Below are 57,671 nucleotides of genomic sequence, written 5' to 3'. Positions count from 1 at the left end.
GTAAATTCGGCATTACAGTTCCCTCACCGGTAGCGAATCTTGAATTGAAGAATTTGAAATTCAAGTATGCTCCTGCGACCGGCTCATTTTCGTTTACTTGCGAAGGAGACTTCAAGGTACATGACACTCCAGTCAGTCTGGTGGTGACCATCGACGTCACTCGCAGTCTGACCGGCGATGAAAGCAAGCCGCAAACAGTGAAAGGAAAGAAGGGATATAGCGCGACCTTCGGTGGCCAGCTGACGTTGAGTGGACTGGAATTCAATCTGATCTTTAACACTCAGAGTCTGGGGACGGATGTATTTATCGCGTCTTATAGTCATACGGGTGAGCAAAAGGGAATCAGCATTCATGATCTTATCGCAGGCATCTCCAGCGATCTTGCATCAATTGTGCCTGCCAGCCTCGCCATTGGTCTGAAGGACGCCAAATTCGTTTTCTATAAGGATCAGTCGGGCAAGAAGTTTGCCCTCGGACTGGATCTGAGCGCTGGAATCAATCTATCGGATCTTCCACTGATCGGTGCTGAACTGCCACAAGACGCCACCATCAGTATTAGCGACCTGCAGATAGTTTATGCTTCCGTTGCGTTTGAAAAACAGGATGTCGGTGTCGTCAATCCGTTGCTGCCAAAGACCGTAATGCCGTTGCCGGTCAGTGGTGCGGTAGCCGGCTTGAGTGCCGGTGCCGGTATGCAGTTCGGCTCGACTCCGCCTCAGAGGCTCTCGTTACCGATCTCTGGAAGCAGTCCACCAGCAAAACCAACAGGTTCACTACCGAAACCAGCAGGTACGGCAGGAGTTGCCGCCACGGCATCCGCCAGCACGACCTCGAAGGTCAAATGGTTTGATCTGCAGAAATCATTTGGGCCAGTGGCTTTTCAGCGAATCGGAGTGAGCTATGAACAGCAGGCATTATGGTTTCTGCTAGATGGCTCATTGACGATTGGAGGCTTGAAGATCTCAGTCATTGGAATGGGAATTGGCTCGCCTCTTGACCAGTTTGATCCCGAGTTCCAATTACGAGGTCTGGGACTGGAGTACGAAAGCGGCCCGCTGACAATCGGCGGCAGTTTTATGGAAGTTGATCCGCCTCCAAAGGGAACCAAATTTGAGTACACTGGAGATGCCGTCATTCAAGCCGAGAAGTTCTCGCTGGCTGCCATCGGTTCCTATGCGGTGCTGGAGAATGGCCAGGCCTCGTTATTTGTCTTTGCGAGCATCGAGGCTGCATTTGGTGGACCGCCATCCGTTTTCGTGACTGGACTCGCTGCCGGTTTTGGCTATAACCGGACAGTTGCCATCCCCGCACCGGACGAGGTCGCTCACTTTCCGCTCCTGGCGCTGACTGCGGATAGTGGGCCTCAAACTCCGACTCCAGCCGATGTGCTGGCGATTCTGGAAGGGCAGGCGGAATATGCACCGGGTAAGAAAAAAGCCTGGATCAGTCCTTACGCTGGCGAATACTGGCTGGCGCTGGGGGTTGAGTTTACGTCTTACGAGCTGATGCACTCGCGCGTTGTGCTGATCGCCAAGTTCGGCAAGGAGCTGGAAATCGCATTACTGGGGCTCTCTTCCATTCGCCTGCCGCAATCCGGTGATGTGGAGTACGCGTTTGCAGAACTGCAAATCGAAGCCGACTGGAAGCCTGCCGAAGGCTTTTTTGGTTTGACTGCAATTCTGACTTCCAATTCCTTCGTCATCACTCCGGACTGTCACCTCACCGGTGGTTTCGCTTTTTATCTGTGGTACAGTGGCGATCGCGAAGGGCAGTTTGTGGTTACACTGGGCGGTTATCACCCACTTTTTCGCGTGCCAGACTTTTATCCCAAGGTTCCGCGACTTGGATTTAACTGGGCCGTCAGCGACAAGGTAACAATCAAAGGCGGCGCTTATTTTGCACTCACACCTGCGGCGGTGATGGCCGGAGGAGGTCTGGAAGTCCTCTTTCATGATGGTAACTTAAAAGCCTGGTTTATCGCGCACGCCGATATGTTGATTACGTTTAAACCGTTCCACTATTTAATCGACATCGGCATCAGTATCGGGGCTTCTTATCGTCTGCATTTGTTGTTTATTACAAAAACGGTCACGATTGAACTGGGAGCCTCGCTTGAGCTCTGGGGGCCGCCTTCTGGTGGAAAAGCACACATCAGCTGGTTCATCATCTCCTTTACGGTTTCGTTTGGGGCGGATCAAGGGGCTGGCAGTGACACACCCATTGAATGGTCCACGTTTAAGTCTCTTTTGCCGGCTCTGGATAACGTCTGCAAAATTCAGGCGAATGACGGACTTAGTAAAAGCATTCCCAGCAAGCTTGATGCGAAGAAAAAGATCTGGCTGGTCCGATGTGATCTGTTCGAATTTTCGACCGCATCCGCGATTCCGTCCAGTAAGTTCTCGCATGGGCAAGGGACTTCGTTGACGGCAGAGGAGCCCTACAACGTCCAGGTTCGTCCAATGAACAAAACCAACGTTAATTCAACGCATCACTTAACAGTTACCAGGGACGGCGCGCCGCACGATGTATCGAGCTGGTCCATTCAGCCGGCTTTTCGCAACATGCCCACTACGCTATGGGGCGATCCACTGAAAGACGGTCTACAGCGTTTTAAACTCAACCCCAGCGTACCGAGCAACGACACTGTCCCTCAGGTGCCAGTAGGTCTCAACATTAAACCACCTCGTCCGAATTTGGGCAGTTCGGCGGGAGAGATGCCCTTTCAACTTCTGAAATATGACGACCTGCGCATTCCCGGTGAAATGCCGATTTCCAATCAAGTGACGGCAACAATGACATATCGGCCGCAGTTCAACGACACTTCAATCAAAGAAATCGAGGGGATTTCAGGTGAGGTGAAAACCAGCAGAGACGATTTATATACCGTGTTGAGCAGTTCTGGTATTTACAGCGGTAGTAATGCGGCGATGGAAAATATGGCAAATCAGGCGGGGCATCTTTATGCCGCTGCGCCGCTGGAGGTGTGAACAAGAATGGCAACTGACATCAAGATCGGTGACATACAATTTTACGATGACTTTCTTCCGTCGCTGACTGCCGGAAACTATCAAATTGGTGTTAAGCAAACCGTTACGGATCTGGCGATTCCAGATGACGATCATGACAAACTGAGCGCGGTTCAGGAGTTCATCGTCCATGCACCACAATTCGCCGTGGATCCCCTCGAAATCCACGGTATGATCCCGCCGAGTAACAGTACGGGAAAGTTTGCGGATGAATTACCACATCTTGTATTGAATAAACGCGTCATCCCATGGGAACGAAAAATGCGCGACAAGGATATGCCGTGGATGGCGCTCCTAGTCTTGCAGGAGGATGAGTTGATCGTGCCGGCTGATCCAGTGAGGACAGACCCACAAACAAAAGCTGTTAAATCAACAGTAGGTGAATATCAGAAGCTGAGTAAGAGTAAAGACATCCTCGTACCGACACTCACGAAGGAAGATGACATTTCTGATGAACAGGTCTGCTATTACATCCAACTATCGCCGGATGTCTTCCAAACCGTGATGCCCAATGCCGACGAACTGAAATACCTGACGCACGTCCGCCAGGTTAACACGGGCGATAAAGCGATCATGGGGATCAAGGATGATGGTTGGTTTGGTGTTGTGACTGCCAATCGCTTTCCGCAATCACAGGCCGGGGATACCAGTGGCGTTAAAAATATTGTGCATCTTATATCGCTGGAAAAGATGGAACCGTATCTGTTGGGACAGCCCGATTTTTCGATTTCCGGAACCACGGAGAATTACCAGAAGATTGGTCTCCTTTCACTGGCTCGGTGGACTTTTCGCTGTTTGCCTGACAACAAGGAAGATTTTCGCGGATTAATGGAACACATGGTGTTTGCTGAGTATGACGAGCAAACGAAGAAGTATCTGCCAAATAACCTGTGGTTGCGACAGCCTCCCGTGACTCCCCAGGCCGGGAGTTCGGATGCGATAGGAGAAGTGCAACAGCGTCTCCAGAATGGTTATGTCCCGTTGCCGTATCACACACGTAGTGGCGAGGATACCTTTGCCTGGTATCGGGGTCCACTGACGCCAGTTTTGCCTGCAACACTTACCAAGACTGAGCCCTTTCAGACGGCTGATTCCGCGATGATTTATGACAAGTCTCGAGGAGTGTTTGACAATTCTCTTGCCGCAGCTTGGCAGATTGGACGTATGCTTTCAATGTCGAAACAGAGTTTTGGCCAAAAGCTGCTTGATTTTCGTCGTCGCACACATCGACTGGCAGATCGGTTGCTTGAGAATCTAAAGCAATTCGGTTTTGACAGTGGTGCTAACCTGGAGAAACTGGCCAGCCAGCACCTGATGCACGACACATTCATCAATATGTTGCAGAGCGATCTGCTGGGAAAAGTTGCACACCCACCAGAGGATAAAGGCACCAAACCGGCTGCAAAGCCGGAGCCACAAAATCCGCAAGCCGCACTGCAAGAGTTTCTGGCTCGTTCAGACGTGCAAGCGACGATACAGCAGCTAACCAGTGAGGACCTTGATCTGATCACTCAGCGTCTGGCAAAATGGCAACTGTTATATGACGTACCATTCGATTACCTTGTCCCGAATCCGGCGATGTTGCCGATGGAATCGATACGCTTCTTTTATCTCGACCAGAACTGGTTGGACGCGATGTTAGATGGATCGCTTTCCATTGCCATGCACTCGACTCGCGACACCGCTTTACACAAATTGACTAAAGGGCTAGTGCGTGATGGTGTCAAGACTGCCACGCAAGTTCTCCGCGATAAATTGCGGGGGCTGGATTCCGCTTCAAGTAGCGATCATGACACTCACATGTGCGGATTTCTGATGCGTTCGGCAGTCGTTGCGGGGTGGCCGGGTCTGGCTGTGCGTGGCTACAAGGATGAGGCACGAACCAACATGGTCAAACTTCTGCGCATGGATCATCTTTCGAAGAATGTACTGCTATGTATTTTCTGGGGAATTCCGAAGTGGATCGATATCAGTGAACCGCAGGAAGGTTTTCAATTCGGCATGAGCCAGGATGGCGATATTGACTTGCGCAGTATCGTCACCAATCAATCGCAACATCCACTGGGGACTGAACTCGGCGCCCCATATGTAATCCGGGATAAACATCTACGGGCAGGCCGCGTTCTGGATATACGCCCTGGTGCTGCGGACGGTTTGGTGCAATCGATCGCAACACAACTCACAAGCCGAATGGGTTTGAAGGGGGCATTGACATTACGGCCTTCTGATTTTGCGCTGCAGATGGTTAAATCACCACAACGTCTGATTTTCAAGGTTCCGAATTCCTGATAAAGAAGATTATAAGGTAAGTATTTTATGACGAATCCGACTCTGCTGGTTCCCGTTCATGTTGACGCGTATGTTGTCAGTCAACAGGTTTTGGACAATCAGCCGATGCGGCGGTGGGCGCAGGTGTATACGAATATCCCTGGATTCAGCAGCTCAGAGCCGGACTTTACAGATGTGAGTAAGGGAATCCTAACAGATCCAGGTGTGTATTTGTTTTGGACTCTGCCAGCGGCATTGCGTCATGGGAATCAGAATCCCCGGACGAGACAGATTGAGTTTCCGCTCGTGCCCAACCGTTGGTTGATCATGCGTGTGAGCGGCCCGCTGACAAATCGCACAGCAGTCTCCTGGGTGTTGGAAAGCGACGCGCCAGGTGATGAAAGCTCAAGCACTTACGCCTTTGATCCATCGATTATCAAAGCCTGGCAATCCAGTAAGGATCCCAATCGACTGGCGGCAGGGAAACGGATGAATTCACAGACAGATGCATTGGTTACCGATGTGTTAGGGCAGGTTTTTCCTCTCCGAGGGGCAGGTTCACAAGAAAGCTGGACAGAGCAGGGCATTCCAGATCTTTTTGTGAAAGCAGTGGCCCCGGGCAATCCGCTATTCAGTGCATACCAGCCACACTGTCGCAACGTGTTTTCTTTCCATGATCAACTGACCGTTCCGAAAGACACAGTGAGCTATCTGGTTGTGGGGTGGTATTCGAATGCCGAAAAAGACCCACTTAACATATGCCAGCAGAATAAAGCAACTCACATGACAGCGAGCGATGCTTACCAGAAACAGTTGTGTGAGTACAAATGGACTTTGGCTGAAACCACGGAGAATCTGGACGTTCTGGATGCCAATCAGGCAATGATTGCAGATACGGATGTTCCGACCAGCAGCCTTTATCACGGAATGGTTTTTGGAGTGGATTGGGACACGCAGAAAAAGACTGAAACCATCATTGATAAGGACGTCGGCATCCACGTCGCTGTCGGGAATAACAGCATTGATGCTTTTAAAGCCCTTGTTGATCGCCAATTACGTGATCGGGCTGTATCTGATCCCAAGGTTGCCAGCCTGCTGAAGAACTATCCGAACATCGCCCGGATGCTGGAGGCCTTTCAGTATGATATGTTGAACGTGCTGGACGAACCGAATGGCGATGTCCAGCTTGATTATAAAATTCGCCAGCAATGGTTTGGTTCCAAACCAAGTGGTTATCGCTGGGCGATCGTCGATACCAGTTCCGACGAAACACAGAAGAAGTCCGATGTACAGCGAAAGCAGGAAGCCGAACAGGAAGTCTGGCTATCAGAACTTAACAAAAATCAGGCAACTTACGACACAGCGGTAAAAGAACTCCAGGCCGCACAATGGCAGCTCTATGCCACATGGTTCAAAAAAGGCAAGTTCGATCAACTGCTGTCGTTTCTTCAGCCTAAAGGGCTGACTGACGAGCAGTTTGACAAGGCTCTGACGCCGAAAAATGACAGTTCCTACGATCCCACGTCTCCGCCGAGCAGAAATAATATTTATAGTCTTCCGCTGGCAATCCACAATCAGCAAACGCAGATTTCAGAGATCCTGCAGCCCAAGATTCCTGCACCAATCTATCAGGGGCCCCAAAATACTCCCGAGCAGGCGTTAGCAAACGGGATTGAGGCCTATTCCAAAGCGAAACGGGATCAGAAGCAGTTGGCGGCGGATCGTGTTATGAAAGCCGTAACGAGCCCGCGTTATTGGTCTCCGAATGACCCGGTTGTCATGATTACCGGGGCCAATAATACCAACCAGATCAAACCAAAAGACAGTCTAACCTGCCGTCTGGCCTCGCAAATCGTGAATGAGATCAAAACAGCGGACGGTAAAACGTCAATCACTGCCGCAGACTTAGGGACGAGTATTCCTTCTCTGGAAGTGACGCCTCAAGAACTGGCGAAAGCCATGCAGGGTGATTTCATACCGTCCGAAACCGCCCAACAGTTTGCGACTACGATTGGACAGCTGTTGAATGAATTCTACTTTCTGGATCCGGTCAATGCGGCCAGCCTGACACTTCGTGAGCCAGGCTTCACAGAGGCTTTCATCACTCAGTATAATGCGGAAAACTTTTGTGGCGTATTGCCGGCGATGATCCCCGGTGACTGGGCACAGCCCTGGAATCCGCTATTTCTCAAGTGGACGGCGGATTGGTATGCCATCGATTTTCCAGAATGGAAGTTTGACGGGACCGACTATCAATATTCCGGGAATGTCACGAGTGAACCGAGGGCGCTTGGTGGTGACCTGTTACTAACGGCGCAAACAAATTATTTGTTTCATGATCGGCTCGAGAAGTTTGTGAGTAAGAATCCCCGATCGGGTGAACTTTTGGAGCATCTTGACAAACTGATCCATACGATTGACAACTGGGATATGGTCTCGCAGGCCCTGGTTGGATTTAGCGACCAGATTGGCATACGTGATTCGCGCACGAATCGCGCTCCAGATCAACATACCAAGTATGAGTTTGACACTAAGAAGTCGAAATCCCTGCTTGAGCTGGTTGGAGATCAATACGACACGCTACCTTACATCAAGACAACCGATGATGCGGACCAGCGTGATTTCTCGGGTGTGAGACAGGGGCAAATGAGTTTTACCTATCTGGCAATCTACGACTCTTTTGGTCAGGTTTTAGAAGCTGTGGGTGATTCCGGCTTGAAAAGTGCCGATGTGTTCGAGCCAATCCTGGCGGAAGGTTTTGTTCCAGGCAAGCCTATCGAATCTCGCAATCCTAAACGTTTCGTCCAATTACCACCCCGGTTGATTCAACACAGCCGGCTCAATTTCCGTATGCAGGATGTTATCGATGACAAGAGATTCGTTGATATCTACCAAGATGCTAACCCCGTTGCCGGCTGGTTGCTGCCCAATCATCTGGACGCTTCTATCGGACTCTATGACAACCAGGGGATCAGCCTGGGTGAGTTGCGTTTATTAGCAACAGATGCTGGCGGTATGACGATCGGCTGGCAAGCAGCACCACATAGTCAGTTCACCAAAATTGATGACGTCAAGAGCCATGCACCACACTTGGGTAAAATTATCGATGCGATTCAGGCCAAAAGCACTGTTGCCTTTGAGAACTTTCTCCAGGTCATTGACGAAACGCTATGGACCGTTGATCCGATGGGAGCACGCGACGATCAGAACCTCTCAGTATTAGTCGGGCGGCCGTTAGCACTTGTGAGGTCTCAACTGCAGTTCGAACTGGACGGGCCTCCGCTCAGTGATGCCGGCTGGAGTGCAACGTTTTACCCACCGGTGCCGGATTTTATACAATACGACTTCGAGATCAGGTTGGGAGAACAAGAATTACGTAACGACGGACTCATCGGCTACTATCTGAATGATGATTACGACATCATTCATTGTGTGCATCAACTAGAACAAGGCACTCCGCTTGCCGGTTATGTCAAGTCGATTGAACCGGGTAATTTCATACCACTCAAATTCGATGGAAAAAGTAGAGCAGAACTGCTTTTATTGTGCGACCCGCGGGCAAGTATCCATGCAGTCACTGGGATCCTGCCAGTAAAAACGCTGGATTTACCTGATCGATTCGTTGACCCTGTACTCAAGAAAATGGAAATCAGTTTCTCTGTTGGTCCGCTGTTGACGCAGATTCAAAAGAATTTGGGGAGTGCTGATCAGGGAGGGGCGTATCCTCAGGCCATCACAGTTCCGATACCTGCGGAACGACATGGGCAATGGTCCTGGTGGGAAAAAGCATATCAATCAGGTCAGGAATCGTGGTCGCCACCCTATGCACTGGCCAACATTGATGACAGCGCGCGTCTTAATGATACCACCCGGTCTCTGCGCGAAGGTTCTCTGCAACTGCAGATCAAACTCGAAGAATAATAGATTGTGATATTTTATTACCCCTATCAACGGAGATTTACAAGATGGCAGACAGTCCAGCACTACTCATTTACAACACGGCTACGGATCCCAGTCCCATCAACGCCAGCACTGCCACTAATTCCAGCACTGCCAGAGTGGGCATCAATGTCACTCCACCTTCGGGCAAAGCGGTCTATTGTAAGGAAATTGATTTCTACATTCCGACCAAGGGATTGAGTCAAACAGATTCGTTCTCTCCGACCGTCAATACGACTAAATGGCTTGCCTCGGTGGGGACCATGGTCGACGGGAGTGAATTGAATCTGGATGCAGGTACCAGTTATGTGCCGGTCAAGTTTTCGTGTGCGTCATCTAAAGATTACGAGATCAATTACCCTCTAATCTTTACGATCGGTGTGACCGGCGTCACCAGGACGCCCAGCAATTTAAACATCCAAATTGTGGAGCAGTCTAGCGGGGTAATAACGGGGCCGTTTACGCCACCACGAACATCCAGTTTCGTGGTGAGCGTGGTGGCTGCCAGTATTTTTGTACGAAATTTCGTTGCCAGTAAGTATGATGCTTCAAATCCTACCGCCATTACCCCTGGTGGTGACTTTACCAATGGTGAACCGATCAAGTTGAGTTGGGAAGGCAATGCAGGCAAGTACGAGGTGTTTACTGTTCCTGGAACGACGCCTGTTTATTCCGGCACGGATAATTCCTACGTGCTCTCATCGGGGGTTGCCAACGCGACCTCGTTTGTGCTGGTAGGCAGTCTTGTTGATTCGGTATTTGCAGAAACAATCTATCGATATGAAACCTTGACTATTCGTATTACCGATCCAGACCTGACGCCAAAATCGATCGCAACGGCTGCAATTACGGGAGACGCTACAGTCGGCGGTACTTTAGGGGTGACAGGCGCCTCAACAATGGCCATCGCCAATATAACCGGACCTCTCAGTGTCGGGGGCGGCGCAGCATTGAATGGAACACTCGATGTAAAGGGGGCGACAACGCTTGACGTCGCTAGTATTGCGGGAGCATTGGCGGCCAGTGGTTCTGTGTCTATGATCCAAAATGCAACGAGTGTCAAGGCAGGCTCGTATGTTGCTAAAACCGATGGATTTGTGGTAGGTGTGGTCGGCGCGGCTTCCTCGGCAGCCGTACGATGCGTCACCTGGATGTTTGCGAGCACGACAGGCGTCGCGGCTAATACGGTGGGGGGCAATGTGAGCTGGGTCGCGACTGATATGCGGAGTGGAGTGAGCTACAGTAACCACGGCTCCTTCACTCTGCCTGTCAGGCAAGGAGCCCCCTGGTCGGTCACTGTTACGAACGCGTCAGGGAATACGGAGGACGCACCCACCAGTATTTTCTGGATCCCGCTTGGTTCTGATAGTGGTAGTTCGTTGGAAGCGTTATCAGAAGCCGAAGCAGACCAGCTTAACTTCGATCAATTCAACCTTCGCCAAGCGGCTGTGGAGCTAATACAGCCTGAGTGAGAAACCGATATCTCGTGTCGATCATTTTTTCAAGTTGAGAGGTCTCAAACTCGTTCGACCGAAAAGTTACGCTGAGGTATTTGGCAAAGTTTAAGGCCTTCGTCACTTCAACGAAGGCCTTGAACTTTGTAAGTGATTGATTTAGTTTAGCTTGAGAAAACTAGACCTGGATGGATTCGAGGTCCCAACTCCCGGTTTCGAAGCGTTTGATCGATAGAACCAATCTTTGGTAACGCTTAACAAATGTCTGTTTTCCAAGACTTTATACTTTACCTCCGCTTCAACTGGTCTGCTTTTCAAAAACTGATCCAATTGTTATGAAGATTCTTAGCGTCCTTTTGACGAGGAGAACTTTTAATGAGCAAGCGAAGAAAACGTCACAACCCCGAGCAGATTGTCCGCAAGTTGCGTGATGCGGATGCTGAACGCTGGCAAAGATCTGGCTTCCATCCTGCAGAATCTCGAAGTCAGTGAATCGACTTATCTGCGTTGGCGTAATCAGTACGGTGGCATGAAATCGGAAGAAGCCAAGCGTCTCAAACAACATGAAGAGTCGCTGCTGAGAATGGTGACCGCGGTCCTGGTGGAGCTCAGCTATGACTGGGAAACCGGAATGAAATACCTGACAATATAATACTGATCACAGAGACCGAAGGTCCCAGGAATTTACAGAAAGTTTGTTGCTTTATCGTGAGGGAATTCAACCATCCAGAATTTTTACAGCTTCTCATAGTACTAAACATTACTGGCCAGCTGCACGCAATTCAGCATGTTTAATAAGACGGTCAATAAGGACCTTCTCAACAAAGGGTGTTTTCGGCGGATTAAAAATATTGTAATATTTTGGATAAGAATAATATAACAGTTGGTTTGTTCGCCACTCTCTGCAGATGTTTTGCAATATTTTCGTGACTGTTTTTTCTTGTGGTGCAAGGTTTTCATGTATTTCAAGGTCAGTTGGTCGAAAAAATAATTCTGTTTTATATTTATTTTCATCTTGAATATATTTCCATCCAGTTCCTGATATAACACTGTCAATGCTTGCAAATGGGTTGCAACAATGGATGAATATCAAACGCTCATTATTCGGTGGTCGTTCCCCAGAGAGGATATTTATCCCCTGAAACGAAGGGTGTGGAGGTAGTTCCAAAATTCCTAATATGGTAGGAACAATATCAATGGCTTGTACTAAATACTCGTCGTTCTTTGGCATAATCAATTTGGGATTAGTAATAATCAGCCCTGTTCTAATTACTGTTTCTAACGGCTCTCCTGCATGACCTGCAACTTTGTTTTCCAGAAATGCTTCACCATGATCACCAGTGATAATAATAATTGTATTGTCACTAATACCTGTTTCATCTAACTCATCGGTGAGATATTTTATTTGGGAATCAATATAAGATAACGCATTGTAATAAGCGTTTTTGACAATCGGAATATCTTCTTTGTTGTAGTCTAATAGAGACACTCCAGAATTTAGAGTGCTCGGTTGAAATGGGCCTGATTCCCTGTCAGGACGTTCGTATGGAAAATGAGAAGTCTGAAGGTTCATTGATAGGAAAAAAGAGGTCTGCGAATCCTGTCTATCTTTAATCCATTTAATGGCATGCCTGACGGTGATAGCGTCATCTAATTTCCCTGCAACCATCCCTGTTTCTTTTTGCCACATTGAAAAATCGCCCTTTTCAGAGATGGTCGGGCCTTTGTATGCTCTTGAATCAAAGAGTATATCCAAATTTGGGCTTTCATAAAACAGATGCATATTACTCCATGCTTCATTTTGCGAAGAGAATATTGCTGTTGCATAACCATACTGTTTGAGTAAATCATAAATGAGAACTTTGGACCAAGGATCTTTTTTACTATAGAAATGTGGATGAGCCGTTCTTAAAGGATAGAGTGAGCATAGAATCGAAGGGTCAGAGTAATCAGAATGTGTACTACAAGAGTAACAATTAGGAAAAAAACACCCCTTATATGCCATACTTGCTACATGTGGCATTACCATTATTCCCTGATGTTTCATAAGGATAGAATCACTCCGTAATGATTCTATGGTAATCAAGATGACGTTTTTTTTGTTCTCTGTTTTGAGTTCAGGAAATGATTCAGGCTTGAAGCTTGCTAAAGGGCTTAAATATTTAAGTGGAATTTCGCCTTCAATCTTTGGTTTGGTTGAAGAAAGAAGATTGCCTGCAATAGTCATCGCAGGGTCTACATGGTAGCACAATTCATACGAATATGGTGCCCATGGATTCTTGACTATGTCTATGCTGGCGCGATATTGAGGCGAAGAATCGTTTGTGTACGAGGTGCTGGCAAAAACTAATATATTGACGCTAATTGCTAATATAATAAATTGAAGAATGGAAAAACGGTTCTCAATTTTGCAGATATGTTCAATGTTTTTTTTAAGAGCAAGAAAGCTTAACAACGTAATCGCAAAGCAACATCCCAAGCTGGCTACGAGCATAAAACGTTCTGCCTGCCAGAAGTATTTTTGTAACATGTTGGCATTAATTGTTGCGAACCAGAATGCATCCAGTGTGGGAAATACATTCAGTCTCCAAAAATAATACCAACTCAATACGTAAAGATTGATACAGGAAATAACAGGGATAATTGCAAGAAAATAAACAACATGTTTATAAATGTTTGATGAAATATATGACCCAATAAATTGCATCAACTGAATGTACCAGAAGCCAATCCATGCAATCACGGACCATAAAACAAAGGTAAGACCAACCAATCCTATTTTAGCAATAATATTTAACTCTTCATTATCCCAGTAACTTTGTTCATGGAAACTGTGTAGCAATAGTTCAATAAAAATGATGACGAATACGACAAGGGCCAAACCTCGATTGGGAAAAAATCGAGCTCCCCAGTCTTTAGTACAACTTATGATCTGGTACATGTTACGCTTCACACGTGGAAGATTCTTGAAATTGTTTAAAGAGACAATTTATTGAATATCTTGCCCAGCCCTAATAGTGGTTGGGTTATTTTTTTTGCAGAAAAGAACATATTTGCACTTTTTACTTTACTAATTTATAAAGACTGGGTACCCTTTTGTCTATGATGTGATCTAATAATCCCTTGTACGTAAAGTGCATTATATCCATATGAAGACCTTAAATCTTGATCGCTATTAAATTAAGAAATATGTATCTTCATTTTTCTAAGAATAACCGACAATAGTGAGCGATTTTTGTCTGTCTGTTTCTAGTGAGAATTTGATCTGCTTTAGTTATTCAGTCAATTTCTAACAAAAATATTCCGGGTTGCTGAATGATAAACAAATGACAACAAATGGATGGTTGCCCCTGATCTTCGAGTGTTCATTTTTAATTGTGGACTCCTAACAGCACTATTCCCAATTTGGGATGAGGAATGTTTGCGAAACATTAAACTTCCTTCAATTGCGATAGGGAGTACTAGCCAAAGCAATTTCTGTGTTTGTGCACTCAGTCGTGCATAATGTTTAATGACTTTTTAAAAGAGGTTTTGTGATGAGTAGATTATTAAAATTTTGTGGAATTTTATGTCTTTCAATTGCAGTAGCACTTAGTTTTCTAACGTTTACAGAAAGCACAGAGGCATCTTGTGGAAATATCAAATGTGGTTGCCCAATCGCATTTGATTGTAATGGGGCAAGTAACAACAAAAAATGTCAAGGACTACCATATGTTTGTCCGTCATCTTGTAAGTGCCTATCTGGGACACTAGCTTGCTGGTGTGAAGCATAAGGCGCTAGAGAAGAGTGCAGGGAGAGGGGAGATGCATATATTTTAAAGAAGTCATTCAGACGGTTATAAAGATATTTATGACAGTGGAATGTTTCTACAAGCTAACTCAAGTGTTTCTTCTCCCCTCTTTTTATACTTGCTTTTGTCATACATTCGTAAATTCTCTCTGCTCAAAAGTGAAATGTTGATAACGTTTATCTCCACTAATTTTGTTTTGATAATGGAATACTTTCAATTGCTAATATCAAAATAGCCTTTTTGACTGATAAGCTTTTTAGTTTATGCGGCAAGCCATACTAATAAAATGGGGCAATAAGCCGATTGCTCTTGTTTCAGGTAATTATCATTTAACTGCACACAAATATGATTAGTAATACACTAGCTACTCTTAACAGCTAAAGTGCCTCATTGAACTTTATAACATTCTGTTGGCGGTAGTATTAGTACATAAGCCTTAAATCTAAACTACTTAGACATCATAGACTACTATTATTTGATTGAAATTTTGCATTACATCCTAGAAAAGGTTACCAATTAAATGAATGGTTTAGTAGTTAAGCTGCCACCTTTAATATTGATTGTTTTTGCAACCAGTCCATTGGTTTTTTCACAAGAGAAGCCAGATGAAACACTTCTAAAAAAAGCGATCCAAGGATGGAAAAATTTTGCCTCAGAATTTAGCGTGTGGCAAGGAAGTGTTACATACAGGATATGGTCAATTGAAAAAGATGACGAAGCGACAGATTTCTTAAAAAACAGTGATAGTATTAATAAACCAGTCGAATGGGAAAGTAATCGATCGGCAAAGCAAAAGCATCAGATGCTATTGATTGAGAATCAGACCACTGGGGCTGATGAACGCAATTTATATGCATTGAACAAAGATTATTGTTTTCATATTTTGAACGATACTCCTAAAAAAAATAAATGGCACCTAAAATTTGCTGGACCAAAAACAGATTTGGGAGAAAAAATGACGAGTCCTTTCGAAACGTCAAAGGAGATTGGGGTCTTGCGTTTAATTCAGGCTCCATGGGCTTTCTTAGGAACACCATTATTCGAGGTCGTCTCTGGTCCCTCCTTCAAATTGATTAAGATAGCGCAACGCGTAGATGACACTGGAGTGAATATTGCTGAAATCCATTTTTCATACTCTACAAACATTACACTTCGTGAGAAGAAGATATTAGTGGAAGTTGAAAATGCAATATTAACAGCCCTTCCAGATCATCAGTGGGCAGTATCGGCTTTCGATGGCACTATCACATTAAAGGGAGAATCACTTAATAAACCTGTTTCATTTAGATCAAGATACAAAGTGGGGTATAATTTTGATCAAAAAAACATACCTGAGCAAATTAACCAATCAGATTTTACTGTCCCAATTCCAATCTATGCAATTTTTACGAAATCATCTCCGGTCGAGGATGGAGGATCTGCTACTGCAATCAATCTCGTTAAATTTAATAACATTTCTCCTCCCGATGAAGATTTCATGCTAGCTCACTATAACTTACCTGAATGGAAAGAGGCCCCCCCCCCTCGAAATAGCCTACTTTTTACAGTAATCGTGTTGAACGCAGTATTAATCTTAATTGCTATAGTTTGCTTTTATTATTCCAGAAAAGTAAAGAAAAATTGAAGCATGTTTCAGATAACGCAAGAGTCTAAGTTTTCAGCATGTGGAGGATATCACTTAGAGTAGAATACTTTGTAGTTTTTACTAAGCTATTTCAGTCAGGTTCCACAAGTTAGTAAAGTATGACTATTAGGAAGCTGTTGCTTGGGGAATAAAAACTGAAGTAAATACTTCAGCGACCATCCTTGTCTCAGATTACCATTTGAATATTTGATGAATGCATTATTCAATCTTTAACGATTGCCTTCTCAGGTGGAACGGGAGGTAAATTATTCTTTTCGCGACGTTTAGATAAAAGACAGAATTGCATATTGGTTCGCTTAAAATCTAACTCTTTATCGAGTTCAAATCAGGGTTGATTCCCATATCAGAATATCTAATACGCCATCGTATGGAGCAAACATTATCACTTCTTCTTACCAACCTACTTGGTCAAACCAAAGCTGTGAGATTATATTAATTTCTGTCATCTTGACAGGATTTCCTGCCGCATGAAAGGAATAGAAGTGAAATCAATCGCTTTATACACTGCTACTATTTTGATTATTAGCATATTTCTTATCATTACCTTTAAGTCAGGATTAAATAATACTGTGAGTCTTTCACCTAAAACGGTGTCTATAGCTGACTCAAAAGAATTTAGACAGTCTCCTTTTTTTAATATTGAATTGGAAAATGCCACCTCTATGAACATTGAGATAATTGGGTGGAATGCAAGTTGTTCATGTATCAAACTGATTGATGTCGAATTTCCATTTATCTTACTTGCGAATACAAAACGTAACATCAAAGGGAAAGTTACACTGACAGATCAATCACAAAATTATGATTTTTTATTACAAATACTTACAGCAGATCCGCAAAATAATACATTAAGTCAGCAAGTTCTCGTGCGTACCGAAAATGAGTGACCAGCAGCTCAGTGCGTTAAGAGGAGTTTGCTGTCCTTCATGGAAAATAATCTCTGTCCAAAACATTTTTTTACAAATACTATCGAAGAAACATCAATGAAATCCTCTGACCTGTTCCTGTTGGAGAAAAATACCCAACGAGATCTCAGGATCGATTTCTTTCGGGGGCTCGCGTTGATGATGATCTTAATTGATCATGTCGAAAGTATACTGGGGGTTTCGCTACTCAGCCGTTTCACGTTAAAAAGTTCTGGATTTTGTGATGCTGCTGAAGTCTTTATTTTTTTGTCAGGTTATTTATACGGTCGGGTTTACAGCCGTGTGCATCAAAAAGATGGTGCCGTAGCCTGCATCAAGAAGTCTGTGCGTCGTGGTTTTGGCCTCTATCTGGCCACTCTTCTGACCCTTTGCTGTTGTCTAGCAATCAGCGTTCCGTTTGCTTTAAGAAATGATCAGATTGCTCAGCAGTTATTTCTTACTCCACTGCTTGTGGTGCCTGTTGAGTCGACTTTCTACTTGGCAGATCTCTTATATACGCCTTACGGCTTTGAAATCCTGCGGCTTTATATTCTCTTTTTCCTAATCTTAATCCCCTCTCTCTTTTTGTTGCTAAAATGGGATCCTGTTGCCGCCTGGTTTTTATCCATTGGTTTGTATGCTGCAGCCCAGTATTTCAGTTGGTTTACAATTCCGATGGCGTTTAGTGAATTCAGATCGTTTCATTTCAATCCGTTTTCCTGGCAGTTTCTGTTCTTCATCGGATTAGTACTGGGCGCAAAAAAACAGCGAGGCACGACGCATTGGGATAACAGCAGAATCCTGGCTTGTTTCTCTTTAGTGATGATTTTGATGGTATTCTACTTTGATATTGTGGAGCCGGAAATTGTTTATCAAATACTCAATACAAAATTCCTGAATCTTTTCCAGGCAATGATAATGAAACAAACGATGGCCCCCTTCCGGCTGATTCATTTTCTGGCAATCGCCTTTTGTGTGAATTACTTGACTTCGTCGAAGGGGCGATTTTGGAAATCAAAATGGGCTAGTCCCCTCGTGGTTTGCGGACGGAATTCGTTATTTGTTTACTGTCTGGGTCTTGTTTTGATGTATCTGGTGGTAGTTCTCGTTTCGACATTTGTACTCGGGAATCGCTGGATCTTATTCTTCCATCTACTGGGAGGTGGGATCTCCATTTTACTAGCGATGGCCATTGATCATCATAAAAGGATTAAGCATAAATTTATGCGCGAACCAACGATTTGAGGAAAACACCGCTTTCTGGGGAAATTTGTCCAAACTGTTATTTTGTTCGTGCAATTCGATACAAATGTAGCTACTATTTAATAGGATACATACGGCCCCTCGTGATGTGTACGGACACTTCTGTGGATGAAATGAACCTCTTTTGTGAAAGACATTTTTCTTTGGTAATTCAGCAGAATAAAACGAGCCGCGGTGGTTTTACACTGATCGAGCTATTGGTGGTGATCAGTATCATTGCGATTTTAGTTGCTTTGATCCTGCCTGCCGTTCAGCAGGCCCGGGAAGCGGCGCGCAAAACTCAGTGTCGCAATCATCTCAAGCAACTGGCACTCGCATTACACAGTTACCATGATTCACATCAGGTCTTTCCACCTGGTGGCGTTGCCATTGATCCTGCGAACCATGTTGTGATTTGTGCTTCCGGGATCGGCTTTGGTGCCATTGATGTCTGGGCAGAAGCCTCCGCAGGCGCGGGCAAGCAGGGGACCAGTTGGATGCTGCATATTCTGCCCTATATTGATCAAGCCAATCGCTACAATCAATGGGATTTTACGAAGAGTGTCTCCGATAACGCCGTTGTGGCAGAACGTAATATTCCGATCTTCTATTGTCCTTCACGACGGAATGGAATCAGGAGTTCCGATACTGCCATCATGTTTCAGAACTGGAGTGCAGGCGGCAATGATTATGGAGGCTGCGTCGGCGGATGCAATGGATGGCATGACTGTGGGGCTCACGAGAGCTGGATTGTTCCTGATGGGAATCGTCCGGCCGGGCCGTGCAAAGGAATCTTTCAGGTCAACTCAAATATTCGAATGGCGCATATTACGGATGGAACCAGCAATACATTTATGCTGGGGGAACTTCAGCGTCTGAATGAGGGAACGGACAATACCACGAGCCGCGATGGCTGGGCTGTGGGCGCTGTCTCTGTCATGTTTTCCAGTTGTAGTAACGGGACCGAGTGTGATGGGCCGAACGGGGCTCACTTTGAAGATATGGGGAGCGAGCATGTTGGTGGTGCCTTTGTTGCACTGGCTGATGGGTCGGTTCATTTCATTGGCAATTCCATCAACCAGACCATTCTAAGATATCTGGGCAGTATTGCCGGCGATGGTCCCTCAAACTTTACTCAATAGCAATGCAATTGTTTTTGATAACGAAGAACTAACGTATACGGGGATCAACTGGTGGGGGGAAAGATGAAATCAAGCGTTTTTATTTCATTGATATTCTTCTTAGTATCGTCGATTCCCTGTGTTGGTGCAGCGCCTGCGAAAAAAGAAAAGCAGCCGAAGAAAACGCAACGTGAGCTTGTCTTTGAAAGAATGGACACAGATCACGATGGTTTGATGGACATTTCCGAGTATCTGGCAGGCAGTATTGGAAAAGTTGCTGATGCTAAGGACAAAGAATTTACCAAGTGGGATCTTGATAATGACCGTCGGCTCACATTTGAGGAATTTCGCAAGCGTGGTTTCGTTCCTTCCAAGAATCATAAGCCGAATCATGAGCTTGAATTCAAACGACGTGATCGAAATCGGGATCAGAAACTGAGTCTGCAGGAGTATCTGCTCAAGGTCCCTCAAGATGCACTTCGCTGGCGGCGTATGTCGTTTTTCCGGTCTGATTTAAATGAAGATCTCTCATTAACATTTGAGGAATATGTCGACCGTGGAGTAGGGCGGTTACTAAGCCCTCAATTCCTGTTTTTTCAACGGGATTTTAATGATGACGAAGCACTTTCTGCTGAGGAATTAATCTTTGGTATCAAGAATCCGGAACAAATTAAGAGAGCGCAGTCGCTGTTTGCTTTGCACGATTATAACAGTGATGGAGTGCTCTCATTCAAAGAATATCGCGTGACCCCTTATGCACGGCCTGACTTACAGGCTCATTTTGCGGGCCGTGACCAGGATGACAATAATAAGCTTGATGTGCGTGAATTAACATTGTTCTACCCTCCGCGTGCTTCGAACTGGATGTCAAAAAACTTTCGCCAATTTGACACAAACCACGATCAGTTTTTGGATTGGGAAGAGTATCAGGCGCGTGATCTCAAATTGAAGCGCCGCCACAAGCTGGCAAACTCCTGGTCAAGGGAAGAATGGTTTACAGCAAGTATTTTGCTTGTGGATTGCTTGCTTGTACTCGCCTTTGTCTTCTGGCTGGGGAATCGTCAACACAAAGCTTCCACTAAAATATCGAAAGCTTTGGTTGCTTCCAGTCAGTCTGGATCAACGAAGGCCTGACTCAATAACAACGACAATCAAAGTGACTTATATTTGAAGAATATTTTCAGTGTATGACATTAAACATCTGGGAAAAACGATGTTTGAGAATCAAATTGTCTTAGAGGAATCGAAAGCTGCCGAGTGACTTTACTTGATCATATCGATCTTTGGAAATAGTTCACTTCAGGTATCTTTGATAATACATGGATTTGAATCATGAATTTACAGCAATATCCTGGCATCACTGTCCGGTTGTTTGTCATTGTCGGAATTTATTTTAGTTTTTCTGGCCTGTGCAATGCGCAGACAGTATCTCCCCTCATTGCGCTCAAGCCTCGCCAGCCAATTTATGAATCTCTGTTTCTCAGCACTGACAAGAATGGAGATGGCCGTGTTTCCCTGAAGGAATATCAAAGGGCTGCCAAAAATAATGAGCTTTCACAACGAAGTGCGCAATTTAAACGGTATGACGAGAATAATGACGGGAGTCTTACACGGAATGAATTTAAGTACGCTCCCCTGGCACGTCCTACGAAATTACTTCGTTTTGTATGGAAAGATCAAAATCATGATCAGAAACTGGACCTGAATGAAATTCTGCGTGGAGAATCGAATCGTTGGGCTGCATTCGCGCGACGTGTTTCGGTGTTGTACGATGCGAATCAGGATGGGAGGCTTTCTTTTACTGAATGGGAGAAATCTCCTGATTGTATTCGGGAACTGGGGAATCTCTTAATGAAGCCCAGGGATCTCGATGGTGACGACCGTATCAGTCTGCAGGGGATTTTAGATGGCGTTGATCCCCGTTTAGTGAAAGGTCTGACGACTCATGTTGAAATATTTGATCTCAATCATGACCGGTTTCTCGACCGAGATGAATTTCCCGTTAATACAAATCTGTTTGACGGTACAACAACACTCTGGGGAGGCAATTCTCAGGTTATCTTCAAGAGCCTTGATCGTGATGCGAATAATTCGCTCGACATGAAGGAATTCAAGGAATATGAATTTCCTGAATATGTAAATAAGAATGAAAACACGCTCGCTCGTTATCATATGTTTCAATCGAATGCGGAAAATATATTTCACCGCTTTGATCAGAACCAGAATCATCAACTGAGCCTGGATGAGTTCAGCCCTCCTGTCGATTTATTATTTGCGAGGCTCGATCACGATCATAATACACGCCTTAGTATGAATGAATATCGAATCTGGATTTCAAAGAAAGTACCGCTGCAGAAAGTAGAATTTGATTTTAATCTCTATGATCAAGATCACAGTCAGTCTCTTTCTCTCGATGAATTCAAAGTTACTCCGTTATTTTATCCCAGTGATGAAGTGTTCTTTAAGTTTCTCGACCTTGACAATAGCAAGACTCTTTCGTTTGCAGAATTTCAAAGACAAGAGCCTGAATCCTCGTCTGCTAACTTAAAATGGAACTTTCACCACTTCGACGCTGATAACGACGACGAGCTCAGTCTGCAAGAATATCGTGATCGTGGTGTGGGCGTTGAATTGGATTCCATTACATTATTTAAGCAAAATGATAGCGACGGAAATGGAAAGTTGACTAAAAAAGAGTTTGTTCTCCGGATTAAGTCAAAGCAGGAGATCGATTGGGCTCTAAAAACCTTTTCGGTTGCGGATGAAAATAAAGATGAATTATTAACCTCCGCAGAATTTAAAATGAGTCCGATTGGGCGCCCCGATGTCCTTTCAAAATTACAATACTATGATTTAGATAAGAATGGGAATCTATCCTTTCAGGAGTGGGTTGCAACCAAAGCGTATCCCCATGCTTCGCTTTATCAATCCATGTTTGAACTTTTCGACACAAATCAGGACCAGCAGCTTGAGATTGATGAATTCAAGTATACTCCCTTAGGAGGACCGTCCAGTAAACTTCGTTTTGAATGGAAAGATCTCAACAAGGATGGCCAGTTAACGCAAGAAGAAATGCTACGGGGAGAATATTTCCGCCAGGCAGCTTTGATGCGTCATGTCCATGCTCGCTTTGATACGAATCATGACGCTTTGCTTTCTAATTCAGAATGGGAAAACTCCCCTGCCCATATTCTACAATTCAGGGATATTTTATTAAGCGTGAGAGATCTTGAAGGTGATGACCAGATAACCCTGAAAGACTGTCTGGGGACTCGTACTGGAAGTAATGTGGATTTCATCACAAATTTCTTTAGTGCATTTGATGCCAATCAGGATCAATTCTTGCAACGATCAGAATTCCCCATTATCACGGATTTGTTTAATGGCACCAGCCTCTTATTCAGAGAAGACTATCAAACGGTTTTCTCAAAACTCGATACAGATAAAAATGGTTCGATCAATCGGAACGAGTTTAAGAGACGTCAGTTGACCAGAGGTCAACTGAAACAGGCCTGGGCCATTAATCGGAAAAAATCGTTTCTCAAATATGCTGATCATACATTTGATCGGCTAGATTCCAATCAGGATCAGCAACTCAGTTTAAACGAATTTACCCCGTCCAGAGAGTTGCTCTTTTCTCGAGTTGATGTCGACCAGAATAACCGTTTGGAATTATCGGAGTTGGCATTAGTTCTTTCTGGCCTGGATCCCAAAGATTTGGAATACGAATTTCTATTGCATGATCAAAATGGTGATACTGCACTTTCTCAAACCGAATTTTCCAGTTTCAGTTACTTTTATCCAAACCGAAGAAAACTATTTTCCCTGTTTGACAAAGATCAAAATACACAGCTGAATCTATCCGAATTTCAGAGTCAAAAACATGCTGCTCACGCTGCTGCACTGAAACGTTCATTTCATCGTTATGATGCCAATAATGACGACCAACTGGATCAGGATGAATTTATTAAACAGGGTGTTGGTTTGGAACTGGATTCCATTACCAGTTTTAATGAAAAAGACACGAACGGAGACCGGAAACTTTCGATTGAAGAATTTAACTTTGGAAAACTGAAGCGAGAAATCGAAGGGGCCACCAAGACTTTCAAACAGGCTGATACAGATCAGGACCAATATTTGACAGCTGCCGAATTCAAGTTGACTCCAGCTGGGAGACCGGATGCACTCTCAAAACTGGAATATCTGGATACCAACGGTGATGGTTCATTATCGCTGGTTGAATTTAATTCAAAACATAAATATCGCCAATTAATGTTTATGGGTTTCATATTCGATCGCTTTGACCAGAATCAGGATGGGCAGCTAAGTCTGGAAGAATTCAGAAAAACTCCAGTTGCAAACCCTGTTGGTCTTCTGGGGGTACAAGACAAAAATGGTGATCGCAAATTAAATCTGTCTGATTTCATAAGCAACAAGTCTGGAAAGCGGCTCGAGTTGACTAAATTCTATTTTTCCAAGTTTGATGTCGATCAAGATGGCTGGCTTCGCCATGATGAGTTTCCCGTTCCCGTTGATCAGGCCATTCCGAAATACTCGATTCTTTATGATTCTGATATGGCATTTCTTCGTTTAGATATTGATGGAGATCAGATGCTGAGTTTAGAAGAATTCCGTAACCGCTCAACGCCTGATCATCCCTGGTCAAAAACAGAATATGAAAAATGGCTCAAAAAGGCAAATGACCTTTTTGCTAAACAAGATCTTAATCAAGACAACAAATTGTCAGTCAAAGAATTTGCATCTGAAACACCACTGGCCAATTGGATCATTGCTGATGGAGAAATCCTGCATTCCGTACCGGAGATTATGTTTCATGAATGGTCGTTTTTCTCCATGGACCGTAATAAAGATCTGCAATTAAGTATGGACGAATATTTGAAAGGTAAACCCGAGCATGTTCTTGAAAAAGTAAAAGAACAATTTCAGCAGGTTGATTCTGATCACAATAAGTCTCTAACTTTTGAGGAATATAAATATCATCCCAGTGCGCTTTATATTCCCTGGGATGATTTCTGGTGGCGCGATAAAAATCATGATCATTATTTAGACTCTGAAGAATTCAGCATTCGCTACTATCGCACTTTTCCGATATTAGGACAGCGTACATTGGATGCCTTTGATGACAATAAAGATGGAAAACTAAGTTATACCGAATTTCGAAAGACTCCCGATGCAAATCCGATTGGGCTGTCTATTTCGCGAGTAAGAGATAACAACAATGATGGAAAAGTTGAACTGGGAGAATTTGCAGGCATGTTGGAAGGAGGTGCCAAACTTCTCGCGGAAGCGCATTTTTCTGTATATGATCGTGATAAAAATGGAGAATTGAGTTGGGAGGAATTTCCTTATCGATTAGATAATACCTCATTTCCAACACCGGCAATTTTTGCGTATTATGACAAAAACCAGGATCAGCTTCTCACTTTTACAGAGATGTATCCTAATGAAAAGAAAAAGACAGGATCGTCGGGAACTTATGCATTGACAAATCAAAAACGGTTCCAAACCCTGGACCGGAATCGTGATGGCTTTGTCAACTGGGAAGAGTATAAAACCAGTGATCCAGGCACACGAATGAAAAAAGGAAAACAGCGTCCCCGGAATGTCGCGGTTACGTTTACAGGTGGGACACCTGCAGCTTGGATTCGCCCCGAGGATCGTCCCATGCCCCCTAGTGCTATTTCTGTCTTTAAAAGTAAGGATAAAGATCATGATTCTCAACTAAGTTTTGCCGAATATCTTGGCAAACATTACTCACCCAAATCGGAAGCTGCTGCCAAAATCATTTTTGCGCACTTCAATCGTAACTCCGATGAATTTTTGTCGTTCGAAGAATTTAAAGCATGCCCTCTGGCAAACCCGGATGCCGAGACGCTTTTTACAAGCCGAGACCGAAACCAGGATCAAAAAGTAGATCTTAAAGAATTTATTGCCTATCGAACGGGGGCAGGTCCTCAAAAGTATCTGGGGGATATTTTTAAACGGTTTGATGCGAATGGGGACGGTACGCTTATCTTGAACGAATTCAAGGCAACGCCTGAAGCGAAGCCAACAAGCGATATTGTGTTACCGACTAGAGACATGAATGGCGACGGAAAACTCGCTATTTCAGAATATAGTGACGTTCCGACAGATAAGCCCTCTCAGACACTACAGACGCAATTTGAATGGCTCGACTTGAATCATGACGGATTCTTGACCCTGGCAGAGCTAAAATTGAATGACCCGATTATTCCGACTCCCCCTCCTGCCGTCGCAAATCTTAATTCTAAGTCTTCGTGGCTGGCATCAAAAAACATAATGATTGTTCTTGGAGTCTGTTTAGCAATAGGGCTTTTGTTTTTAGTTTACAAAGCCGGAAAGATGAGCGCGGCGCGTTAGATGGAGAAGGTTTCTGTGTGACGTCAGTGGAATACGAAGAATATGATGAGGTGCGGCAAATGCAAAATCAAAACGATCTGAATCAAAACAACTTTATTAAGAATTCCAAATCAGGTCATACCAATAGCAGAAGCAAGACCAGAAAACGCATTATGGTCATGGGGCTCACCCTGTTTTTTCTGGGGGATTTAATCTGTTTTGCCTGGGTGATGCGACCAGAATCAACCAAAATTCCTTCGCCTGCCATTGCGCCTTTTTCAGAAGCACAGGCGGCTGTCTTCCAGGCCGACTGGGGGCTTCATTTGAAGGTTCCTGAATCAATGCAAAATACACTTGAGATGCGTTTTGCATTGATTCCTCCCGGCACATTTATAATGGGTGCCGGCCCCAATGAAAAAGCGGTCAAAATGCGTGAGCAACCTCAACATGAAGTCTCTCTTTCGAAACCGTATTATCTTTGTGTGCATGAAGTCTCTTTGAAAGATTTCAGGCAGTTTGTGGATGACACAAAATATCAGATTGATCCGCGCCGTGATGCAGCAGGAGTGTCCCAGGCAAATCTCAGTGCAGGGAATTGGGTCGAAGATGCCATTCATCCCTGGGAAAAAGTGGGATTTGAACAGGATGAAACACATCCGGTTGTGAATGTTACCTGGTTTGACGCGATGGCTTTTTGCCGCTGGTTAAGCGAAAAAGAAAATCGTACCTATCGACTTCCCTATGAGGCGGAATGGGAATTTGCCTGTCGGGCGGGGACAGAAACCGTGTTCAATACCGGTAATAGCCTGTGGTACTATGGCCCCATGGAGAATCACTCTGACCAGACAGTCAACCCGGGACTCATTGTTCACATGCAGGATGCCTCTCCCTGGAAGGACGGATATGCTAATACATCCCCCGTCGGCACTTTTCCCCAAAACCATTTTGGACTGTTCGATACACACGGAAATGTTCGCGAATGGTGTATGGACTGGTGTGACGAGGAGTATTATTCTCATTCCCCCAAAGTTGATCCGCAGGGGCCACAAACGGGATCGTCCAGAGTCTTACGAGGTGGGTGTTGGGGGAGTAACGAGTATTATTGCCGTTCCGGAAGACGAATGGAGCGCGCTCCCGGATCAAGAAATGTGCGCAATGGATTTCGCATTCTATGTGAAATCAATCCTGAATCTGATTTCGGTGATTACGAGGTTTGCCATACACTGCACCGTGATCCTCGTTGGTGGTATGAATCCAAGATTGGGGAAGAAAAAGAATGACCGCATCAATATGCGGATGTCCGCATTTTGCGTATTTATTAGCTCTGGCGTTGCTTGACAATTAAGTCGGCCAGCATGCCAGCAACCAGAATCATGAGCCCGGTCACAATTAAAATTACGTCGGAATCTGTGATCCCTAAATCGGGTGAATAAAAGATATGATAAGACGCTCGCAGAACTCCGATTGCTCCCAGTGAAAATGCCAATGGTGCCAGAACTCTGAGGGGTCTGAAATAGGTGATCATTCTGAGGACGGTCAGGAAATATTGTAGTGTATCGTGAATGGGATGGAATTTTGATTTGCCAATGCGTTTTCGATAAGTGACTGGAATGTATTTAACGGAGTGCCCATTACACATGAACGCGAGTGTCATTGAAGTCACGCAAGAAAAACCATCCGGGATAACCCAGAGGTAATTTCGCATTAGATCCCGTTTGAAAATTTTCAGACCTGTATTCAAATCGGGGATTTTTTTTCCGCTGACAATTTCCGCCAACTTGCGTATGCTCCATTTGATCGGAACCCGCAGGAATTTGATGGTACCTTGCTCGCTGGTTCTCGCGCCATTAACCTGATCATAGTCCGGGAAATATGATAGCAGTTCTGGAAGAGAGCTGGGATCATAGCTCCCATCGGCATCCAGCATGGCAATTAATTTCCCCTGTGATTCACGGATCCCCGTTTTACGGCTGGCACCGGATCCGCCGTTCTCAACACGTTTGACTACACGAACTCCACTCAGAGAAGCTTTGGCAGCAGTGTTATCACTAGAGCAGTCATCAACAACCAGAATTTCCCATTTCCCACTCCATTCTGCCATGGCGTTTCGGATTTCAGCGATCAGTGACTCAATCGCATTTTCTTCATTGTATGCCGGGAGCAAGATTGTCAGATCCAGGGGAGAATTGTCTTTTTGAGAATTGCAATCAATGATTTCAGGCATTGTGGTTTGCTTTTGGAGAATCTGAATGTTTGTATTATTAGTTCTAGACATTTTACTGTATGATCTTGAAATGTATATGCTGTTTGTATCTTGGATGTTCATATCAGAATAAATAGACACAAGAAGAGTATTTATGAACTCGGGCGCGAAATGGTTTCTGGGAGGCCTGCTTCTCCTCTCATTAATATTAAATTTGTGGAACAATGATTTCCCTGTGGGTTACCACGGAGACGAACCCAAGAAAGTTCGATTCACACTCAACTACGAGCAGGATTTTCATATTCCGATATTAATGCTCCAGTTGGCTCGTTTGGGAAATCTGCTTTGCGGCTTTGAAGATGAACGTGTTGTTTTGATCGGTCGCTGGGTGTCTGCACTTTCCGGAGTCATTATCGTGTTCTTTTCATTCTTGTTTGCAAAGAGAACGATGAATGACCGCTGGGCATTACTTGTGACAGCGGGAGTGGCGGTTTCCCCGATTCTTGTCGTTCATGCCCATTACATGAAAGAAGATATGTTGTTCACTGCCTGCGCCATGGCAGCCTTATGGTTTATTCTCAAATTCATCGATCATCCCCACTGGAAAACAGCGATTCCCCTAGGCATTACAACGGGCCTGGCATGGTCGGCACATTATAAGTCTGCCTTGTTAGTTCTCATCGCTGTTTTGATTCCCCTTCTGATTTCAATTCCCAAAAAACTAAGTTACTACGGCTATTTAATTGCCGCCGGTTTTTTGGGAATTTATGTGTTCTTAAGTGTGAACTATCCGATTCTGGAAGCTCCTGAAATATTCCTTGAGGGGGTCAGGCATGAAGGGGCTCATGCTGCAACAGGACACTCAATTTCTGTTTCTCCTTTAGAGCATTGGTTTTCCTTTCATCTCTTCAATAGCGTCATTCCAGGTTTAACACTTTCGGTCACGTTGTTAGCAGTGACAGGAATAATCGTTCTGTTTTTCTGGTGGAAGGAGACACAGGATGTCGATCGTCTGTTTCTACTGTTTGTTGTTTTTTATTATTTGATTCCCGAAATTTCTCCTTCCAAACCTCCGCCAGGTTATTCCCGCTACATTCTGCAGATTGCTCCCGCCATGATTTATTTTTCAGTCCGAGGGATTCAGCTCTTGTCGAATCATTTCGAAAACAGCTATGCCAGAAAAGGCCTCGTATTATTATTGGGCATCAGCTTGAGCATCTCCTTTGGAGACACGTTACAACTGGATTATTATATGAATTGGAAACATGATACACGACAGCAGGCAGCGGAATGGCTTTCCCAAACGGGGGGAAAACCGTTTTTCGAACAGTATGCTGCTGCAAAAAACGATGTCCGGTCGATCGGTGATTTCACTCCGGAAGAACTCCGAAATCAAGGGTATGATTTTGTCGTCGCCAGTGATTTTCGTTATGAACGATATTACCGTGGTGCCATAACTTCCGGGCAGGACGAATACATATACAATCGGCATCGGCAATATGAAGAATGGTTTACTTTTCCTTTTGTCGAGATCAGACCAGTGTATCGCAGTTTCGCATTCAGCAATCCAACCGTGCGTATTATAGATCTACGTCCTGCTCAGAAACTGGCTGAAAGTAAGTAAAAGTGACTTCATCAAACAGCACAGCTCATCCTTCAGCAATTGTGTCTCCGCAAATGGTCCCCTGTCTTGTTGGGGGATTACTTGCGGTTCAGGCACTCCTCCTGGGGTATCTGGCGATACGGCAAAGTCCTAATGCCAATGAACCAGGACATTTGGCAGCTGGGGTCAGTAACTGGCAATCAGGTCGCTTTGAGCTGTATCGTGTGAATCCCCCCTTGATTCGAATGACAGGTGCATTTCCAGTAATCATGGCTGGTATGAAAACAGACTGGGACGCTTTCTACGAAGGTCCCGAAGCACGTCCTATATTTACAATTGGCCCCGCTTTTATGAAGGCAAATGGCGAACGCTCGTTTTGGATCATGACACTGGCACGCTGGGCGTGTATCCCCTTCAGCCTGCTTGGTGGTCTGGTCTGTTTTTTCTGGGCGCGTGCGCTCTATGGAGATACTTCAGGATTGCTTGCTCTTACGTTGTGGGTTTTCAGTCCCAATATGCTGGCGCATGGTGCGTTTATCACACCCGATGCGGGGGCCACGGCAATGGCCGTGGCTACAGCCTGGCTGTTTTGGCGATGGTTACAGCATCCGACCTGGGGACGCGCGATTGCTGCGGGATGTCTGCTGGGGCTTGCTGAACTGACAAAATTTACCCTGATTTTGTTTTTCGGTCTCTGGCCGTGCCTTTGGCTTTTTTGGTTGTGTTTTCCGCGTTATACGGAGACAAAACTCTCTGTCTGGCGTCAGGGAGCCCAGTTGGCCGTCCTGCTGTTGCTTGCTTTGCATATTCTGAATCTGGGCTATGGATATGACGGGGCATTCAAGCCACTCGGCAAATATGAATTCATCAGTGCTACTTTAAGAGGTCCTGCTACAGATATGAACAAGGGCCAGACCGGCAATCGATTTACGGGGACATGGCTGGAGCATATCCCAGTGCCATTACCGGCTCAGTATGTCATTGGAATCGATATTCAAAAGCAGGACTTTGAACGAGAACGCCAGACGTTTTTTCGAGGAAAACTTTATCCCCATGGCTTCTGGTATTACTACCTCTATGCGCTGGCGATCAAGGTTCCTCTAGGTGTCTGGCTTCTGACGCTACTGGCTGCTGTATACACCTTATTTCAGATTCAACGCGGGCAGGGGGACAATTGGAGAGATGAAATAGTCCTCCTCGCACCGCTGATGCTGCTCTTCGTCTTCGTGAGTTCTGAAACCGATTACAATGCCCATCTACGATATATACTGCCAATTTTCCCCTTTGGAATCATCTGGATCAGTAAATCTGCCCAGATCATCATATCTTTCAAATCGTATCGATCACTGGTGATTGCAGTACCACTACTCTGGTCGGTTGCGTCAAGTTTATGGATTTATCCACACAGCCTCGCTTATTTTAACGAATTGATCGGCGGTCCTTCGCAGGGTTATCGTCATCTGATCAATAGCAACCTTGACTGGGGACAAGATTTGCATGACTTGAAACGCTGGTTGGAACAGCACCCCAGTTCGGAACCATTTTATCTTGCTTATTATGGCTTATTTGCACCGCAGGTCGCTGGTATTGAATTTCAGCTTCCCCCCGAATGGCCAGAGGGAGTTGATGACCTCAAGGATTCAGCGAATAGATCTCTCGTCCCCGGACGTTACGCCATTAGTGTGAATCACATATATGGTCTGGATACACTGCCGCCCTTTAATGCAGCGGGAGAGAAGCAATATGTGGACGAGTCTGCCTACAGGTACTTCCTGGATTTAGAACCAGTCGCGCGTGCTGGATATTCAATCCACATTTATGAGATTTCTCAGGCTGATATTGATCTTTTAAAAGCGAAAAGACACAAAAAATGAATTAGGGAACGCAAGTCAGGCATAAATCTGTTTCAGTAGTATGGTGGGATCAAGTGATCTGTCTTTCAGGTGTCAGATCTGAATTATGAGTGATTGTGAAGCAAGAAGGTGAGAGTAATGTTTTTTCTCAAAAAGTATCATCGTCAGATTGGAATCTTATTAACATTATTCTGCATCACCGGATGTGGGGAACCTCCCAGGACTGTCACAGATGAGACGGCCGCCTATTGGGTGCTCAGCAAAAAAGGAAGTGTGACTGTTTTTTTAGATGGTCGTTCTAAACATGCAAAAAAATTAGAACAGTTGCCAGCCGAGCATTTTTTAATTCGGGCGATTCAGCTCATAAAAAAAGATAACCTTCAATCTGAAGAAATGAAGGAAATCTCAGGGCTGAAACAACTCTATAGTCTCAATCTGTCTCGCACTAACATTGATGATCGTGCGATTTTAAATCTTACGAATTTGCCTCAACTCAGAACGCTCAATCTTTCTGAGACCAGTGTGGCTGACGCTGGTTTAGAATCGATTGGGCAATTTGAAAAATTGAAAACCCTTGACCTATCGAAAACGAAAATTGACGGGTCTGGACTGGGTGGTTTAAGTGGCTGTAAGAAACTGACAGAACTGAATTTAAGTGGCACCAGTCTCCGCCCCACTCATTTGAACTTGCTAAAGGGGTTTACCAACCTGATCAAGTTGGATGTGTCGAATACCTATATGAACGATCAAGATGTTGGTGAATTAAAACAATCCTTGAAATACTGTGAAATCATCACAAAGCCGGAACCAGAATCTGCTAAAAGAAAGTAGCTCATTGTGAATAGAGTGAAATGTTATTTCCTGTTTGACTGAAATACCAACTCGTCGTATCACAGAATATGGTTTCCCCGAAATGAATAGATCAGATTCTAACAACACAAACGCATCAGGTCACAATGTTTCGAATCTGGATATCAGATTTCTGTTGATTTGTCTTTCAGTACAACTGTTGATCAATCTATTAATACTTCCTTTTATCTGGGAGGAGAACGCAGGGCAGGCCAGGGGAAAACTAAGATATATCTCCCCTGAAGTAATCGCACATTTTGCCAAAAATCAAGTGCTCTTAGACACACCGGAAGGGCAATCCTCACTCAATTATCGATTAATGAAACCGAAAATGAATACTACCAAAACGAAATACCCTCTGGTCATTTTTCTGCATGGAGCAGGGAGCCGTGGGGACGATAACAGGATACCATTAGGTTCACTTCCGACTCAATTATCACGTAAAGCCTGGAGAGAGAAATACTCGTGTTATGTGCTTGTTCCCCAGTGTCCACGAGAACGCTGGTGGGAAGAGTTGGATATGATTGAGTTACTGTACGCTGCTTTAGAAAAAACGATGAATGAGTATGAGAACATAAATCGCAGTCGGATTTATCTGATCGGGCTTTCCATGGGAGGGAACGGCTGCTGGAGCTTTGCTGCCTACGAACCAGATATCTTTGCAGGAGTTGCTCCTTTTTGTGGTCAGGCTGATCCTGCGACGGCTTCTTTGCTTACAAAGATCCCTTTCTGGGTCGTACATGGAGATGCAGATAATGTTATTGACGTTTCTTCTTCAAGAAATATGGTCGAAGCGATTCAGAAAAAAAATGGAAATATCATTTATCATGAATTACCAGGAGTTGGACATAACTGCTGGAGTGAGGCGTTTCAAGAACCAAGTGCGATGATGGAATGGATGTTTCAACAGCAAAAGAAGATTACAAGGTAAGAAAAAGTTTCTGGTTCCGAAGCCAATACGTTTTATGTCTGTGAAATCTGCAGTCCTGTTTGCCACGCATTCCCTTCATTTTCGCGCGAGTTCTCGCTAGTGGAAAAGCCAATCGTATTCGTCGATGAGATCATCGAGTCCGGACTATTGAAACGAGTCCTGGCACAGACCGAAACTCAATATTCCAACTCGCTCATCGAATTATGGTTGCGCGTGCTTAAGCACTAATGGCTTTATTTGAATGAACTGGATTCTGCGCAAATGATCGAGAAACTGATCGTGTTCACTATGGAGCAACAAAACACGCATTTATCACATTTCGCGTTCCAAGGGCAGACGCCTGACGAGATGTACTTTGGATCCGGTAAAGAGATACCGCGGCAACTTCAGGAGGTACGACTCGCGGCGAGAGAATCACGGATGGATGCGAAACGAGCTGAGATCTGTCGGATGTGTGAGGAACTTCTTACGGTCAGTAGTTGAGTGTGCGAGGTGCAGAGTTTGGATGGATGGTCCGCGCAATTCATGATCTGCTACGGAAGCTTCATCCTAAAATCGCTGCCATGCTGTTTGTCCCGACATTCTTGCGCGAGTTCTCGCACTTGGGAATAGTCCAGTCCTTTCGGCAATGAAACACAGGGATCATTGCCACCCGAAATGGCTCTTGCAAGGTGAACAGCGACCACAGGGTGAATTCGCCGTTGGAGATCACGAACTGCGCACTGGCAACCACTAAAAGCTGAGGGGACTCATTCGACTATACTACCGAGTAGCTCAAATCTTTGTGGCACTTTTGTGGCATTCCTTTTTGCCTTAAATGAATTATTACGTAATAATAGTTCTTGACGGTCTGTAGAATAAGTCTATTATTACGGACTCAAACACATGGGAAGCCCGGCAACAAATGAGCGTTCAGAGAATCCCCCTCTCTCCGCATCCAAAGAACGATGGCTCGCATCCTCACATAAATTAGGGGGGTTTGCGAGCCATCGTTTTTTTGTGCCCCCACTTGTCCCGTTTTTGTCCCTGTGCAGAAACGCCTGATTTGTACCTGACGCAACTTTGCTCCTAGCAGGCCTAGGGACTACAAATTTGCTGATTGTTTCATCGCGATCGTAAGATTTGGGAAGTCATGACTTCGATCACGATTGTTTGCAGACCGTAGTGTTTGGCTTTCACACGTTTCAGTATGTCTTCGATCTCGAACTGGTCGGACCGTTCCATCTGTCGTCCGGTTGAGTAGGTGAGTAGCTTCTCGATAAGACAGAGGGCGAACTGATCAAGTCGGTTTTCGAGCAGCACATGTTTAAAGCTCGCAAAATCAGTGAATGTTTCGCCAGAAGGAAGTTTGCCTGTCGGATCGACCTTTGGACCGACTCCTTTTCTTTTCGGTTTGGGGTACTTGTCTCGCCACCGGCCGATGGGGCCAAATGATTCAAGTGCGTGACCGTGTGGATCGATGTTTCGATGACAGACGTAACACGTTTGGTCCGTGCTGTGTTTTGCCAGTCTATCACGAATTGTCGTTGCTCCACTGACATCAGCCTCGATGGCAGGCACTTCGTCCGGCGGAGGTGGTGATGGTGTTCCGAATATATTTTCGAGAACCCAGACACCTCGCGTTACCGGAGAGGTATCGACGCCATTGGCGCTGACCGTCAGGACGCCAGCCATGCCTAACAACCCTCCACGCTGCTTGGTCCCAGTGAGCTTGACCCGTTGAAAGCCATCATTCAGTCGTAGCGTGTCTTTCTCTGGTAACCGGTAGAGATTGGCCAATTTCTTGTCAACAAATGTATAATCAGCGTCCAGAAAATTCGCCACAGATCCGTTCTCGTCAAGCAGGGAACGGAAAAACAATCGTGCCTCCTGTTTCATTGATTCAGGCAAGTTCTGAGCGTAGTATTCCCAGGCAGTTTTTCGTGGTGGAGGCAGATCACCGATTGCTCGAAGATTGAGCCAGCTGTCAAGAAAACCATTGACGAATTCATTAGAGCGCGGATCTTTTAGCAGACGTAGAACCTGCTTGTTCAATTCATCCTTATCCTTCAAGCGACCAGAAGCGGCCGCGGCGAACAATTCTTCATCAGGCGGTGCTGTCCATAAAGCATAGGAAAGACGGGACGCAAGATCATACGGGTGTAACTCGAGCTCATCCTCTGGAGTAATTTCGCTGAGGTATAAAAACGAGGGAGAGCATAGTATCATCTTCAATGTATCAAGAGCCGCTTGACGTGGCGTCGCTTGCTCGGACAATCGCTGTTCGTAGAGCACTTTGATCCGCCGTTGATCGGATTCGTTCAACGGACGCCGATAGGCTTTTTTTGCAAAGACAAAGAGTTGTTCAAAAGCATGGTCTTCCTGAAACCCATGATTCCCGAATACCGCGACTTCTTCTTTGCTGCCGACTGGTTCTGTAATCGGACCATGGATTTTGATTTCGCCGATCCTGATATGAGGCAGCTTTCCCTCGCGAAGCAGAGCCTTCCGGCTGACACCGGTATCCGGATTCTTAAATTCATCTTTGTAGCGTTTGTTGACTGAGATGACCGATGCCCGCGACTCATAAGGTCCGTTTGGAAAAATGAAGCGAGGTGTCTGTCCCACTTCAAGCCAGACACGAAAGTTCAACCACTCTGGTTTGTCATCCGGAACAACATCGCTTGCCAGGATCGGTTCGATCGATTGGGGATAATGGATATGTCCCTTCTTCACATCACCGGGAACCACGGCCAATTGAAAGGGTTCTGAAAAGTCGATGCGGAAAATCTTGGGATCGTAGTGAGTATCGCGGTGCATCGCTTGAGCATGAACTTGAATGTCATAAAGTCCTGAGACCGGTACACCCGCCAGGAAATCTTCGATGTGCCCATAGCCACCTTGACGCGTGTCTGTGTTGGGCTGTTCGTAGAGACAGAGATACCGATATTTGAAGACACTTCGATGAGAGCCCGACAGTTCTTCGTACTGTTTGAAATTGTCAGTGAAGTGCCACGACTTTGGTTTCATCACAGGTTTTCCAAGACGAGCCTCGACCAGCCGGGATGCTGCTTGAAAATACTGATCCAACAGGAATCCGGAAGTCACCAGCGACTCACCGATATTGTCCATGTGCTGACTGGTCTCTTCCTGCGGGAAGTCCGCAGTTAATCCCAGTGTGTCGACACGACGACCAAACAGAGTCGCCAGGGTATTTTCATATTCGCGATTGGAAAGTCGACGCATGATGGTGCGTCCCCCAGTGCTTTCAAATTGGCTTCGTGCTTCCTGAATGCTATCTCGCAAGGCACCGATTAAAACGAGTCTCTCTTCATCGGTCGGCTGGTCCGATTCTTCTGGTGGCATCTTCCGAAGTGTGACCTGATCGATAATTCCATCGGCGGTGATCAGCTGCTGCTCAGTTTTGATTGGCAGTGAAAACGATTCAAACTCGCGCTCACCATCGGCGGTCGCGATGTCATGGCACTGAAGACAGTATTTACCCAAAAGCCTGGTGACTGCCGCATTGTGCTTGTTCTGCGTCTCTTCCGCAGAGCAAGGCGACAGCAGGGAAACGCCGATAGCTAATCCGCAAACGACGCGAAATGCTCTCATCCGGATCGCCTTAAAGAATTGCGTATTCATCGTTAGGAAAACTTTCCGGTGCTCGTTCCGAATGATTCCTTCTCAACGCCCATTTTCTGAGCGATATCAAGGTAAAGGTTGCACAACGGGACCTTGCCCGGGCCTTTAGAGGGGGCTTTCTTGAATTCACCACTCCCATACCCGCCTCCAGCCAGAATGATTGGTAAGTCTGAGTTGGTGTGTGAGTTTGCGCTCCCCATGCCGCTGCCGAACAGTACCGCGGTCGAATCAAGTAGTGTTTTCTCCCCATCTGGTATGCCAGCCAGACGGGTCAAAAATTTCCCAAATTGTTTGAGTTGATATTGCTCAAGAGTGACCAGGTGCGCGATCGCCTCTGCGTCATTACCGTGATGCGACAGACCATGATAGGATTTATTAATACCCAAGTGTTGTGGCAAAAAGCTGCCGCCAATTTCAAGTGTTGCGATACGTGTTGAATCTGTCTGCAACGCGAGCGCGATCAACTCGTAGAGCATGGGCAGGTCCTCAACCGTGTTCTTATCGGCGGGCTTGTCGAATGGCGCCTTCGGCTTAGGCTGATCAGCCCAGACCTGGCGGAGCTTCAGTCGTTTTTCGACATCGCGAATGGAACTGAAATACTCATCCAGTTTCGCTTTGTCTTCACTATTCACTCGTTTCGAAAGGGAACGAGCCTCGTCGTGAATCGAATCAAGAATCGACGCTTGCAGTGAATTCTCCTTCACTTTCTGTACCTGAAGTTGTCGCGAATCCGCCATGAATAATTGGTCAAATAATTCCGCCGGCCCCGTAATCGGTGGAACCCGAACCCCTGACTTCGTCCATGAAAGTTGGCAGCCACCGTGGATCCCGCCTTCAGACCCGACCGTGAGCGACGGAAATCGTGTCTGATTTCCGACTTCATCAGCGATGAATTGATCAATGGTGACGTTGCCGTCTGTGCGGTTCTTGGACTCGTGATGGAGCAAACCCGACAGAAACGTATGCACGGCAAAGTGACCACCGCGAAGTCCATGATCGAGTCCGCGATAGACCGTAAGCTGATCACGATTCGCTGCAAGAGGTTTAAGCAACGGCGTCTCTTCAAACGCTTTGCCTGCTTTCTCAGGAAAAAAATGCTTCTGTTGAAAACCGAGTAAGTTACCGACGGCAACAAACCTTTGAGCACCTGCACCCGCCCCGCGAGACTCGGTAATCGTTGAATTACCTGCAAGTGAGCCCGTCATCAAAGATGGCAGACCAGGCAAAGCAAGAGATCCGGCAACAGACCGAATTATAAATCGACGGCGATTGATTGTATTGTTCATGCGAGCAGTCTGTTCAATATCAAAAGGAAACTTTGAATCCTCTTAAAAGTCTCGGCGTTTGAAAATCGCTTCAATAAGCGGCTATGAGGACTTTCAATACGCACAAAGCCTAATCAAGAGCCTTAACCTGACATATATTATGTTACCCGAAACGGGGGCGCAACACCATGGATCTTTGCAGCAAGTCACCCAATAACACCTGTGATCCGTGTTGTGAGTCCGGTACAATTATCGGCATTATCGTAATTAATTGATCAATGAATCGGTGCGTTCTGAGTGAGTTAGCCATGGAGGTAGCCCAAGGTGAGAGTCCGATCAGTAAAGTAATCAGTGCCTTCGATCGTCGGGTACTAATAGACTGTCGCACGTTAAGTCTCGTAGCCAATAGATCTTTGACAACAAACTCTGCTGAAAGCACTGACATGAGTCCGAGCAGGTATACCGTGAATGGCTGTTGGTTTCTAACCTGATAATTTTAGTGTCGTTGAGCCTTGATGGTGAAATTAGATTTTCTATATTGTAAAGCCACCTGCAAATCCTGCGTCTATCTGCGAATAAAATATCAATCAAACCTGAGGATAACCGATGCCTACAAAGAGTTTTAAGCCGGTAAAAATAGGTGTCATTGGCTTGGGTCGGTTTGGGCGATTGCATTCATTGACGTTATCTCGGCTGGCAGAAGCGGAACTGGTGGGGGTGGTGGCGCGTCGGCAGGAGAGCCTTGCCGCAATCAGCAAAGAACTTCCCGATGTGCCAGGGTGGACGAATCTGACTCAGGCGATTGAGGAGTCTGGCGCAGAGGCGTGGGTTGTCGCCTGTACGACGCAGTCACACGTGACTGTCGCGCGAGAACTCCTCGAACGTGACAAAGTGGTGCTGTTGGAAAAGCCGATTGCAGATAGTCTGGAAGAAGCAGAAAGCCTTGCTCCACTGGTGCGGCTCGATTCCAGTAACCTGATGATAGGACACATCGTGCTGTTTAACAGCGAGTATCAAGAGCTGCGGGAGGTCGCCCGCGAACGTGGCTCGATTTCTTATATTGATTGCGTACGACATCGACCGGCGAGCATTATTGAGAACTTTCCAGGCGAGAACCCATTACATGCTGCGATGGTGCATGACCTGTATGCGACACAGGTGTTACTCGATCGTGCGGAACCGGATCATTTCAGTGCACAATTTCATCGAACAGCCACAGGCGACATTGATCTGGCTCTGGCACAACTCAAGTGGAACGGCGGTCCGGTGGCATCGTTTGCTGCCTCGTATTTAACTCCCGCAGGGATGCCGCCGCGCGGGTTTGATAGAACCGAAGTGTTTGGTGTGGGTTGGTCTGCTCGCATTGAACCTAACCCACGACCGATATCTGTCTGGGACAGTGAAGCCTCCTGGCCTCTGGCGTTGGAAGTGCGTGCCAACCCACCCAGCGGAATGATGGCTGAGGAGTTGCGTTGCTTCTGTCGGGTTGTGCGTAACGTGGAAGCAGTGCCCACCGGGGCGACCTACTCAGATGCAATGCAGGTACAACGCTGGATGGAGAAGCTGAATGCGTTTGTCTAACCAGCAGAATGGCGATTAAGCTTCCAGTACTTTAGTTTTGACAATCCAGTTTCCTTCCGCAGATCGCTCAATGTCAATCGTGGGTGACAGCTTTGCTGTTTGTCACAACCTTCCAGATATTTTTGCGCGAATTCTCGCTCCTGGGAATAGTCAATTACTTTCGGCAACGAAACGCAGGACATCATCTCCGTCCGAAAGACTCTTCCAAGGTGGGACATCGATTTCGGGATGAAGCCGCCGCTAGAGATCACGAACTGCGCACGGCGATGCTGGGAGAGCAGGGAGTCGATCAACTTCTGTCTGCGCTGGGTAAAGAGACAGACCAGGACTCAATGGAGTGCCGACAGGATCTGGCCCGGCAGTTTGTCACTGAAGTTCTCGTCGGAAACTTAATAACGGAAACGCTCTTCAGTGAAAAAGAACGTACAAAAATCCAGGCAGCCTTGAAAGAAGAAAAAGAAACATTCCCAAAACCAAGGGCGAAAACCGGACGGTCTCTCTGGTGCAATGCAAAAAAAGAACAATTCGGATAGCTCACAGCAACCTGAAAGTAAGGCCCAGTCACCCTCTGATTCGCAGAATTCGCACAAACGGAAGAAAGAACGACAAGAAACAAAACAAGACGATCAGTCGTACGACTTCGATTCATCACAAAGAATTTTCAACATACCGAATTTCGTTCGTGAGGGAACAGCACAGACGGAACAGGCATTGAAAGCAGGAGGCGCCTCAGCCAGGGACGACTGGAATGTGATGCAGCCTGTGGCGATCAGTAAGGACATGTGGGATGAAACCTACCGTGTCTACATTGAAGATAAGCATGACTTAAAAATGCGGGAGTACTTCGAAGAAAATAATCCGTATGCCTTACAAGATATGACAGCAGTAATGCTGGAGACAGCCCGGAAAGGTTACTGGTCACCAGAAAAAGAAGTTTTACAGAGACTGGCTGAAGTCCATACGGAACTGTTAGCCGAATATGGGGCAGCCTGCTCGTATGAAACTTGTGGCAATCAAGCCTTTCACAAATTCCTGAATCAGCAACTGAACGCTCCGGGCAACGAAACAAGCCCCCAGACACTGTCTGACTACCAGCTTGCTTTATCATCAGCACTTCAGCCGACACAATCTCTGCCCGAAGTTGAGGGGATTGAAATGAGCGAAGTGCGCGAAGAGATGATTGAAACAGAGAATTTTCCAGACAGGAACCCGGCCCTGGTGATCCTGTTGTGCTTTGTATTCCTGAGTATTGGATTTTGCTCCAGCATTTTGAGAGCGCAAAACGAAACGGAATCATTGAAGTAGACCTACAGGAACAGCACGAATTCTAGTTAAAAAAGGCCCCATTCTGCGTTTCTGAATGGGGCAAACACTTCCCTTGCGCATTGGGACTGATTGATCCCTCTTACTTCCCCCCCAAACCGATCCTGCCGTTGCTCCCCACTGCCGCAGCTAAGAGTACTATTTCTTAAAAACACATCAATGCAACTGTTTTGCATTTGCATCTACCTGGCTATTAATGATATTGTGCATTTTATAGCGACTCAGTATCAGGCAAGCCATCGCAACACGCCGGATTTAATTTTGATTATTCGCAGATCCTTCCTGGAGGAAAGATGAACAGAAAACACCGGGGCTTTACGCTCATCGAATTACTGGTCGTGATTGCCATCATCGCGATCTTACTTGCTCTGCTGCTCCCAGCGGTCCAGATGGCGCGAGAAGCTGCGAGACGGACACAGTGTAAAAACAATCTGAAGCAGATGGGGTTGGCGTTACACAATTATTACGAAACTCACTCCCGACTGCCGCTGTTAGCATCCGATTCACTTTATGGCTATTCACCTTCTGCCCAGCTGCTCCCGTATATCGACCAGGCAAATCTGCATAACCTGATTGACTTCAGAGAGCCTCTCCTGTCAGGCTCCCCCTGGGCAGCAGCACTGAATCCTGCTCTGGTGCATGTCGTCAAGCAGACCATCCCGATTTTCATGTGCCCCAGCGACGCCGGTAATGTATTTTATACCGATTCCAACGGGGCTGTGTGGGCTGGCTCCAATTACATGGTCAATGGTGGTTCCGGACTTAACACTCAGTATTGTACGACTGAAAACGATGGCCTGTTCTGGCGGGGCTCGTCCACGCGTCTGCGTGATGTTACAGACGGAACAACAAATACGATCTTTATGGCGGAAACCTTGTTTGGAGACAGAGGCCCCGACACAACAATGCTGTTAAATCCTGATCGTCAAATGAAACGTGTCAGTGGCGGCGGTCCCTGTTCTGCAATCTCTGATGATCTGGTTTCCAGAGCAGCTACAAGATATGAGGGTGGGCGTGCGAGTACGTGGATCCAGGGTCTGGGTTACAGCACTCTGGTACATGGTTATCTTCCGCCTAATTCATTTTCTCCTGATGTAGTTCACCATGGAGAGATTGTATCGGGAGCACGGAGTCTGCATGTAGGCGGTGCCAATATTCTTCTCTGCGATGGAAGTGTTCGCTTTTTAGGTGAAAACATCGACCTGGAAACATTGCGCAACCTGTTTAACCGAGCTGATGGCAAAGTCCTCGGCGAATTTTAGTTAACCAGATCCCCATTTTTACTGACGGCGTAGCTCGTTTTATTTTTGTATTCCTATTCGTTGATTTTGCCAATGTATTTTTTTACGCAACTAACAGATTCCGTTTGTTTCTTCTGTGCTTTACTTGTGTGTTTCTGCCTGGTCATCGGCTGCTCCATGAACGAGAGACCTCAAGAAGAACCAGCTTCCATCGTGGCACCAGATGTTCTGGAGATTGATAGCATGAAATGGCAGAAAGAAACATCCATCGGAAACAGCGACGGAATTTTGCTGACACACTATTTTAAATCAAATCCCAGTATGGTCGGAAGTCCTGAGTTGCATGGCACTCCTGAAGTTTACCATGGGGCTAAACACAGACGGCGTTTTTACTGGATTAAAAACACGTTGAATAAAATATCCTGGAGCTGCGTGGAATATAAAGATGGATCTTTTCTGTTATCTGAAGGGCAAGGAAGCCCTTTTCATAATCCACCACAGTAGCCTGGATACCGATTCACCCTGATGCACTCTCAACGATATTACAATCATTTTGCATTACCACATTAACTTACATTAGACATGTGAAAATAATTGGCCAGCAATGTGTGAGCCGATCTGAATATCCCTTTCTGAGCTGCAGGTGCTTTATGTCAGAGTTTGATGAACAAGAGACGAAATTAAAGCTTGAATATGATGATTCGGTCTTACGCTCATTAAATCAACTGCTGCACCATGACTTCTGCCCCCAATACAATCAATGGGTTGACTGGATGAAGAATCCATTCTGGTGCCTGGCAATCAGTATTCTTACAGCGTTTGTTTGTGGTTTACTGGTCAATTCCACGATTCTTTATATTGCCGCTGCGATTTCATTAATCATACTGGTTGGCGTACTGTGGCCTTGGATCAGTGTGAAGGGCCTTTCCGCCGAACTCTCATTCAATAAGATTCGCACAAAATGCGGCGAATCAGTGAGCACCAGTCTGATCGTGAAAAACAACTGGCCCTGGCCTGCCTGGGGTGTTTACCTGCGACATCCATTTTCAGAACACTCAGACCACTTGTGTGAAGTTGCTATTGAGTGTATCCCGGGTTGGGAAACAACTGAGTATACCTGGGAATTTATCCCCAGAAAACGAGGCGTTTATTCAACAAAAACGGCATTCCTGGAGACGGCGTTCCCGTTTGGATTGTTTAAAAGGAGAATCCCGCTTTCTGTCGAATCCGTTCTGATCGTCTGGCCTGAAATATCACAACTGGCTTTCATGCCAGAGCTCAGGGAGGTCAGTTCCAGCGAAGATCGTTTTGCATCTCATCGTGCAGGTGATTATGGTGACGTGATTGGCACCAGACAGTTTCGCCTGGGAGATTCTTTGAGGCGGGTTCACTGGGCACAATCTGCCAGGCAGGGTCAAATGATTGTCACAGAACGCCAAGCTGCAGCCGTCTGCGCAATGAGAGTGATTCCCGACATCCATCAGTCGAACTATCAAAGCGAAAACCGGGATTCCCTGGAGGCCGTAATTCGAATCACGGCAAGTATCTGCAGTTCCCTTTTAAAACAACATGCATGCGTTGAATGTCTTGTGGGAAACAAACTGTTTCGCTGTGATGGTAACCACAAAGAACTGCAAAAACTGCTTGATGAACTTGCTCGTGTTCCAGTTGATGGTCTTCAGGCCACTAGCCAATTGATTGCAAATTCTCCAATGCCCCAGTTCGTAATCACGAACACGAAAGGATACATGAAGAATACGCAGGGGTCGCACTCTCGTTATCACTCGAAAATGATTGTCGTTCAGGATTCGCCGCAGCAAGAATTCGAGAATGATCCTGCCTGCCAATGCGAACCATGGATTCGGTTACACAGCCCGGAAGAAAGTCGGGAAAATACATTCTCTGATCGCTGGAAGAAAGCCTGCTATGCAAGCTGAACCGAAAACGATACCCGAAAGCCGTATCCTGCATTTCGTAACCATCGCGATGGTATTGACGGGGGCTTTGGCTTTGTCAATATCTGACGCAAATGGCAGATATTCACATTTCTGGATTGGATTCAACTTTCTGATGGAAGCCACTGTGGCGTTACTGGGCACGCGGTATTTCGCATCTCTGAAAAGAAAACATGTCGCGGAGTCATCTGTTTCTTTGATTTTGTTAGCCATTATGCTGCTGAGTCTGGTATGGGAACCGATCAGACGCACTTTTTTAGGCGAAGGCAGACTCTTCGAGTTGATCTTGATGTTCGCAGTCAAGAACACCATTTTAGTGATGGCTGCAGCCGGTTGCTGGAAGAAATACCAACAGTTTGCCACCTGGGGATCGATCTTTTTAATTATCAGTGCCGCAACCTCTTATTCCAGCACTGATATGGTCATCCTCGTGGGGCTGGAACTGATGCTGGGGTTTTTCTGGCTGTTTTATTCCTACTGGAACAGTCTCAGAGTAGCTCTAATCCCGGCTGTAAAGAAGCAGAGCCTGGGCAAATATCTGATGTTGTCCACACTCGCATTGATTCTGTTTTTGATCGTCTCGTTTTCCGGAGAAAATCCGGTCGTCCATGCCTTTAAGGGAATCATGCCCAGTTCCGGTGGAGATAGTCGAGGCGATCTCTACGCCAGGGACGGACTCGGCGATGGCGAGCTGCTGGTTGCAGGAAAATATGATATCCGCAGCTTTGCGCCCCTCGAAAATGCGCCATTCATGTCATCAGACACCCCCAGTCTCTATGACATCATGTTCGATACCTACAACGAGGAAGGCGAAATTTCGAAAAATATTGACCGCGCCATCGGCTTAAAAATGCAGGATCAGAACATTGAGGAAAAAGAACTGCCTGATTCGGAAAATATAAACCGCCACTTCTCCACTGCAAGAAAAGAAAAGCCCGCACAACAGAATTCGGCAGAAGGCATTCAATCAGACGCACTGCTGCATGTATCTGGCAGAACTCCCCTGCATCTTAGAATGGATACGTACGACATTTTCGATGGAGTGAATTGGTTCAGCGAGCCATTAAATGCAGATTTCAAGAAACATTTTTCCCTGAAAGAACGCTTTGAAAAACCATATATCGTTGTGAGCACAAAAGCGCAGACCCTGGCTCAGGAATGCAGAAATGAACTCCATGTCATCACCAATAATCACTTGAAATCAAATCAGCTCCCCGCTCCACTGCACCTGAAAGAGATTCATATTGATTTAGTGGACCGAGTCGACATGTTCGACTGGTATCAGGAAAGTATTGTGAAGCTCGATCGTAAGGAATTACCCCGGCTGGTTCCCATCCACCTGATTAGCCATTTTCCGGACCGAAAACAGATTGAGTATCACGATGCCAAATACGCCGCCTTGTCCCACCAGCAGAAACACTATGTTGCCTTGCCAGAACTGCCAGTAATGTCAGAAATCAAAAAACGGGCAGAAGATCTGGTAACCGGAGTGGAGAACGACTGGGAAAGGATCAGATGCATCGAGCAATTTCATCGCAATCATTTTCAACACGATCGTACGATAACCTATGATGGAAAGCAGGCGCTTCCCCTCCGTCAGTTCTTGTTTGAACGCAAAGCGGGCCCGGACTATCTGATTGCCTCGTCTGCTGCCTTGATGCTCCGATCTCTGGGATATTCGACAAGGCTGGTGAGTGGATTTTATGCCAGCCCGAATGATTATGATTTGAAATCCGATCACACACCTGTTCATTCTGATGACGTGCATTTTTGGGTGGAAGTTAAAATAGGCCTCGGTGCTGCCGATTGGTGCACGATTGAACCAACGGCAGGATACACCGTTCTGGGGCCACCACTGTCGTTATACGAAAGAACGGTTGAAGCACTTCTGGCTATCTCAGGCTGGATTCAGATCCATTTGATTTCATTTTTACTCACCTTGGGTATTCTGATTACCTCATTCTTACTTCGGTATCAGATGACCGATTTTCTGGTGACTGGCTGGCTCAAGGTTTTCCGAACTCAAGATACCAGACGGTTCATTTTCAGAACCTTATGGCTGCTTGAATTGAGAGTGCGTAGTAAAGAGCAGAAACGCCCCGTCACCATGCCCCTCAGCCAGTGGCTGCGGCTGCATGCAGGAAATTTTTCGATCAACACTGCCTGTCTTTTAGAACTGGCTCAATATGTTAACTGGGCCTCCTTTGCTCCGTGTGCATCCGATGATTCGAGTGGCCCCGGAACGGAGCAGATTCGAGACTGTTGTAACAGAATCATCAATGAAGCCTGCTGGAAGAAATATTCTCCTTGAGACTTAGATTCATTCGTATTTTTTAGAGGCAGAGATTTATGTCATCACTTTTAGAAGTCAGCACAAAAATGGAATTTGATCAGGAATATTCCAGAATCGAGCAGTTAAGAGATTCTCTGAATCAGGTTCTGAAAGGGAAAGCAGATGTAATCGATAATGTCATTATCTGCCTGCTTTCAAGAGGCCATCTGCTTCTGGAAGACCATCCCGGACTGGGTAAAACCATGCTGGCAAAATCGCTGGCCAGCATGATAGGAGGCAAGTTTGCCAGAGTGCAATGTACTCCTGATTTACTGCCCAGTGATATTACCGGCTTCAGTATTTTCAATCAGAAGACACATGAATTCGAATTTCGTGAAGGCCCCGTTTTTTCAGATATCATGTTAGCAGATGAAATCAACAGAGCGACTCCCAGAACGCAGAGTGCACTTCTGGAAGCGATGGCAGAAAGACAGGTTACCGTTGATGCGGTCCGCTATCAGTTATCTCAGGACTATTTTGTCATTGCCACACAGAACCCAATCGACCAGCATGGAACCTATCCGCTTCCCGAAGCCCAACTCGACCGATTTTCCATGAAGTTGAGCATCGGGTATCCGGATGAAATCGATGAAATTCAGATACTGGCAGCTGCCATCGAAAACGATTCAGTCACTGCTTCTAAAATGAATTCCGTGTTCGATGAGAAAGAGCTGCTTCAAATACAACAGAAAATCGCGGCAATCTCTGTCGCAGAGCCGGTACAGCGTTATCTGGTTCAGATCGGCAATCTTACCAGATCGCACCCCCAGGTCACACTCGGATTAAGCCCCCGCGGTTTATTGATCTGGCAGAGGGTCGCCCAGGCACGTGCTTTTTTGAATCAGAGGAATTACGTGATTCCTGATGATCTTCTGGAAACGGCAGAACCAGTCCTGAGTGTCCGACTGGGGAATGATCAGTCAGAGAACCGGTTGATCATCGAGGAGATTCTCAATTCCGTTAAGTTACCGGAATATGCCATTCCAAAAACATCTGACATCTGAGTTTGTAAAGGTCCCGTTTACTTTCCTACTGACAATCACTTTTTAAAAGTTCCGATGATGAAATACCATCTCCGTTCAGTCACAATTTTGTACTTATGCGGTTTCTCCTTTTTCCTGCTGTCCGGGTGCACGGAAACGGCACAATCTGGAGTAGAAGATGACCATCTTGAGCACCATATCCCGGAACACAAACCTGATTCATTTTCTGCGACAGTCAAAGAAGTTGATACGCGGATGAGAACGCTTTTAGAAAACAACCATGCGGATACGTACCAGGTCCATAAACAGGAACTCACTGACATCATCTCTTGGATTCCCGAGATGGCAGCAGATAGTGAGCTAAAACATACAGCGTGGAACGAAGTGAAACAGATCTCAGGGAACTTGAAGAATGTCTTCAAGCAGATCGACTTCGAAGATGCCGACGCGAATCTTGTTAATCAATACTTTCTCCTCGTGGATAAGTTGAATCAGTTTTCCGCGCGTTCTGAACCAATCAAGTTCAGTGACTCAAATTAATTACCGGATAATACCTACTTTTTGAATTCATCACTGACAGGAGATCCATCATGATTGAATATATTTTCTGGGGATTCGCACTCCGGTTCGTACAATGCCTGCTGGAAGCAGCCCCCTTTATTCTGGCTGGCCTGTTTATTGCGGCAATCTTTCAGCGTTTTTTTGGCTCAGCAGAAACCAGAAGGTTTTTCGGTGAAGGAACCAAATCTGCTCTGCTTAGAGCCTGGGGCATCGGAATGCTGCTGCCGGTCTGTTCTTTGGGTGTGATCCCCGTTGCTCGGGAGTTGAAAAAAGCGGGATTGGCGGGTGGTACCATCATCGCATTTGCCATGTCTGCCCCACTATTCAACCCGCTCTCACTACTCTATGGTCTAACACTGTCTGAACCGGTTACGATTCTTGCTTTTGCATTCTTCTCACTGTTGATTGTCACTCTGGTGGGAACGATCTGGGACAGATTGTTCCCCGAAAAAACAGAAGTACCCGCCGATGATCAGGCAATCCCTTATGGAATTAAGCGAATCGTCTCAGTCGGTTTCAGCGCTGCCAAAGAAGCTTCGGGGGCGAGCCTGATCTACATCCTGATCGGTCTGGCGGGCGTTGCATTACTGGGTGTATTATTGCCGCAAAGCAGCCTGCAACGATCTGTCAACTACGACAATCCTTATGCTCCCCTACTGATGACCGGCGTCGCCATTCCCGTGTATGCCACTCCCATGCTGGCCATGTCCCAGTTGGGATCCATGTTTCAACATGCCAATTCTGTGGGAGCTGCTTTTATTCTGCTAGTGCTGGGAGCGGGGGTGAACCTGGGACTGGTGACCTGGATCATTCGCAATTACAACTGGAAGAAAGCGCTCGTCTGGTTCTCCCTACTACTACTGATCATTGTCGGACTGGCATATGGAGTGGAAAAACCGCTCTTCCCAACGCATATCGAGCCAGCTGATCACACTCATGCTTTCGACATTTATTGCCAGCCTTTCAGCAAAGGAACGAGCAATTTCTATCAAACCACGAAAGAGAAACTGGGACATGTGATTGACCCCTATGAAATTTATTCCGCGATCATTCTGGTTAGTATGATCCTGGTGGGATTTGTCCTGAGGTTCTTTGACCGTGACTCCCGCATCGAAACCTGGCTGAAAAAAACGGAGCCTGTTCGTTCCAGCAAATATGACATCGTGCTCCCGGGGCCGGTCCTGGGACTACTGATCCTCGTCGGTCTGATTATCTCCAGCGGTGTCGGCTGCTTTTCCTTTTATCCAGCTCCGGATGTGGTCTGCGAGGAAATGACGATCGCAAAAACAGAGGCTCTTTCCGGCGCGCTGTCTGGAAACAAATCGCATTCGAAATACTGGATCGAAATCTACGATGACTGGACACGCAAGCTGGAAGTGGGCGTCTATTTAAGAAAACTGAATCTCAGTGAATATCATCATTGGAAAGCGCAACTTCTACGGGAAAAACTGGAACTGCTGGAACACGAAATCGAAGATGAAGAACACGAGGAAGTCAGACGGCTGGTTTCTGATATACACCATACACATCGGCGGATGGTTGATGCATACCTGAGAGACTTAAACTGAGTTCGCGTATCCTTGTCACTATTTCAGAACCGACTTCACGATTAAGGGGCTAGATCGCTGACCACCATGAAAGGTGGTCAGCCTACAGGAATTGTTAGAAGTAAAAATGCCCTACAGTCCTCTCTAAGGCACTATGGTTAGATCGCGAATTCCCGGGCCACAATTGGAGCCCGTACCAACGGAGGGACCCGAAAACTCGGTACGGTTGCCGGTAATCGGGTCGACTGCCATCACCGCCTCAAGTACGATGTCAGTCACAAGAATTGTCCCATCCTGCTGCACGGCAATCCCTTGAGGGGTCGCGATCGGTGACCCAGTTCCTTTGCCGATTCCTGAGATTTGCGTTCGCATTCCAGTCGTCACGTCTACGGAAATAATATTGAGATTGCTGGCGATCAGCAGGTTACCGGATGCGTTAAAAATGGCATCCGATGGATTGCCGATCTGCAATTGTGCCGGTGTTGAGAGTGTATCTGCGGTAATCAAATTTCGGTTGCCCGTCACAGCGTCCACCTCATACACACCGGCAAACGGGGCGCGTCCCACGACGTAGATGCCGTCTGCGGCGCTAATAGCAACAGTATCACCACCGACGGTCCAAAAGGGGCCGGACCCCACCATCGAGCTTGAGAGAACGGTCCGGTCGCCCGTCGCGGGATTGATGCGAAGCAACCCGGAAAAACTGGTCAGCGCTAATAACGTACCAGAGGGTTCCAGGACCAAACCCGTTACGCTCAGCAATCCGGGACCACTCCCAACGGGCATACCAGGGGGAAAGGACGCTGAAAGAATCGTGCGATCGCCTGTGGCTGGATCCACGGCCACAATCGATTGCCGAAATGGATCGGAATAGATGATCCGCTGGTTGGTATTGTCCCAGACAATATCGGTCGCCCCTAATGGAGGAACTCCAGTTCCAGTTCCCGAACTCGAGGTGACAGATCGGTTGGCGGTATTGGGGTCGACCAACGTGATAGAAGCCGGACCGGGGGGAATGGTACATGCGAGGTAGATATTGCCCGTATAAGCCTGAGTCACAGACTGGATGTAAGGCCAAGTCGTGGTTTGCGAGACGATTTTTCCGACAAGTGAAAAACCGAAACTCGCCAGTAAATCGGGGGCCAAGTTCTCCATTCCTACGCAGACCGTAACACGAACAGCCGCAATGTTGGTTCCAGAGGGTAGGGGGGGAGTGGTTGGGTCCGGGCACTCACAGGGCTCCGTGGTTTGGGTCGGGTTGCCTGCTGAGGGTACATTGTGTTGCAATATGACCCGGCAATATCCAGGAATGTCTCCTGTCTGCAGTACCCGCTCCACGCGGTTGGCCACATCCCCTATGGACGTCGGAAGAGTGCCTGTTGATTGTTGAGCCGCAAGGCGAGCTCCTTCACGACTGGCAAGTTCCACCTGCTTGATCTGAGCCAGCAACACACCGAACTCGACAATCGCGATTGCACATATCAGCAAAATTGGCATCGTGAGTATCAACTCGAGGATGATCACACCCCTGGGTTGAGTTTTTTTCTTCTCAAGCTGGTCAATGTTCATAGTTCTCTGCCTAACGGGTTAGAAACACAAATCTCCTACAAATCATGATGATCTCCTGCTCACCCATCCGGCGATCCGAAAATTGAGAATTCTCGAAAATGATGCTTCCTGCTGGTGTCGCCAATTCCCTTGTAGTAGTACGTATTGGAAAGTGGAAAGGCCCAGATGCCTTATGAGCATCCGGGCGTTAATTAAAATCTCCTACACTGAAAAAATCAGATCAATGCCAGAATTCCCGCCGCATCCGAGAATACAGCATCTATTTTGGCCGTCTCCATGGGATCCCCCTGTAGCTGCAAATTGGAGATAGTTCCCATCTCCCCGCCCGAGGCTGAGACAAGGGGGACAAGACCAGTACCATCGGTTAAACCAAGCGAAGGATTTCCTACATCAACGGTAACGGTATTACCAGGGCTCAGAGTCAGGGCTCCGATTACGTTCAAGCTATCGAATATGTTTCCAGGAGCAATCAGGTCGAAAACAAGTTCACCAGATGACGCGACAATGAGGTCTCCTACGACGAACCCAATCCCGACAAAGTCTAATGTGCCGAATAAGGTGACCGTGGAAGCCATGGCAGTAAATGATCCTCCTGCGGTGACGTCGCCCAGGCTCATGCTTCCCAAGCTGGCGGTAACGGAAACATTACCGAATACGGAAATAATGTCGCCCGTATAATTCAGGCTTCCGCTGCTGACAAGTGTGACGCCTCCCGTTCCCGTTAGCGTAGATGAAGCTGCACCGTTGATCGCTCCCGGCAAAAATGGATACGGAAGACGCCGTCACATCATGATTTCCTAGATTGACAGTGCCTCCGTGATTGCTAAAGACAGCGGAATTCACCGCGTTCAGATTTCCACCGAGTGTCAGGTGACGGCCTCCCGCGGTGGTGATCGCTCCACTGTTCGTGGTGGCCGACCTTAAGTTGAGATCGTGATTACCAACGCCCGCCTGCAGGTTGATTGCAGCTAACTCTTCCGTCGAAACAAGGTCTGTTCCAGCAAGGCTCACGGTCCCCGTGTGGGTCACATTGATCCCGAGCCCGTCTTTGTTTCCTGAGACAGTGATGTCCCTGTTGTTAGACACCGACAAGTTTCCGCCGTTTGACTCAAACGCCCCGGCGGTCACATTTCCATAGAGGGCCACATTCCCGCCGGCATGATTGAGATCGACAATCCCCGTCCCCGTGTTGATATTCGAACCCGCGGTGAAGTGATGACCGCCGGTGGAGATGAAGTCGCCATTGCTGGTGGTTACCGAGCGGACTGCTACGTCATTAATACCACCACCGGCGACGATGATAATACTGGCGTTCGCCGCACTGGAGAACAGATCGGTGCCACCCATGCTTACGGTGCCCGTGTGATTGATATCAATACCTTCTCCACTCCCCAGAATACCTGAGACGGTGATATCACGATTGTTAGACACGCTGAGATTGACGCCGCTGGTGGCCACCGATGCTGCTGTGAGACCGGTATAAACATTAATCGTTTCGGCCGTCAAATCGATTCCCGCCGTTCCCAGATCAAGGTCAGATCCGTTGACGGCGATGGTATCAGTACCCAATCCGCCGTTGATGACCAGCGAATCTGTGGGATTCGTAAAGGTGGTGTTTTCGATGGTTGATCCTGATAAGTATGAGGTGGTCGCATCAACGCGAGTCAGTGCGATCGAATCATTTCCTCCCAGGAGATTAAAGGTTTTTACCGCTGCAGTTGTGGTATCCGTAATGGGATCAAGCCCCACGAAATTAACAGTCGAAGTGACAGAGCCATCTACAAGTTCGATATCACCATCATGGGCGTTATCATAGTTGTAAGTGAGCGAATCGAAGATACCGCCTTCAAGAGTGAGCGTGTCACTGCCAGCGCCCCCCAATCCGTTAAAGGTCACGCCGCCCAGAGGAATCGGGTTTCCGCCATCGCTTCCCAGTCCCGGCATCACGGGAGCGCCGCCGTCAAAGTCGATTTCGTTCCTGAAGAGGTGAAATCGCCGCCATCAGTGGTCACGCTGCCAGAAACGTTCACCGTGCTTGCAGAATTGAGTGTGATCGTACCAAGTCCGCCGTTTTGGGCAGACAACAGACCACGGACGTCAATCTTCCCGGTCGATACGGTGATATCAATGTTGCCCGCAGTGGCGCGAATGTCATCATTGGCTCCTGTGGAGAGCGATGTGGCCCCCGTTGCGGAAAAAGAGGCTCCGGTCACATCGTGATTCAGAGTTACAACCTCGGCATCAATGATCAAATCAAGACCTACAGAATAGGCCCCCCCCATAAATAGTTGGTCCGTCCCGCCGCTTCCATTGATTGTTAACGAATTGGTGGGGTTCGCGAATGTAGTGTTCTCGAAACTTGTCCCCGTCAGGCTGGAGGTGGCCCCGTTATCGGTCAGGGTAGCCACATTGGCACTATTGGTGAGGTTAAAAACAGCGTTGACTGTCGTGCCGGTATTGGTAATGGGCTCCAGACCAATGTAGGTAATGACAGAATCATCCAAGATGATACTACCATCGTGAGCATTGGTGTAGTTATAGATCGAGTCGGTGTGGCTCCCGTTGGTAATCATTAATTCATCGGAGCCACTGCCCCCTAATCCATTGAAGAATACTTCATTCACAGGGATCGGATTGCCACCGCTGAAATCAACTTCCAACGAGTCAGCGGAATTGGTAGCACCGATCACGCGAACTTCACTGGTGCGATCCAACAATTGATTGGCAATGAGATTCCCATCCCGATAAATTTCAACTTCATCATCGGCAGTACCCGGCCCGTAGGAGTTGCGGACCACGCGATAATCTCCTGCCCCGCTGACCACCAGTGGAATCAGGATGGACTCAAAGTTTTGAATAGTAATACCATCAAGGGCGGAACTCGGCCCATCAATGCCAAACGTATAGGGACTGATGGTTGAATAGTTGGCGAAAAAGTCTGCCAGGGCGGCTTGCACAACAGGATCCTGGGCCTCAACATCGCTCAATGAGAGAAACAGCGTATCATTGCCGTGAGCCCCATCGTAGGTGATGGTATGACCGCGATCGAGCGAAGCGGTCACCGTGTCATGGTTATTTCCCGAATTGAACAGCAGCGTACTTGAAAATTCAACATCCTCAAAATTGAGCGTATCATTGCCGCCCGTTCCCAAAACGATGACCCCTGACTTCCCGCCGTCACTGATCACATCCACGCTGTTATCGAAGCCGCTGGCCAGACCAATCACCGCGTTGTCACTGAGCGCTAAGATCGTACTCGTCTGACCGCCATCATTCCCTGAGAAGGAGTCGGAACTATTGTTATTCCCCGTGTAAAGGAAGGTCACATCAGCATCACCGATAATGAAATGATCATTCCCGTGACCACCCTGATAACGCACGCCAGCCGAACTATTGGAGGTCGTAATCGTGTCGTTGTTATTGCCACCGTAAACCTGGAAGGAGTCGTCATATCCTACAAAATCTACGTCGGCAAAATTCAGCACATCATTGCCACTTGTACCATCGACGCGCACATTCTGCATGCCATCAATGTCGATCACATCCACACTGTTAACAAAGCCGCTAGCCAGGCCGATTACCGTGTTGTCATTGAGCGCCAAGATCGTACTTGTGCCAGAACCATTTGCGGTAAAGGTATCGGAGCTGTTGTTATTTCCGGAATAGAGGAACTCAACATCAGCGGAGCCAGTCGCGTATGAATCATTTCCATGCCCGCCAGTGATCTGGGCCGTGATAGCGAGACCATCTAAATCAGACAGATCGACCATGTCGTTGTTGTTGCCGCCATTGATCGTCAGGCTTGTGATCAATGCCACAGCGACCGTGCTACCTCCCCCCAGATCCGTCGAGAAGGCGCTGCCATTGGTACTAAATTCTAAGAGCCCCGAGAGATCTTCACGGAGGACCAAGGAATCGTTACCTGAAGTCCCTAGAAACGTAACATCCGTCCCGGCAAGAGCGAACGCAAAGGTAAGTAATGTGCGATCCTCTAAAGATTCAGTTGCCATCGACTTTGCTGGAAGGAAAGCATGAGGCTTAAACCGTCGGCGATTCTTGGCGCGAATCGATTTGGTATGGAATATATTCTTCAACCAATTTGTAAGCAACATTATGATTTCCTTTATCGTTGTGATATTCGAAAGCAGTGATTCATTAGATTCCGCAATATGATGCAGTCTCTGGGAGACTTAACTGGGAGTGAGCACAATTGCAGATTGTTGAGGGTGTGCCCTTCGGCATATCAATGACTCAAATTACACAACACCATTGCGTACACAAACACTATACACACAGTCAAGTGTCAATATGAAAAACATAGTCAGCTTGCCCTGCTTGTAGGTTTTGCACTGACATATACAGCAGAATAACTACACAAAAACTAAATGACACAGGCTACAACAACAACTCATGCGAACACTTGACTTGGCACAAAATCACACAAGAACACTATTTAAAATAGACATATAACAACAACCCTGCTATTTCTTACATTAGTGCAAAACATAATCCTTCATCTTGCATTGGGTCTTTTACATGGATACAAAGAGTACAGTTTCCCAGAGACCTTAAGACCAGATCACACCTTTTTACACACTCCCATAAGTACAAATACCCATAGAGTACAAAACCAAACCGATTCATCAGTTTACATTTTACTAGGTGTGACAACTTCTCTGGTTTGTGACAGAAATTTTGTTATCTCAACGATAATTTTGGAAAATATCCCCCATTATGAATATTGAGTCTATTTCCACAAATCTCATCAACCATGCCTCAGAGGGAGACCCGGCTTCCACGAACAGATTGATGGAATTGTCTGAGTGGCTTCTATTTCGTATCGCAAATCGTGTGATGGACAGCAGGGAGGATGCTGAAGATGTTGTTCAGGAAACGTTAGCAGCTGTGGTAAAAATAATGGCCACTGAGGATCTTCGTCTGGAATATGGGCGCCACAGTTTTCTCAGACTTCTTAAGTCATGTTTGCGCAATGTCTCCGCTAATCACTTTCGCAAAAATCAGGTCATTGGCACAGGGGGCACAGATAATCTGAACCACCTTCAAAACCTGATTGATGAGAACATCGAAACGGTAGAAGAAAAAAGAGATATTGCCGAGGGGGTGATTGAATTAGCCGGATTGACAGACAATGAAAAACAGGTTTTGAAACTGCTATTCCTTTCCGGTAAATCTGCCAGGGAGATCGCCGAAGAAACGGGAATGATGACAGACAATATCCGGCAAATTCAGTCTCGCGCTCTCCGAAAAATTCGTAATTTCCTGGGGGAAGATTAAAATTTATTATTTTCCAACAATTGGCTGTCACATTTTAGGTAGGAATCTACACATAAACTTAAAGATGAGTTGGATAAATAAAACTGAAACTGTACTAAGGACATAATTTCGTGGTTGGCTTATACTCCTCTGCCTGTCCGAATATCGCGACGATATCTGCCTACAGCCTGGGAAAACTCAGCTTTACTGAAATCGATTCTCTCTCACAGCACTTCTGTACGTGCACTGATTGCAGAGAAAAATTGGAGAACCTGGATGACGAGCCTGATGCACTGATCCACAGCCTCAGAGTTCCCCCAGTCTCTATTGGCCAGATCTCGCTTGAATATGAGATTGGCTTCGGTGGCATGGGACGTGTTTTTAAAGGCTACGATACGCGCCTGATCCGCCCTGTTGCTGTGAAACTGATCAATGCAGAAAGGCAAAAGGAGTGGAAGGATCTGGCAGAGCGATTTGATCGTGAAGTGCAAATGCTTGCCCGAGTTGAATCACCTTATGTAGTCAAAGCGCTATTTGCAGGTGAAGAAAATGGCTTTACCTATTTTGTGCAGGAGTACGTGGACGGAAAAAATTTGAAGGAGAGGATGGAGCAGCTCCATTTTTCCATGCCCTCACGGGCTTGTGCCAGCATTGTGTATCAGGTCGCTTCCGGATTAACTGCGGTACACAAACTAGGCATCGTTCATCGTGATATTCACCCTGGAAATCTACTTCTGAATACAAAGGGAAACGTTCAGATCGCTGACTTCGGACTAGCCTTCGAACCAGAAGACCGTTCCAACAGTTACGAATTAACCTCGCTCAGGCAAGGATTTGGGCAGATCAGTTATGTCTCTCCGGAACAATGGAACGCAGCACGCAATGCGACAACGAAATCGGATATCTATTCCCTGGGTTGTGTCTGGTACTTTCTACTCACAGGACACCCTCTGAATCGTGACACGAAAACCCTTGAAATCATCAATCCGTCCAGCCAGTTCCAGAATATTGGCCGGGCAGATCGAAAACTATTAAAGTCCATGTTGGAATTGAAACCGCAACAAAGACCGACGGCACAAGAAGTGGTTACCGCTTTACAGAGCCGTCTGGGGGCTGCCAATTCCATTGAAGATATTCTGAAAAAACAGTCAGGGCAGGGACCCACAAAATGGAAACGGTATGGGGTCCTGGCATCTCTCACTCTG

Annotated in this window: 35 protein-coding genes and 1 pseudogene (2 of these 36 cut by a window edge); 28 read left to right on the top strand and 8 right to left on the bottom strand. The window is 46.4% G+C overall.

What is annotated here, in order from left to right:
- The 5 genes and pseudogenes from AAC022_RS19305 to AAC022_RS19285 form a co-directional block, all read left to right on the top strand.
- A protein-coding gene (locus AAC022_RS19305; RefSeq protein WP_339733646.1) for a DUF6603 domain-containing protein crosses the window boundary here: on the top strand, positions 1–2,987 show its 3' portion. 1,609 nt of this gene lie to the left of the window's left edge; only the last 2,987 of its 4,596 coding nucleotides appear in the window; its start codon lies off the left edge, out of view; its stop codon occupies positions 2,985–2,987.
- Positions 2,988–2,993: 6 nt separating this feature from the next.
- On the top strand, positions 2,994–5,315 hold the full coding sequence (locus tag AAC022_RS19300; RefSeq protein ID WP_339733645.1) for a hypothetical protein: 2,322 nt from the start codon (positions 2,994–2,996) through the stop codon (positions 5,313–5,315).
- Between the two features lie 27 nt (positions 5,316–5,342).
- A complete protein-coding gene (locus tag AAC022_RS19295; protein WP_339733644.1) occupies positions 5,343–9,215 on the top strand; it encodes a hypothetical protein in 3,873 nt (1,290 codons plus the stop codon).
- Between the two features lie 44 nt (positions 9,216–9,259).
- Positions 9,260–10,705 (top strand): hypothetical protein, encoded by a 1,446-nt coding sequence (locus tag AAC022_RS19290; RefSeq protein ID WP_339733643.1) that lies wholly within the window; start codon positions 9,260–9,262, stop codon positions 10,703–10,705.
- 357 nt (positions 10,706–11,062) lie between these two features.
- Positions 11,063–11,246, top strand: a pseudogene (locus AAC022_RS19285) (transposase); the annotation flags it as partial.
- Between the two features lie 201 nt (positions 11,247–11,447).
- Here AAC022_RS19285 and AAC022_RS19280 read toward each other — a convergent pair.
- Entirely contained in the window at positions 11,448–13,628 is a 2,181-nt protein-coding gene (locus tag AAC022_RS19280) for a sulfatase (RefSeq protein WP_339733642.1), read from the bottom strand.
- A 1,370-nt stretch (positions 13,629–14,998) separates the two neighbouring features.
- Between AAC022_RS19280 and AAC022_RS19275 the strand changes: the two genes are divergently transcribed.
- From AAC022_RS19275 to AAC022_RS19245, 7 genes are all read left to right on the top strand, one after another.
- Positions 14,999–16,102 (top strand): hypothetical protein, encoded by a 1,104-nt coding sequence (locus AAC022_RS19275; protein WP_339733641.1) that lies wholly within the window; start codon positions 14,999–15,001, stop codon positions 16,100–16,102.
- A 488-nt stretch (positions 16,103–16,590) separates the two neighbouring features.
- On the top strand, positions 16,591–17,010 hold the full coding sequence (locus AAC022_RS19270; protein ID WP_339733640.1) for a hypothetical protein: 420 nt from the start codon (positions 16,591–16,593) through the stop codon (positions 17,008–17,010).
- 96 nt (positions 17,011–17,106) lie between these two features.
- Positions 17,107–18,273 carry an OpgC domain-containing protein gene (gene opgC / locus AAC022_RS19265; protein ID WP_339733639.1) on the top strand — a complete coding sequence of 389 codons (1,167 nt, stop codon included), beginning with the start codon at positions 17,107–17,109 and terminating at the stop codon, positions 18,271–18,273.
- A 161-nt stretch (positions 18,274–18,434) separates the two neighbouring features.
- The gene (locus tag AAC022_RS19260) at positions 18,435–19,412 is read left to right on the top strand and encodes a DUF1559 domain-containing protein (RefSeq protein ID WP_339733638.1); all 978 of its coding nucleotides are present in this window, start codon (positions 18,435–18,437) and stop codon (positions 19,410–19,412) included.
- A gap of 63 nt (positions 19,413–19,475) precedes the next feature.
- Positions 19,476–20,525: a hypothetical protein gene (locus tag AAC022_RS19255; RefSeq protein WP_339733637.1), complete on the top strand. Its 1,050-nt coding sequence runs from the start codon at positions 19,476–19,478 to the stop codon at positions 20,523–20,525.
- Positions 20,526–21,701: 1,176 nt separating this feature from the next.
- On the top strand, positions 21,702–25,793 hold the full coding sequence (locus AAC022_RS19250; RefSeq protein WP_339733636.1) for an EF-hand domain-containing protein: 4,092 nt from the start codon (positions 21,702–21,704) through the stop codon (positions 25,791–25,793).
- 59 nt (positions 25,794–25,852) lie between these two features.
- Complete coding sequence (locus tag AAC022_RS19245) at positions 25,853–27,052, top strand: formylglycine-generating enzyme family protein (protein WP_339733635.1); 1,200 nt, start codon at positions 25,853–25,855, stop codon at positions 27,050–27,052.
- A gap of 38 nt (positions 27,053–27,090) precedes the next feature.
- Here AAC022_RS19245 and AAC022_RS19240 read toward each other — a convergent pair whose 3' ends face one another.
- Positions 27,091–27,996, bottom strand: coding sequence for a glycosyltransferase family 2 protein (locus AAC022_RS19240; RefSeq protein WP_339733634.1), 906 nt, complete (start codon positions 27,994–27,996; stop codon positions 27,091–27,093).
- 133 nt (positions 27,997–28,129) lie between these two features.
- On the opposite strand from AAC022_RS19240, the gene AAC022_RS19235 reads away from it, so the two are divergent.
- The 4 genes from AAC022_RS19235 to AAC022_RS19220 all read left to right on the top strand — a co-directional run bounded on the left by AAC022_RS19235 (position 28,130) and on the right by AAC022_RS19220 (position 33,211).
- Entirely contained in the window at positions 28,130–29,599 is a 1,470-nt protein-coding gene (locus AAC022_RS19235) for a glycosyltransferase family 39 protein (RefSeq protein ID WP_339733633.1), read from the top strand.
- A gap of 2 nt (positions 29,600–29,601) precedes the next feature.
- On the top strand, positions 29,602–31,452 hold the full coding sequence (locus AAC022_RS19230; protein ID WP_339733632.1) for a glycosyltransferase family 39 protein: 1,851 nt from the start codon (positions 29,602–29,604) through the stop codon (positions 31,450–31,452).
- A 252-nt stretch (positions 31,453–31,704) separates the two neighbouring features.
- Positions 31,705–32,262, top strand: coding sequence for a hypothetical protein (locus AAC022_RS19225; protein WP_339733631.1), 558 nt, complete (start codon positions 31,705–31,707; stop codon positions 32,260–32,262).
- Between the two features lie 34 nt (positions 32,263–32,296).
- Complete coding sequence (locus AAC022_RS19220; protein WP_339733630.1) at positions 32,297–33,211, top strand: dienelactone hydrolase family protein; 915 nt, start codon at positions 32,297–32,299, stop codon at positions 33,209–33,211.
- A 1,104-nt stretch (positions 33,212–34,315) separates the two neighbouring features.
- Here AAC022_RS19220 and AAC022_RS19215 read toward each other — a convergent pair.
- Both AAC022_RS19215 and AAC022_RS19210 read right to left on the bottom strand, forming a co-directional pair.
- On the bottom strand, positions 34,316–36,805 hold the full coding sequence (locus tag AAC022_RS19215; protein WP_339733629.1) for a DUF1592 domain-containing protein: 2,490 nt from the start codon (positions 36,803–36,805) through the stop codon (positions 34,316–34,318).
- 32 nt (positions 36,806–36,837) lie between these two features.
- The gene (locus tag AAC022_RS19210; protein ID WP_339733628.1) at positions 36,838–38,040 is read right to left on the bottom strand and encodes a DUF1552 domain-containing protein; all 1,203 of its coding nucleotides are present in this window, start codon (positions 38,038–38,040) and stop codon (positions 36,838–36,840) included.
- A gap of 666 nt (positions 38,041–38,706) precedes the next feature.
- Between AAC022_RS19210 and AAC022_RS19205 the strand changes: the two genes are divergently transcribed.
- The 10 genes from AAC022_RS19205 (at position 38,707) to AAC022_RS19160 (ending at position 49,644) form a co-directional block, all read left to right on the top strand.
- The gene (locus AAC022_RS19205) at positions 38,707–39,681 is read left to right on the top strand and encodes a Gfo/Idh/MocA family oxidoreductase (RefSeq protein ID WP_339733627.1); all 975 of its coding nucleotides are present in this window, start codon (positions 38,707–38,709) and stop codon (positions 39,679–39,681) included.
- A 209-nt stretch (positions 39,682–39,890) separates the two neighbouring features.
- Positions 39,891–40,214: a hypothetical protein gene (locus tag AAC022_RS19200; RefSeq protein ID WP_339733626.1), complete on the top strand. Its 324-nt coding sequence runs from the start codon at positions 39,891–39,893 to the stop codon at positions 40,212–40,214.
- Positions 40,189–40,986, top strand: a complete 798-nt coding sequence (locus tag AAC022_RS19195; RefSeq protein ID WP_339733625.1) for a cobaltochelatase subunit CobN — start codon at positions 40,189–40,191, stop codon at positions 40,984–40,986. The genes AAC022_RS19200 and AAC022_RS19195 overlap by 26 nt, the downstream gene beginning before the upstream one ends.
- A gap of 311 nt (positions 40,987–41,297) precedes the next feature.
- Complete coding sequence (locus AAC022_RS19190; RefSeq protein ID WP_339733624.1) at positions 41,298–42,266, top strand: DUF1559 domain-containing protein; 969 nt, start codon at positions 41,298–41,300, stop codon at positions 42,264–42,266.
- Positions 42,267–42,488: 222 nt separating this feature from the next.
- Positions 42,489–42,749, top strand: coding sequence for a hypothetical protein (locus tag AAC022_RS19185; RefSeq protein ID WP_339733623.1), 261 nt, complete (start codon positions 42,489–42,491; stop codon positions 42,747–42,749).
- Between the two features lie 146 nt (positions 42,750–42,895).
- Positions 42,896–44,182 carry a DUF58 domain-containing protein gene (locus AAC022_RS19180; protein ID WP_339733622.1) on the top strand — a complete coding sequence of 429 codons (1,287 nt, stop codon included), beginning with the start codon at positions 42,896–42,898 and terminating at the stop codon, positions 44,180–44,182.
- Positions 44,172–46,511, top strand: coding sequence for a transglutaminase-like domain-containing protein (locus AAC022_RS19175; RefSeq protein WP_339733621.1), 2,340 nt, complete (start codon positions 44,172–44,174; stop codon positions 46,509–46,511). The genes AAC022_RS19180 and AAC022_RS19175 overlap by 11 nt, the downstream gene beginning before the upstream one ends.
- A 38-nt stretch (positions 46,512–46,549) precedes the next feature.
- The gene (locus tag AAC022_RS19170; RefSeq protein WP_339733620.1) at positions 46,550–47,536 is read left to right on the top strand and encodes a MoxR family ATPase; all 987 of its coding nucleotides are present in this window, start codon (positions 46,550–46,552) and stop codon (positions 47,534–47,536) included.
- A gap of 234 nt (positions 47,537–47,770) precedes the next feature.
- Positions 47,771–48,055 carry a hypothetical protein gene (locus tag AAC022_RS19165; RefSeq protein WP_339733619.1) on the top strand — a complete coding sequence of 95 codons (285 nt, stop codon included), beginning with the start codon at positions 47,771–47,773 and terminating at the stop codon, positions 48,053–48,055.
- Positions 48,056–48,105: 50 nt separating this feature from the next.
- On the top strand, positions 48,106–49,644 hold the full coding sequence (locus tag AAC022_RS19160) for a permease (protein ID WP_339733618.1): 1,539 nt from the start codon (positions 48,106–48,108) through the stop codon (positions 49,642–49,644).
- A 123-nt stretch (positions 49,645–49,767) separates the two neighbouring features.
- Here AAC022_RS19160 and AAC022_RS19155 read toward each other — a convergent pair whose 3' ends face one another.
- The 4 genes from AAC022_RS19155 to AAC022_RS19140 all read right to left on the bottom strand — a co-directional run bounded on the left by AAC022_RS19155 (position 49,768) and on the right by AAC022_RS19140 (position 55,304).
- Positions 49,768–51,192, bottom strand: coding sequence for a TadE/TadG family type IV pilus assembly protein (locus tag AAC022_RS19155; RefSeq protein ID WP_339733617.1), 1,425 nt, complete (start codon positions 51,190–51,192; stop codon positions 49,768–49,770).
- 215 nt (positions 51,193–51,407) lie between these two features.
- Entirely contained in the window at positions 51,408–51,767 is a 360-nt protein-coding gene (locus AAC022_RS19150; RefSeq protein ID WP_339733616.1) for a hypothetical protein, read from the bottom strand.
- Between the two features lie 70 nt (positions 51,768–51,837).
- Positions 51,838–53,136 (bottom strand): hypothetical protein, encoded by a 1,299-nt coding sequence (locus AAC022_RS19145; protein ID WP_339733615.1) that lies wholly within the window; start codon positions 53,134–53,136, stop codon positions 51,838–51,840.
- Entirely contained in the window at positions 53,136–55,304 is a 2,169-nt protein-coding gene (locus AAC022_RS19140; protein ID WP_339733614.1) for a hypothetical protein, read from the bottom strand. Before AAC022_RS19140 ends, AAC022_RS19145 begins: the two co-directional genes overlap by 1 nt.
- A gap of 622 nt (positions 55,305–55,926) precedes the next feature.
- On the opposite strand from AAC022_RS19140, the gene AAC022_RS19135 reads away from it, so the two are divergent.
- Together AAC022_RS19135 and AAC022_RS19130 are read left to right on the top strand one after the other, a co-directional pair.
- Positions 55,927–56,487 (top strand): sigma-70 family RNA polymerase sigma factor, encoded by a 561-nt coding sequence (locus tag AAC022_RS19135; RefSeq protein WP_339733613.1) that lies wholly within the window; start codon positions 55,927–55,929, stop codon positions 56,485–56,487.
- A 110-nt stretch (positions 56,488–56,597) separates the two neighbouring features.
- Positions 56,598–57,671, top strand: the 5' portion of a protein-coding gene (locus tag AAC022_RS19130; RefSeq protein ID WP_339733612.1) for an SUMF1/EgtB/PvdO family nonheme iron enzyme. 3,060 nt of this gene lie beyond the right edge of the window; 1,074 of the gene's 4,134 nt are visible here — the first part of the coding sequence; it begins with the start codon at positions 56,598–56,600; its stop codon lies beyond the right edge, outside the window.

This window comes from uncultured Gimesia sp. (genome assembly GCF_963976445.1).
Classification (GTDB): domain Bacteria; phylum Planctomycetota; class Planctomycetia; order Planctomycetales; family Planctomycetaceae; genus Gimesia.
The sequence above is the reverse complement of the archived record's forward strand: the minus strand, read 5'-3'. Positions and strand labels throughout refer to the sequence as shown.

What these genes read in the sequence shown, in the direction of transcription:
- AAC022_RS19300 (WP_339733645.1), top strand. Translation starts at nt 2,994, where the DNA reads ATGGCAACTGACATCAAGATCGGTGACATACAATTTTACGATGACTTT.
- AAC022_RS19295 (WP_339733644.1), top strand. Translation starts at nt 5,343, where the DNA reads ATGACGAATCCGACTCTGCTGGTTCCCGTTCATGTTGACGCGTATGTT.
- AAC022_RS19290 (WP_339733643.1), top strand. Translation starts at nt 9,260, where the DNA reads ATGGCAGACAGTCCAGCACTACTCATTTACAACACGGCTACGGATCCC.
- AAC022_RS19280 (WP_339733642.1), bottom strand. Translation starts at nt 13,628, where the DNA reads ATGTACCAGATCATAAGTTGTACTAAAGACTGGGGAGCTCGATTTTTT.
- AAC022_RS19275 (WP_339733641.1), top strand. Translation starts at nt 14,999, where the DNA reads ATGAATGGTTTAGTAGTTAAGCTGCCACCTTTAATATTGATTGTTTTT.
- AAC022_RS19270 (WP_339733640.1), top strand. Translation starts at nt 16,591, where the DNA reads ATGAAAGGAATAGAAGTGAAATCAATCGCTTTATACACTGCTACTATT.
- opgC (WP_339733639.1), top strand. Translation starts at nt 17,107, where the DNA reads ATGAAATCCTCTGACCTGTTCCTGTTGGAGAAAAATACCCAACGAGAT.
- AAC022_RS19255 (WP_339733637.1), top strand. Translation starts at nt 19,476, where the DNA reads ATGAAATCAAGCGTTTTTATTTCATTGATATTCTTCTTAGTATCGTCG.
- AAC022_RS19250 (WP_339733636.1), top strand. Translation starts at nt 21,702, where the DNA reads ATGAATGAATATCGAATCTGGATTTCAAAGAAAGTACCGCTGCAGAAA.
- AAC022_RS19245 (WP_339733635.1), top strand. Translation starts at nt 25,853, where the DNA reads ATGCAAAATCAAAACGATCTGAATCAAAACAACTTTATTAAGAATTCC.
- AAC022_RS19240 (WP_339733634.1), bottom strand. Translation starts at nt 27,996, where the DNA reads ATGCCTGAAATCATTGATTGCAATTCTCAAAAAGACAATTCTCCCCTG.
- AAC022_RS19235 (WP_339733633.1), top strand. Translation starts at nt 28,130, where the DNA reads ATGAACTCGGGCGCGAAATGGTTTCTGGGAGGCCTGCTTCTCCTCTCA.
- AAC022_RS19215 (WP_339733629.1), bottom strand. Translation starts at nt 36,805, where the DNA reads ATGAGAGCATTTCGCGTCGTTTGCGGATTAGCTATCGGCGTTTCCCTG.
- AAC022_RS19210 (WP_339733628.1), bottom strand. Translation starts at nt 38,040, where the DNA reads ATGACGGGCTCACTTGCAGGTAATTCAACGATTACCGAGTCTCGCGGG.
- AAC022_RS19205 (WP_339733627.1), top strand. Translation starts at nt 38,707, where the DNA reads ATGCCTACAAAGAGTTTTAAGCCGGTAAAAATAGGTGTCATTGGCTTG.
- AAC022_RS19195 (WP_339733625.1), top strand. Translation starts at nt 40,189, where the DNA reads ATGCAAAAAAAGAACAATTCGGATAGCTCACAGCAACCTGAAAGTAAG.
- AAC022_RS19190 (WP_339733624.1), top strand. Translation starts at nt 41,298, where the DNA reads ATGAACAGAAAACACCGGGGCTTTACGCTCATCGAATTACTGGTCGTG.
- AAC022_RS19185 (WP_339733623.1), top strand. Translation starts at nt 42,489, where the DNA reads ATGAAATGGCAGAAAGAAACATCCATCGGAAACAGCGACGGAATTTTG.
- AAC022_RS19180 (WP_339733622.1), top strand. Translation starts at nt 42,896, where the DNA reads ATGTCAGAGTTTGATGAACAAGAGACGAAATTAAAGCTTGAATATGAT.
- AAC022_RS19175 (WP_339733621.1), top strand. Translation starts at nt 44,172, where the DNA reads ATGCAAGCTGAACCGAAAACGATACCCGAAAGCCGTATCCTGCATTTC.
- AAC022_RS19170 (WP_339733620.1), top strand. Translation starts at nt 46,550, where the DNA reads ATGTCATCACTTTTAGAAGTCAGCACAAAAATGGAATTTGATCAGGAA.
- AAC022_RS19165 (WP_339733619.1), top strand. Translation starts at nt 47,771, where the DNA reads ATGAGAACGCTTTTAGAAAACAACCATGCGGATACGTACCAGGTCCAT.
- AAC022_RS19160 (WP_339733618.1), top strand. Translation starts at nt 48,106, where the DNA reads ATGATTGAATATATTTTCTGGGGATTCGCACTCCGGTTCGTACAATGC.
- AAC022_RS19155 (WP_339733617.1), bottom strand. Translation starts at nt 51,192, where the DNA reads ATGAACATTGACCAGCTTGAGAAGAAAAAAACTCAACCCAGGGGTGTG.
- AAC022_RS19150 (WP_339733616.1), bottom strand. Translation starts at nt 51,767, where the DNA reads ATGGCTTCCACGGTCACCTTATTCGGCACATTAGACTTTGTCGGGATT.
- AAC022_RS19145 (WP_339733615.1), bottom strand. Translation starts at nt 53,136, where the DNA reads ATGCCGGGACTGGGAAGCGATGGCGGAAACCCGATTCCTCTGGGCGGC.
- AAC022_RS19140 (WP_339733614.1), bottom strand. Translation starts at nt 55,304, where the DNA reads ATGTTGCTTACAAATTGGTTGAAGAATATATTCCATACCAAATCGATT.
- AAC022_RS19135 (WP_339733613.1), top strand. Translation starts at nt 55,927, where the DNA reads ATGAATATTGAGTCTATTTCCACAAATCTCATCAACCATGCCTCAGAG.